Annotated in this window: 54 protein-coding genes, 1 other RNA gene and 1 riboswitch (1 of these 56 only partly in view); of the genes, 25 read left to right on the top strand and 30 right to left on the bottom strand. The window is 67.0% G+C overall.

Annotated elements, in window-relative coordinates:
- From hemW to pepQ, 4 genes are all read left to right on the top strand, one after another.
- Positions 1-836, top strand: partial view of a radical SAM family heme chaperone HemW gene (hemW, locus tag JLDANKMP_RS17105; RefSeq protein WP_033834955.1) — the 3' portion only. Its footprint begins 391 nt before the window's first position; only the last 836 of its 1,227 coding nucleotides appear in the window; its start codon lies beyond the left edge, outside the window; the stop codon is at positions 834-836.
- 202 nt (positions 837-1,038) lie between these two features.
- Positions 1,039-3,318, top strand: coding sequence for a DUF1631 family protein (locus JLDANKMP_RS17100; protein WP_212561710.1), 2,280 nt, complete (start codon positions 1,039-1,041; stop codon positions 3,316-3,318).
- A complete protein-coding gene (locus tag JLDANKMP_RS17095) occupies positions 3,315-3,689 on the top strand; it encodes a PilZ domain-containing protein (protein ID WP_005410894.1) in 375 nt (124 codons plus the stop codon). The genes JLDANKMP_RS17100 and JLDANKMP_RS17095 overlap by 4 nt, the downstream gene beginning before the upstream one ends.
- A 75-nt stretch (positions 3,690-3,764) precedes the next feature.
- The gene (gene pepQ / locus JLDANKMP_RS17090; RefSeq protein WP_212561709.1) at positions 3,765-5,096 is read left to right on the top strand and encodes a Xaa-Pro dipeptidase; all 1,332 of its coding nucleotides are present in this window, start codon (positions 3,765-3,767) and stop codon (positions 5,094-5,096) included.
- 543 nt (positions 5,097-5,639) lie between these two features.
- Here the strand turns inward: pepQ and JLDANKMP_RS17085 are convergent.
- Together JLDANKMP_RS17085 and JLDANKMP_RS17080 are read right to left on the bottom strand one after the other, a co-directional pair.
- Positions 5,640-6,962, bottom strand: coding sequence for an aminopeptidase P N-terminal domain-containing protein (locus JLDANKMP_RS17085; RefSeq protein ID WP_086010248.1), 1,323 nt, complete (start codon positions 6,960-6,962; stop codon positions 5,640-5,642).
- 5 nt (positions 6,963-6,967) lie between these two features.
- Entirely contained in the window at positions 6,968-7,516 is a 549-nt protein-coding gene (locus JLDANKMP_RS17080; RefSeq protein WP_005410897.1) for a YecA family protein, read from the bottom strand.
- Positions 7,517-7,669: 153 nt separating this feature from the next.
- Between JLDANKMP_RS17080 and JLDANKMP_RS17075 the strand changes: the two genes are divergently transcribed.
- The 8 genes from JLDANKMP_RS17075 (at position 7,670) to JLDANKMP_RS17040 (ending at position 11,745) form a co-directional block, all read left to right on the top strand.
- Positions 7,670-7,891 (top strand): TIGR02449 family protein, encoded by a 222-nt coding sequence (locus JLDANKMP_RS17075; RefSeq protein ID WP_005410898.1) that lies wholly within the window; start codon positions 7,670-7,672, stop codon positions 7,889-7,891.
- The gene (locus tag JLDANKMP_RS17070) at positions 7,888-8,184 is read left to right on the top strand and encodes a cell division protein ZapA (protein WP_006467013.1); all 297 of its coding nucleotides are present in this window, start codon (positions 7,888-7,890) and stop codon (positions 8,182-8,184) included. Before JLDANKMP_RS17075 ends, JLDANKMP_RS17070 begins: the two co-directional genes overlap by 4 nt.
- 97 nt (positions 8,185-8,281) lie before the next feature.
- Positions 8,282-8,467, top strand: a non-coding RNA gene (gene ssrS / locus JLDANKMP_RS17065) — 6S RNA.
- An 83-nt stretch (positions 8,468-8,550) separates the two neighbouring features.
- Complete coding sequence (locus tag JLDANKMP_RS17060; RefSeq protein ID WP_033834478.1) at positions 8,551-9,144, top strand: 5-formyltetrahydrofolate cyclo-ligase; 594 nt, start codon at positions 8,551-8,553, stop codon at positions 9,142-9,144.
- Positions 9,141-9,620 (top strand): EVE domain-containing protein, encoded by a 480-nt coding sequence (locus tag JLDANKMP_RS17055; RefSeq protein WP_005410901.1) that lies wholly within the window; start codon positions 9,141-9,143, stop codon positions 9,618-9,620. The genes JLDANKMP_RS17060 and JLDANKMP_RS17055 overlap by 4 nt, the downstream gene beginning before the upstream one ends.
- 22 nt (positions 9,621-9,642) lie before the next feature.
- Entirely contained in the window at positions 9,643-10,290 is a 648-nt protein-coding gene (gene rpiA, locus JLDANKMP_RS17050; protein ID WP_005410902.1) for a ribose-5-phosphate isomerase RpiA, read from the top strand.
- Positions 10,291-10,311: 21 nt separating this feature from the next.
- A complete protein-coding gene (locus JLDANKMP_RS17045) occupies positions 10,312-10,755 on the top strand; it encodes a DUF192 domain-containing protein (RefSeq protein WP_005410903.1) in 444 nt (147 codons plus the stop codon).
- Between the two features lie 144 nt (positions 10,756-10,899).
- Complete coding sequence (locus JLDANKMP_RS17040) at positions 10,900-11,745, top strand: SirB1 family protein (protein WP_005410904.1); 846 nt, start codon at positions 10,900-10,902, stop codon at positions 11,743-11,745.
- A gap of 78 nt (positions 11,746-11,823) precedes the next feature.
- Here the strand turns inward: JLDANKMP_RS17040 and JLDANKMP_RS17035 are convergent, their stop codons facing one another.
- Positions 11,824-12,048, bottom strand: a complete 225-nt coding sequence (locus tag JLDANKMP_RS17035) for a rubredoxin (protein WP_212561708.1) — start codon at positions 12,046-12,048, stop codon at positions 11,824-11,826.
- A 34-nt stretch (positions 12,049-12,082) separates the two neighbouring features.
- Between JLDANKMP_RS17035 and thiE the strand changes: the two genes are divergently transcribed.
- Both thiE and hemL read left to right on the top strand, forming a co-directional pair.
- On the top strand, positions 12,083-12,709 hold the full coding sequence (gene thiE / locus JLDANKMP_RS17030; RefSeq protein WP_049460853.1) for a thiamine phosphate synthase: 627 nt from the start codon (positions 12,083-12,085) through the stop codon (positions 12,707-12,709).
- 16 nt (positions 12,710-12,725) lie between these two features.
- Complete coding sequence (hemL, locus tag JLDANKMP_RS17025; RefSeq protein WP_212561707.1) at positions 12,726-14,015, top strand: glutamate-1-semialdehyde 2,1-aminomutase; 1,290 nt, start codon at positions 12,726-12,728, stop codon at positions 14,013-14,015.
- Between the two features lie 72 nt (positions 14,016-14,087).
- Here the strand turns inward: hemL and azu are convergent, their stop codons facing one another.
- Positions 14,088-14,537, bottom strand: a complete 450-nt coding sequence (azu, locus tag JLDANKMP_RS17020) for an azurin (RefSeq protein WP_212561706.1) — start codon at positions 14,535-14,537, stop codon at positions 14,088-14,090.
- 122 nt (positions 14,538-14,659) lie between these two features.
- On the opposite strand from azu, the gene JLDANKMP_RS17015 reads away from it, so the two are divergent.
- Positions 14,660-15,262 (top strand): HAD-IA family hydrolase, encoded by a 603-nt coding sequence (locus JLDANKMP_RS17015; protein ID WP_005410909.1) that lies wholly within the window; start codon positions 14,660-14,662, stop codon positions 15,260-15,262.
- Between the two features lie 53 nt (positions 15,263-15,315).
- Here JLDANKMP_RS17015 and JLDANKMP_RS17010 read toward each other — a convergent pair whose 3' ends face one another.
- A complete protein-coding gene (locus JLDANKMP_RS17010; RefSeq protein WP_005414378.1) occupies positions 15,316-16,542 on the bottom strand; it encodes an acetylornithine transaminase in 1,227 nt (408 codons plus the stop codon).
- A 63-nt stretch (positions 16,543-16,605) separates the two neighbouring features.
- On the opposite strand from JLDANKMP_RS17010, the gene JLDANKMP_RS17005 reads away from it, so the two are divergent.
- Positions 16,606-17,478, top strand: coding sequence for an ion transporter (locus JLDANKMP_RS17005; protein ID WP_005410911.1), 873 nt, complete (start codon positions 16,606-16,608; stop codon positions 17,476-17,478).
- Between the two features lie 55 nt (positions 17,479-17,533).
- Here the strand turns inward: JLDANKMP_RS17005 and JLDANKMP_RS17000 are convergent, their stop codons facing one another.
- Positions 17,534-18,526 (bottom strand): YiiG family protein, encoded by a 993-nt coding sequence (locus JLDANKMP_RS17000; RefSeq protein WP_049450508.1) that lies wholly within the window; start codon positions 18,524-18,526, stop codon positions 17,534-17,536.
- A gap of 93 nt (positions 18,527-18,619) precedes the next feature.
- Positions 18,620-19,438 (bottom strand): NAD(P)-dependent oxidoreductase, encoded by an 819-nt coding sequence (locus JLDANKMP_RS16995; RefSeq protein WP_005410913.1) that lies wholly within the window; start codon positions 19,436-19,438, stop codon positions 18,620-18,622.
- 108 nt (positions 19,439-19,546) lie between these two features.
- On the opposite strand from JLDANKMP_RS16995, the gene JLDANKMP_RS16990 reads away from it, so the two are divergent.
- Positions 19,547-20,230 (top strand): hypothetical protein, encoded by a 684-nt coding sequence (locus tag JLDANKMP_RS16990; RefSeq protein ID WP_005414380.1) that lies wholly within the window; start codon positions 19,547-19,549, stop codon positions 20,228-20,230.
- Positions 20,231-20,281: 51 nt separating this feature from the next.
- Here the strand turns inward: JLDANKMP_RS16990 and JLDANKMP_RS16985 are convergent, their stop codons facing one another.
- Both JLDANKMP_RS16985 and JLDANKMP_RS16980 read right to left on the bottom strand, forming a co-directional pair.
- A complete protein-coding gene (locus JLDANKMP_RS16985; protein ID WP_212561705.1) occupies positions 20,282-20,788 on the bottom strand; it encodes a DUF2867 domain-containing protein in 507 nt (168 codons plus the stop codon).
- Positions 20,785-21,447, bottom strand: coding sequence for a serine/threonine-protein kinase (locus JLDANKMP_RS16980; RefSeq protein WP_012481180.1), 663 nt, complete (start codon positions 21,445-21,447; stop codon positions 20,785-20,787). The genes JLDANKMP_RS16985 and JLDANKMP_RS16980 overlap by 4 nt, the downstream gene beginning before the upstream one ends.
- Positions 21,448-21,532: 85 nt before the next feature.
- On the opposite strand from JLDANKMP_RS16980, the gene JLDANKMP_RS16975 reads away from it, so the two are divergent.
- Positions 21,533-23,530, top strand: a complete 1,998-nt coding sequence (locus JLDANKMP_RS16975; RefSeq protein ID WP_012481181.1) for a bifunctional DedA family/phosphatase PAP2 family protein — start codon at positions 21,533-21,535, stop codon at positions 23,528-23,530.
- Positions 23,531-23,677: 147 nt separating this feature from the next.
- Here JLDANKMP_RS16975 and JLDANKMP_RS16970 read toward each other — a convergent pair whose 3' ends face one another.
- The 3 genes from JLDANKMP_RS16970 to JLDANKMP_RS16960 form a co-directional block, all read right to left on the bottom strand.
- The gene (locus JLDANKMP_RS16970; protein ID WP_012481182.1) at positions 23,678-24,256 is read right to left on the bottom strand and encodes an LON peptidase substrate-binding domain-containing protein; all 579 of its coding nucleotides are present in this window, start codon (positions 24,254-24,256) and stop codon (positions 23,678-23,680) included.
- A complete protein-coding gene (gene mpl, locus JLDANKMP_RS16965; protein WP_212561704.1) occupies positions 24,253-25,617 on the bottom strand; it encodes a UDP-N-acetylmuramate:L-alanyl-gamma-D-glutamyl-meso-diaminopimelate ligase in 1,365 nt (454 codons plus the stop codon). Before mpl ends, JLDANKMP_RS16970 begins: the two co-directional genes overlap by 4 nt.
- Before the next feature lie 329 nt (positions 25,618-25,946).
- The gene (locus JLDANKMP_RS16960; protein WP_005410920.1) at positions 25,947-26,510 is read right to left on the bottom strand and encodes an adenylate kinase; all 564 of its coding nucleotides are present in this window, start codon (positions 26,508-26,510) and stop codon (positions 25,947-25,949) included.
- A 136-nt stretch (positions 26,511-26,646) separates the two neighbouring features.
- Here JLDANKMP_RS16960 and JLDANKMP_RS16955 point away from each other — a divergent pair, with 136 nt between their 5' ends.
- Together JLDANKMP_RS16955 and JLDANKMP_RS16950 are read left to right on the top strand one after the other, a co-directional pair.
- Positions 26,647-27,903: a 6-phosphofructokinase gene (locus JLDANKMP_RS16955; protein WP_212561703.1), complete on the top strand. Its 1,257-nt coding sequence runs from the start codon at positions 26,647-26,649 to the stop codon at positions 27,901-27,903.
- Positions 27,904-28,021: 118 nt separating this feature from the next.
- Entirely contained in the window at positions 28,022-28,411 is a 390-nt protein-coding gene (locus JLDANKMP_RS16950; RefSeq protein WP_005410922.1) for a DUF488 family protein, read from the top strand.
- 72 nt (positions 28,412-28,483) lie between these two features.
- On the opposite strand, the gene JLDANKMP_RS16945 is transcribed toward JLDANKMP_RS16950, so the two are convergent.
- Positions 28,484-28,987, bottom strand: a complete 504-nt coding sequence (locus JLDANKMP_RS16945) for a hypothetical protein (protein WP_212561702.1) — start codon at positions 28,985-28,987, stop codon at positions 28,484-28,486.
- Between the two features lie 354 nt (positions 28,988-29,341).
- Here JLDANKMP_RS16945 and JLDANKMP_RS16940 point away from each other — a divergent pair, with 354 nt between their 5' ends.
- Positions 29,342-31,369, top strand: a complete 2,028-nt coding sequence (locus JLDANKMP_RS16940; protein WP_212561701.1) for a sodium-translocating pyrophosphatase — start codon at positions 29,342-29,344, stop codon at positions 31,367-31,369.
- A 77-nt stretch (positions 31,370-31,446) separates the two neighbouring features.
- Here the strand turns inward: JLDANKMP_RS16940 and JLDANKMP_RS16935 are convergent, their stop codons facing one another.
- Genes JLDANKMP_RS16935 through JLDANKMP_RS16915 form a run of 5 tightly spaced genes read right to left on the bottom strand, consistent with a single transcriptional unit; the run spans position 31,447 to position 34,399 of the window.
- Positions 31,447-32,166 (bottom strand): energy transducer TonB, encoded by a 720-nt coding sequence (locus JLDANKMP_RS16935; protein ID WP_212561700.1) that lies wholly within the window; start codon positions 32,164-32,166, stop codon positions 31,447-31,449.
- Positions 32,163-32,588 carry a TonB system transport protein ExbD gene (gene exbD / locus JLDANKMP_RS16930; protein WP_024957123.1) on the bottom strand — a complete coding sequence of 142 codons (426 nt, stop codon included), beginning with the start codon at positions 32,586-32,588 and terminating at the stop codon, positions 32,163-32,165. Before exbD ends, JLDANKMP_RS16935 begins: the two co-directional genes overlap by 4 nt.
- Positions 32,589-32,597: 9 nt before the next feature.
- Entirely contained in the window at positions 32,598-33,326 is a 729-nt protein-coding gene (gene exbB / locus JLDANKMP_RS16925; RefSeq protein ID WP_088436999.1) for a tonB-system energizer ExbB, read from the bottom strand.
- Complete coding sequence (locus tag JLDANKMP_RS16920; protein ID WP_005410928.1) at positions 33,313-33,780, bottom strand: YbaN family protein; 468 nt, start codon at positions 33,778-33,780, stop codon at positions 33,313-33,315. The genes exbB and JLDANKMP_RS16920 overlap by 14 nt, the downstream gene beginning before the upstream one ends.
- A 31-nt stretch (positions 33,781-33,811) precedes the next feature.
- Positions 33,812-34,399, bottom strand: a complete 588-nt coding sequence (locus tag JLDANKMP_RS16915) for a biliverdin-producing heme oxygenase (protein ID WP_099484124.1) — start codon at positions 34,397-34,399, stop codon at positions 33,812-33,814.
- A 107-nt stretch (positions 34,400-34,506) separates the two neighbouring features.
- Between JLDANKMP_RS16915 and JLDANKMP_RS16910 the strand changes: the two genes are divergently transcribed.
- On the top strand, positions 34,507-34,764 hold the full coding sequence (locus tag JLDANKMP_RS16910) for a DUF2789 domain-containing protein (RefSeq protein ID WP_005410930.1): 258 nt from the start codon (positions 34,507-34,509) through the stop codon (positions 34,762-34,764).
- Positions 34,765-34,914: 150 nt separating this feature from the next.
- Here JLDANKMP_RS16910 and JLDANKMP_RS16905 read toward each other — a convergent pair whose 3' ends face one another.
- From JLDANKMP_RS16905 to JLDANKMP_RS16890, 4 genes are all read right to left on the bottom strand, one after another.
- Complete coding sequence (locus JLDANKMP_RS16905) at positions 34,915-37,833, bottom strand: TonB-dependent receptor (protein ID WP_212561699.1); 2,919 nt, start codon at positions 37,831-37,833, stop codon at positions 34,915-34,917.
- A 201-nt stretch (positions 37,834-38,034) separates the two neighbouring features.
- Positions 38,035-38,970, bottom strand: a complete 936-nt coding sequence (locus JLDANKMP_RS16900) for a FecR domain-containing protein (protein ID WP_212561698.1) — start codon at positions 38,968-38,970, stop codon at positions 38,035-38,037.
- Between the two features lie 104 nt (positions 38,971-39,074).
- Positions 39,075-39,575, bottom strand: a complete 501-nt coding sequence (locus tag JLDANKMP_RS16895; RefSeq protein ID WP_014038389.1) for an RNA polymerase sigma factor — start codon at positions 39,573-39,575, stop codon at positions 39,075-39,077.
- 72 nt (positions 39,576-39,647) lie between these two features.
- A complete protein-coding gene (locus tag JLDANKMP_RS16890) occupies positions 39,648-40,121 on the bottom strand; it encodes a hypothetical protein (RefSeq protein WP_005410934.1) in 474 nt (157 codons plus the stop codon).
- 184 nt (positions 40,122-40,305) lie between these two features.
- On the opposite strand from JLDANKMP_RS16890, the gene ppa reads away from it, so the two are divergent.
- On the top strand, positions 40,306-40,842 hold the full coding sequence (gene ppa / locus JLDANKMP_RS16885) for an inorganic diphosphatase (protein WP_005410935.1): 537 nt from the start codon (positions 40,306-40,308) through the stop codon (positions 40,840-40,842).
- Between the two features lie 152 nt (positions 40,843-40,994).
- Positions 40,995-42,116 carry an HDOD domain-containing protein gene (locus tag JLDANKMP_RS16880; protein ID WP_212561697.1) on the top strand — a complete coding sequence of 374 codons (1,122 nt, stop codon included), beginning with the start codon at positions 40,995-40,997 and terminating at the stop codon, positions 42,114-42,116.
- A gap of 57 nt (positions 42,117-42,173) precedes the next feature.
- On the opposite strand, the gene JLDANKMP_RS16875 is transcribed toward JLDANKMP_RS16880, so the two are convergent.
- From JLDANKMP_RS16875 to thiC, 6 genes are all read right to left on the bottom strand, one after another.
- Positions 42,174-42,380 carry a hypothetical protein gene (locus JLDANKMP_RS16875; protein WP_005410937.1) on the bottom strand — a complete coding sequence of 69 codons (207 nt, stop codon included), beginning with the start codon at positions 42,378-42,380 and terminating at the stop codon, positions 42,174-42,176.
- Positions 42,381-42,559: 179 nt separating this feature from the next.
- The gene (locus tag JLDANKMP_RS16870) at positions 42,560-45,523 is read right to left on the bottom strand and encodes a TonB-dependent receptor (protein WP_005410938.1); all 2,964 of its coding nucleotides are present in this window, start codon (positions 45,521-45,523) and stop codon (positions 42,560-42,562) included.
- A gap of 49 nt (positions 45,524-45,572) precedes the next feature.
- The gene (locus tag JLDANKMP_RS16865; protein WP_005414398.1) at positions 45,573-46,472 is read right to left on the bottom strand and encodes a helix-turn-helix transcriptional regulator; all 900 of its coding nucleotides are present in this window, start codon (positions 46,470-46,472) and stop codon (positions 45,573-45,575) included.
- 114 nt (positions 46,473-46,586) lie between these two features.
- Positions 46,587-48,917 (bottom strand): winged helix-turn-helix domain-containing protein, encoded by a 2,331-nt coding sequence (locus tag JLDANKMP_RS16860; protein ID WP_212561696.1) that lies wholly within the window; start codon positions 48,915-48,917, stop codon positions 46,587-46,589.
- Between the two features lie 269 nt (positions 48,918-49,186).
- Positions 49,187-49,858, bottom strand: coding sequence for an ion channel (locus tag JLDANKMP_RS16855; protein WP_012481194.1), 672 nt, complete (start codon positions 49,856-49,858; stop codon positions 49,187-49,189).
- Positions 49,859-49,998: 140 nt separating this feature from the next.
- Positions 49,999-51,843: a phosphomethylpyrimidine synthase ThiC gene (gene thiC / locus JLDANKMP_RS16850; RefSeq protein WP_171968795.1), complete on the bottom strand. Its 1,845-nt coding sequence runs from the start codon at positions 51,841-51,843 to the stop codon at positions 49,999-50,001.
- Between the two features lie 82 nt (positions 51,844-51,925).
- A riboswitch (TPP riboswitch) is annotated at positions 51,926-52,026 on the bottom strand.
- Between the two features lie 253 nt (positions 52,027-52,279).
- On the opposite strand from thiC, the gene JLDANKMP_RS16845 reads away from it, so the two are divergent.
- A complete protein-coding gene (locus JLDANKMP_RS16845; RefSeq protein WP_212561695.1) occupies positions 52,280-53,857 on the top strand; it encodes a BCCT family transporter in 1,578 nt (525 codons plus the stop codon).
- A 227-nt stretch (positions 53,858-54,084) separates the two neighbouring features.
- Here JLDANKMP_RS16845 and JLDANKMP_RS16840 read toward each other — a convergent pair whose 3' ends face one another.
- Positions 54,085-54,240: a hypothetical protein gene (locus tag JLDANKMP_RS16840; protein ID WP_212561694.1), complete on the bottom strand. Its 156-nt coding sequence runs from the start codon at positions 54,238-54,240 to the stop codon at positions 54,085-54,087.
- Between the two features lie 81 nt (positions 54,241-54,321).
- A complete protein-coding gene (locus JLDANKMP_RS16835) occupies positions 54,322-54,552 on the bottom strand; it encodes an integrase core domain-containing protein (RefSeq protein ID WP_343237749.1) in 231 nt (76 codons plus the stop codon).
- Positions 54,553-54,579: the final 27 nt, after the last annotated feature.

Raw genomic sequence — 54,579 nt, 5'->3', positions numbered from 1 at the left:
ATGGCCGCTTTGACCGCTATCGCGCGGCCGGCGTGAACCGACTCAGCTTCGGCATCCAGAGTTTCGACGATGCGATGCTCAAGCGCCTGGGCCGCATCCACGATAGTGGCGAAGCCGAGCGCGCGGTGAAGATGGCGCAGGATGCGGGCTACGACAACTTCAACATCGACCTGATGTACGCGCTGCCGGAACAGACCCTGGCCGGCGCCGAGGCCGATCTGGAACGCGCGTTCGCGCTGCAGCCGGCGCATATCTCGCACTACCAGCTGACCCTGGAACCGAACACGGTGTTCTTCGCGCGGCCGCCGCAGGGCATTCCCGATGAAGACAACGCCTGGGACATGCAGGAACACTGCCAGGCATTGCTGGCACAGGCCGGTTTCGGCCAGTACGAGGTCAGCGCCTATGCGCGCCCCGGCCGGCAGAGCGCGCACAACCTGAACTACTGGCGCTTCGGCGATTACCTGGGCATCGGTGCCGGCGCGCACGGCAAGATCAGTTCCGGCGCCGAGGAGCATGTGCTGCGGCGTTGGAAGCTGAAGCACCCGCAGGCCTACCTGGACAGCGCCGGCACGCCCGCCTCGTTCGGCGGCGACGATGTGATCGCGCCGGAGCGCCTGCCGTTCGAATACATGCTCAACCTGCTGCGCCTGCACGAAGGTTTCGGCCTGCGCGATTTCGAGTCGCGCACGGGGCTGCCGCGCAGCGTGCTGGACGCTCCCCTGGCCGAGGCCGTGCAGCGCGGCTGGCTGGACATGACCGATGGCCATGTGCAGCCGACCGAGCTGGGCCGCCGCTTCACCAACGATGTGGTGAGCCTGTTCCTGGAAGATTGATCCTCGCCTGACAGAGGGTCCTGCCGGCCGCTGGCCGGCAATCCGGTGAAGACGTATCTGCCGGCCAGCGGCCGGCACTACCGTTCATCGGACGGGCCAGGCCCGGCGGATGCGATTCACGTTCAGCCTAAAGTAGCGCCGACATCGGCCGACACGGTAGATTCACCAGATCGATCCGCGGGAATCCGGGTACCGCCTGCCGATGTCAGCTGTCTTTTCCATCACTCCTGCCGACAAGAACCGCCTGGCCGCCAGCGATCTGCCACCGCGGGTACGTGAGCTGCTGGGCGCGCTGATCGGCCTGTGCCGGCAGACGCTGGCGGCGCCCCTGATCCTGACCGTCGAGGCGCTGGAGCAGACCCTGCTGCACGACGCCGACCGCGCACGCAATCCGCAGCAGCAGGCCGAGCTGATGGCCCAGCGTGGACAGCTGCACGCCTTCGCCGGCCATTTCGCCGATCGCATGCTCGATGCCGTGGCCGACGCCCTCGCGCGGTTGCGCGAACCGGTCAGCGGTGTCAGTACCAGTGCTGGGCCGCCAGCGCTGCCGGGCATGCTCGGGCTGTCGCTGGTTGATGAGCACGAAGTGGATCGCGACCTGCTGCTGACCGAGATGGTGCGGCGCGAAACCCTGCGTTCAACCAACACACTGAACCTGCTGGGCCAACGCCTGGGCGTACTGGCGGCGGCGCCGGCCTTCGAGGCCGACACCCTGCCGCTGGCACCGCAGGCACTGTGCGCGATGGTGCGCCGGATTGCCGAACAGGACGCGCTGAGCGTCGAGGTACAGCTGGCGCTGTATCGCAGTTTCGAACGGCAGGTGCTGGAACGGCTGGGCGATATCCTTGACCGTGCCAATGCCCTGCTGGCCCAGTCCGGTGTACTGCCGGGACTGGTCTACACCCCCTACCTGGCACGCTCGTCGAGCACGCGGCGGATCATCACCCAGTCGGTGGGGGGCGGCCGCACCACGCAGCCGGCCAAGCGCCCCGCAGCCCCCCTGACCGGCTGGAACGGTTCGGCACCGGCCGGCTCCTGGTCCAGCCTGGTACAGGACGCCTTCCACGAGGGCGGCGCAGGCGGCCCCGCCACGCCGGGCGTGACCACCTCCACCGGCAGTGCACTGCATGAACTGCTGCAGCAGGCGCGGCACGGCAGCCCTGCCCCGGCGGACAGCGGCGCGGTGCCCAGCGCGGCAGTCGACGCGGTACTCGCGCGCCTGCAGGCCCAGTCCAGTGCGGCAACCGGTGTGGCCGACCTGCAGGCTGCCGTTGTCGCGCAGCTGCGCAGCGAGCATGGTGCGCAGGCCCAGCTGGGCAGTCACGACCGGGACAACCTCGACCTGCTGCGCATGCTGATGCAGCAGGTGCAGCAGCAGCAGCGTCCCGATCCAGTGCCGGCCGCGCTGCTGGCCCGCCTGCAGGTACCCCTGGCACGCGCCGCCATGGCCGATCCGGGCTTCTTCGTGCGCGACGAACACCCCGCGCGTGAGCTGCTCAATCAGATCGCCGAAGTCGGCGCCAACTGGCTGGGCGATGAGGATGTCGACCCGCAGCTGCTGCAGCGCATGGCGCAGAGCGTGCAGGGCCTGCTGGGGCAGGATGCGCGTGCGCCGGAAGCCTTTGCCGCCGCCAGTGAAGACGTGCAGCAGCACCAGCGCGCGGCGGCCCATCGTGCCGAACTGGCCGAGCGCCGCCATGTGGAAGCCGCGCGCGGCAAGGAACGATTGGAACTGGCCCGTCGCCAGGCCACCGCACAGATCGACCAGTGCTGCGACACCCGGTCGCCACCGCGTTTCGTGCAGACCTTGCTGCGCCAGGCCTGGGCCGATGCACTGACCCTCACCCGCCTGCGCCATGGCGACGATTCACCGCAATGGCAGGAGCGCCTGCAACAGACCGAGCGCATCGCTGCCATCACCGCGCAGGCCATCGACGCCCCCAGCGGCACCGATACCGCACTGGCAGCGGACGTGGAGGCCGCATTGCTGCAGGTCGGCTACCACGCCGAGGAAGCCGCCGCTGTCGCGCGCAGGCTGGCCACGCCCGGCGGCGAGGATGAAAGCACCTCGCGTACCGAGCTCAGCGCACGCCTCAAGGCACGTGCGCGCCTGGGCGAGCACGCCGGCACGAACAGCGGCGCCGCACCTGCCACGCCGCGCAGCAGCGCCGAAGAAGCCGCCTACCAACAGCTGTCCAGCCTGCCGTTCGGCAGTTGGTTCGACATCGACACGGGCGATGGCACGATGCGCCGCCAGCGCCTGTCCTGGTACAGCCTGCTGACCGGCCACGCGTTGTTCGTCAATGCGCGCGGGCAGAAGATCACCGATACCGACCTGGATGCGCTGGCACGGCAGATCAGTGCCGGGCGCGCGCAGCTGGTCACCGAAGACAAGGGCCGGCTGGTCGACCGTGCCTGGGAAGCCAGCCTCGGTGCGCTGCGCGCACTGGCCACGGCTCGCGCACAGGAGACCCCCGCATGAAAGCCGTACCGCCGCAGGACACCCGCCGCGCGCCGCGCCGCCAGGTCTCGGACCTGGTGCCGGTTACCGACCAGATGCGCGAGTGCGTGGTCGGGCGCCTCGGCAATGTCTCCGAAACTGGCATGCTGATGCTGGCCAGCATGCCGCTGCGCGAGGATGCGCTGTACCAGCTGCGCTTTCCCTTGCCATTGGGTGATGGCCGCCAGCAGGCCATCGACGTAGGCGTGCATCTGCTGTGGAGCGAGCCCGCACACGTTCCCGGGCAGAGCTGGACCGGCTTCCGCTTCCTGACCCTGTCGCGCGAACATCGGCAGCTGCTGCGGCAGTGGGTGGGCGAGGACAGCGACGAGGGACCGGTTTCGACGGCCTGAGTGCCGGTTCCGGCACAGCGGTTTTTCGCGGTATGCGGCAGAATCTAGGGCCGTTTTCCGTGTCGAGCCACCGCAATGATCCAGCAAGACCCCGGCGCCCTGTATTCCGACCACCTGGCCGTGCTGTGCCGACGTGCCGAACAGGCGCTGGCCCGCGGTGGCTTCGATCACCTGGTGGTGCCCAGCGGCACCCTGCACTACCAGGTGTTCGACGACCGCGACTACCCGTATGCGGTCAACCCGCAGTTCAAGGCCTGGCTGCCGCTGACCCGCGTGCCCAACAGCTGGATCGTGTTCACCCCGGGCAAGCGCCCGGCAGTGATCTTCCACCAGCCCTTCGACTACTGGCACGTGGTGCCGGACGCCCCCAGCGGCTGGTGGGTGGAGCACTTCGACATCCACATCATCCGCAAGCCCGAAGAGGCGCTGGCGCTGCTGCCGGCCGACCCGTCGCGCTGCGCGATCCTCGGCGAGCCGCAGAGCGCGCTGGGCAACTACGTGCCGAACAACCCGGCACCCGTGGTGAACTACCTGGAGTGGCACCGCGGCAGCAAGACGCCGTATGAAATCGCGCTGATGCGCCAGGCGCAGGTGCTGGGCGTGCGCGGCCACCGCGCCGCCGAGGCTGCGTTCCGCAACGGCGCCGACGAGTTCAGCATCCACATGGCCTACTGCCAGGCCGTTGGCCTGGACGCCAACGAGTTGCCCTACGGCAACATCGTGGCGCTGAACGAGCATGCCGCCGTGCTGCATTACACCGAGCTGGGCCGCAAGGCACCGCAGCCGCTGCGCAGCTTCCTGATCGATGCCGGTGCCAGCGCACACGGCTACGCCAGCGACATCACCCGCACCTACGCCGCGCAGGGCCACGACGAGTTCGCCGCGATGATCGCCGCCGTCGATGCGGCCCAGCAGCAGATGTGCGCAGCGGTGCGCCCGGGCTTTGACTACAAGCAGCTGCACGTGGATGCACATCTTTCCCTGATGGGCGTGCTGAAGGACTTCGGGGTGATCAAGGTCTCGCCACAGGCTGCAGTGGAAACCGGCGTCAGCGCCGCGTTCTTCCCGCATGGCATCGGCCACCTGATCGGCCTGCAGGTGCACGACGTGGCCGGTTTCGCCGCCAGCGACGAGGGTGGCCGCATCGAGCGCCCGGCGGGCCACCCGTACCTGCGCCTGACCCGCGTACTGGAACCGGGCATGGTGGTGACCATCGAACCGGGCCTGTACTTCATCGACATGCTGTTGAACGAAGTGAAGGATGCCGGCCATGGCGATGCGATCAACTGGGACCGCGTGGATTTCTTCCGTCCGTATGGCGGCATCCGCATCGAAGACGAAGTGCTGTGCACCGAGGGCGAAGCGGACAACCTGACGCGGCCGGCGTTTGCGGCGGCGAACGGCTGAGCCCCTCGTGGTTGGTCGCTTGGAGCAAAAGCCGCGCTTTGCCGGGCGGGGTGGGTTTGCAGGACACGCCGTGAACCCATCCATGGGGGCTCGATGGCGCCATCCATGGCGCCAACGGTCCTGCAAACCCACCCCGCCCGGCCTTTGACAGTTTCCTGCGCGCGTCCAACCACGGAAAAGAAAAAGAAAAGCAGAAGCGGGTCGCTCGCTGCGCTCGCTCGGTGTCGACCAAGGTCGACACCTACCCAACAGCCGCAATTGCCCGTAGATCCACGCCATGCGTGGATGATTCATTCGATATCTGACAGATGTGCCGACCAACGGTCGGCACCCACCAACAGCCACAGGAATCTGTCAGGGGTGGGGCGGTGTGGGTGGGCAGGACCGTTGGCGCCATGGATGGCGCCATCGAGCCCCCATGGATGGGTTTACGGCGTGTCCTGACCACCCACACCGCCCCGCCATCCCACGGAATGCCGCTCTGGCATTGGCAGTTGCCGTTGATTGCAGCGGGTGCAGGGCTGCAAGCCCTGCCGAAACCCCTTACCCCGCCATCACCGCTTCAATCTCGTCGGCGCTGCGCGCCAGGCCTTCGGTCAGCACGCGATGGCCGTCATCGGTGATCAGCACGTCATCCTCGGTACGGATGCCGATACCGCGCCAGCGCGGCTCCACCGTCGTGTCATCCACGCCGATGTACAACCCCGGCTCGATGGTGAACGCCATGCCCGGCTCCAGCAGACGCGAGTCACCGGCCAGGCGGTAGTCGCCCACGTCGTGCACGTCCATGCCGATCCAGTGCCCGGTCTTGTGCCGGTAGAAGCGCTGATAGAGGCCCTCGGACAGGTTCTTTTCCAGCGTCCCCTTCAGCAGGCCCAGCCGCAGCAGGCCCTCGGTCAGGGTCTGCACTGCGGCGAGGTGACCGGCTTCGTACGGCACGCCCGGCCTGGCCTGGGCCAACGCAGCGGCCTGCGCATCGCCGACCAGGTCGTGCAGTGCACGCTGCTCGGCGCTGAAGCGGCCATTCACCGGGAACGTGCGGGTGATGTCACTGGCGTAGCCACGGTACTCGGCACCGGCGTCGATCAGCACCAGCTCGCCGTCGCGCGAACGCGCGTTGTTGTCGCGGTAATGCAGGATGCAGCCGTTGCGGCCGGCGCCGACGATGCTGCAGTACGCGGGCACCGCATCATTGGCGCGGAACACGCGTTCCAGCTCCGCCTGCAGTTCGTACTCGTGGATGCCGGCCCTGGCTGCCTTCATCGCGGCCAGATGCGCACGCACGCTGATCTGCGCGGCGTGGTGCATCAACGCCACTTCGGCACCGGACTTGAACAGGCGCTGCTCGTGCAGCAGGTGGCCCAGTTCGAGGAACTCGTGCGGCGGCTGCGCACCGTGGCGCACCTGCGAACGCACGCGGTTGACCCAGCCGATCAGCTTCAGGTCGAAGTCGGCATCCCGGCCGAAGTGGTAGTAGACGCGCGAGCGGCCTTCCAGCAGGCCCGGCAGGATGTCGTCCAGATCATCGATCGGGTAGGCATCGTCCATGCCGTACTGCGCCACCGCGCCTTCCTGGCCAGCGCGGCTGCCGTCCCAGGCCTCGCGTTCGGCATCGCGCTCGCGGCAGAACAGGATGGCCTCGCCGTGGCGTCGGCCCGGGATCAGTACCAGCACTGCTTCCGGCTCCGGGAAGCCGCTCAGGTACTGGAAATCCGAATCCTGCCGGAACGGATAATGGGTATCGAGGCTGCGCACCTTCTCGGCCGCGGCCGGCAGCACCAGGATCGCATCCTCGCCGGCCATGTCCATCAGCTGGCGGCGGCGACGCTTGTACTCGCCGGCGGCAATGCCGGTGCGCTGCTTGATGTCCATCAGTTCAGGCGCTGACGATGGCGCGAGGCCAGCACCACATCGCCGTGCAGCAGGAGCACCGCCACGCGGATGAATTCCTCGATCTCCGACAGGGCTTCGTCGTCATCATCGCCACCGGCCTCGAAATCCTCGCTGGAGGCACGCGCCAGGCTGGCCATGTCGGTCAGCGCTTCCTCGCCCTCTTCGGACAGGGTCGGGCGGCGGCCGCCGCTGCCCAGGCCGAAGCCGCCCAGGAAGGAACGGGTCCAGCTGAACATGGCATCGGCCTGCGCGGATACGTCGTCGCCGTCGGTCAGCAGCAACTCGAAGGCGAAGTCGCGGTCTTCCAGCTGCTTGATGGTGGCCTGCAGCAGCTGCCCCAGCACGCTGTCGGCGGCCACCGGCGGCAGGTTGTCGTCGGCCAGCACGCGCGCCGGCCAGTCGTTGCCGGGGGCACCGCCGGCAGCCAGCCAGCCGCACAGCGCGCCGTGCAGCTCGGCAGCGGTGGCGCCCAGGCCCAACGCCTGGCTGGCGCGGGTAACGTCGTCGACGGAGGGAAGTTCGGTCATCGTGCGGCTCGTTCGGAAAGGAAACCCGGGGCGCGCACGCGCGCGCCCGTGAGACCCCGTAGTGTAGCAACCCGACGGCATCCTCTCCGCAGGCGTCCAGCCTTGCTGCGACAACGCTTGACCGCCCTTACCCGGCTTGCCTATCGTGCCCGCATGGAACCCGCCGATCCCCTTGCCCAGCTGCAGGACTTCGCCGCCCGCGTGGAAGCGTTGCTTGAACGCAACCAGCGCCTGGCCGAGGAGAACCGCAGCCTGCGCCACCAGCAGGAACAGCTGGTGGCCGAGCGCTCGACGCTGCTGGCCAAGAATGAGCAGGCACGTTCGCGGGTGGAAGCAATGATCAGCCGGCTCAAATCCCTGGAGCAGCACACATGAGCGCCGAACCGGTCAGTGTCCGCATCCTCGATCGTGAATACACCGTGGGCGTCGGCGGCGATGAACGTGACAGCCTGATGGCCGCCGCACGCCTGCTGGATGCGCGCATGCGCGAGATCCGCGGCAGCAACCGCATGGCCGCGGTTGATCGCGTTGCCGTACTGGCCGCGCTGAACCTGGCCCACGAACTGCAGCTGCTGCGCGACGAAAACGCCCGCCAGGCCGTGGCCCTGCAGCAGACCCTGGCCGACCTGAACCGGCGCCTGGACCGCGCCATCGACGGCGGCGCCTGAAGATCGTGCAAAACGCGTCTTCTCATATCTGAATTGGCACGGACTGTTGCCGACGAACGGCCTATCCAGATCCTGCGTGCTGGCTATAATGGCCACGCGTTCTCTGCGGTACTCGACGGCATGTGCAAACATTCGCCTTGTCCCTTAAGAACGACACCGGGAGCGCGACAGCGCCGGGAGTGCAGGTCCGCCTTGCAGCGGGAAGCCCGATGGTTCTCCAGCGTTCCCACTTGAGCCCCCGGGTTCAAGGTCGTTTCGCATGCATCGACATTGCGGAGAATGCAATATTCCAGCAAGGGCGGCGTCTTCGGGCGTCGCCCTTGTTCTTTCCGGCACAATGACGGCTGATCCTTGCCGCACGCTGCCATGACCGACCCGCGCCAGGCCCTGCGCCACGACCTGCGGCAACGCCGCCGCGACCTTTCCGCCGCTGAGCGCATCGCCGCCGCCGAATCGCTTGCCGATGCCCTGCTCGCCCTGCCGTTCGCCCCGCGCGAAGGCGCCGTGGCCGGCTACTGGGCGCTGGATGGCGAGATCGCCCTGCACCGCTGGCAGTTGCAGTTGCCCGAAGGCCTCACCTACTGCCTGCCGGTGCTGGCCGGCGACGTGCTGCGCTTCGCGCCGTGGCGGCCGGGGCAGCCGCTGACCAGCAACCGCTACGGCATTCCCGAGCCGGACGTGGCGCTGGAAGACACCCTGGAACCAGCACAGATGGCGCTGGTGGTGGCCCCGCTGGTGGGTTTCGACACGCAGTGCCGGCGGCTGGGCATGGGGGGCGGCTGGTATGATCGCAGCTTCGCCTTCCGCCACGACCGGCCGGCGCCGCCCTGGCTGGTCGGTGCTGCGTTCGCGGTGCAGCAGGTCGAGTCCTTGCCGGTGGCGTCGTGGGACGTGCCGGTGGATGCGATCTGCACCGAAGACGGCACCCTGTTCCCCTCCGCTGCCCCCGTGAACGCATGACCGCCCGCAAGCGCTACTGGCTGATGAAGTCCGAACCGGACGCCTTCTCCATCGATGACCTGGCCAAGGTCAAGGTCGAACCCTGGAACGGGGTGCGCAACTACCAGGCGCGCAACTTCATGCGCGATGGCATGCAGGTGGGCGACGGCATCCTGTTCTACCACTCCAATACCAAGGTGCCGGGCATCGTCGGCCTGGCCACGGTGGCCAGTACGGCCTACCCGGACGACACCCAGTTCGATCCGAAATCCGACTACCACGACCCCAAGAGCACGCGCGAAAACCCGCGCTGGATGCTGGTGGACGTGGCCTTCGACCGCAAGCTCAAGCAGGTGATCGCGCTGGACGAGATCAAGCTGCACGCCGAAGAACTCGGCGAGGGCTTCCCGCTGGTTGCCAAGGGCAACCGCCTGTCGGTGTTCCCGGTGACCGCCGCGCAGTGGAAGCTGCTGCTGTCGCTGGAAAAGAAATCCTGATTCCCTGCCTGAGAGTTCTCCCATGTCCGAAGCCAAGCGCCTGGCCGCCGAGAAAGCCATCGAGTACGTTGAAGACGGCATGATCGTCGGTGTCGGCACCGGTTCCACCGTGGCCTATTTCATCGATGCCCTGGCCCGCATCCAGCACCGCATCAAGGGCGCTGTTTCCAGCTCCGAGCAGAGCACCGCGCGCCTGAAGCAGCACGGCATCGAGGTGATCGAGCTGAACCACAGCGGCAACCTGTCGCTGTACGTGGACGGCGCCGATGAGTGCGACGCCAACAAGTGCCTGATCAAGGGCGGCGGCGCCGCGCTGACCCGCGAGAAGATCATCGCCGAGGCCAGCGAGCGCTTCATCTGCATCATCGACCCGAGCAAGCAGGTGCCGGTACTGGGCAGGTTCCCGCTGCCGGTGGAAGTGATCCCGATGGCGCGCAGCCTGGTCGCCCGCCAGATCCGCGACATGACCGGCGGCCAGCCGACCTGGCGTGAAGGCGTGGTCACCGACAACGGCAACCAGATCCTGGACATCCACAACCTGCAGATCACCGATCCGGAAAAGCTGGAGCGCGAGCTCAACCAGCTGCCGGGCGTGGTCTGCGTCGGCCTGTTCGCACGCCGCCGCGCCGATGTGGTGATCGTCGGCGGCGAGCCGCCGGTCGTGCTCTGACCCTTTCGAAGGATCCTGACGATGTCGCTGTTGCGTTCGCTGCTGATGCTCCCGCTGCTGGCCCTGGCTGGCTGCGCCACCGACGCGGCCCGCCATTGGGTCGAACTGGATGGCGCCCGCTACCAGGTCGAGCTGGCCACCAACGATGAAACCCGCGCACGCGGTCTGATGTTCCGCGACCAGATGGCGGCCGACCACGGCATGCTGTTCATCCACGACCGCGAGGAAATGCAGGCGTACTGGATGAAGAACACCAGGATCGCGCTGGACATCCTGTACTTCGACAGCCAGCGCAAGCTGGTCAGCCAGCAGCGTGATGTGCCGCCGTGCTCGGCCGGCGACATGTGCCCGCCCTACCCCAGCGGTGGCCCGGCACGTTACGTGCTGGAGCTCAACGCCGGCCAGGCCGAGAAGCTCAAGCTGAAGGACGGCACGGAGCTGAAGTTCGGCCCAGGCATCGAGTGACAGGGTTCTGCCCGCGGTAGCGCCGGCCGCTGGCCGGCAACTCCGCAGGGGTCAGATCCCTTTCGCACGCGAAAGGGATCTGACCCCCGGATTTTTCACGCGGCACCGCTTGAAACCGCCTGCGAATGACGCCAGTCTGTGGTCATGCAGGACCGGATCACACTCCCCGACTGGGATGCACTGGCCGACCTCGAAGACGAGGCGCTGCCCTTGTTGCCGACCGCGCTGCTGATCGCGCGCGATGAATACCCCGATCTGCAGCCGTCCACCTACGACGCGCTGATCCAGAGCCATGTCGACCACCTCCGTTCGGAAGTGGAGAGCATCGACAACAGCCCACTGAAAATGGCGGCGATCAACCGCCACCTGTTCGACGAGCTGGGCTACAGCGGCGACCACGACGAGTATTACGACCCGCGCAACAGCTACCTCAACCAGGTGTTCGAGCGGCGCCTGGGCAATCCGATCTCGTTGGCGCTGGTGCAGATGGAAGTCGCGCGCCGGCTCGGCATACCGTTGGATGGCGTGTCCTTCCCCGGCCACTTCCTGGTGCGCTTGCCGGTGGACGACGGCGTACTGGTGATGGACCCGTTCAACGGTGGCCGGCCACTGGACGTGGACGAACTGCGCGAACGCGCCAAGTCACACCTGGGCGGACAGATGCCCGATGACCAGGTGCTGGCGCAGATCCTCGACCCGGCGCCGGCGCGCGCGATCCTGATGCGCATGCTGCGCAACCTGCATGGTGTCTACGCCGAAGCCGGTGAATGGGATCGTGCCGCACGCAGTGCCGACCGCCTGCTGAAACTGGCGCCCGAGCAGGACGACGCGCTGCGCGACCGCGGCCTGGCGTACCTGCAACTGGAGTATCTGGCCGGTGCCCGCCATGACCTGGGGCAGTACCTGAAGCGCAATCCCGAGGCCAGCGATGCGCAGTGGCTGCGCGAGAAGCTGATCGACCTCGGCGGGCCGGTGCCGCGGCTGCATTGAGGGTGTCGGTGTGTGGACCACCGGTCCACACCCACCCCAACGGTCCGCACCCACAGGATGGGCCGGGTGGCCCGCCGGTCAGTCGACCTCGACCATCTCGAAATCGGCCTTGGTCACCCCGCAGTCCGGGCAGGTCCAGGTCTCGGGAATGTCCTCCCAACGCGTCCCGGGCTCAATATCCTCCTCCGGCAAGCCTTCCGCTTCGCTGTACAGGAAACCGCAGACCACGCACATCCAGGTTCGCAGGGTGGTGGGGCTGGCGTCGCTCATCGGATAATCGGGGCTGGATTCACGGGCGGCCATTGTCCCATTGCAGCCCACGCACCGGTAGCCATCGATGACTTCTGCTTCCCCGGCGCCCCGCGGCGTCTACCTGATCACCCCGGACGAGCCCGATACCGCGCGCCTGCTGGCCCGTACCGCGCCGCTGCTGGCCGCGGGTGCGACCTGGCTGCAGTACCGCCACAAGACCGCCAGCGACGCGCTGCGGCAGGAACAGGCGACGGCCCTGCAAGGCCTGTGCGCCGCCCACGGCGTGCCGCTGATCGTCAACGACGATCCGGTGCTGGCCAAGGCCGTGGGCGCGGCTGGCGTGCATCTGGGCGGCACCGACGGGGACATCCCCAGCGCGCGCGCGCTGCTCGGTGCCGAGGCCATCATCGGCGCCTCCTGCTACGACCAGCTGGCCAATGCCGAGAAGGCCGTGGCGGCCGGCGCCAGCTATGTGGCCTTCGGCGCCTTCTTCCCGACCACCACCAAGGTCACCAGCAGCCGCGCCCACACCGACCTGCTGCGGCAAAGCGCCGCACTCGGCGTGCCGCGGGTGGCGATCGGCGGCCTGACGCCGGACAATGTCGGTCCCATCATCGATGCCGGCGCCGATCTGGTGGCCGTGGTCAGCGGTATCTATGCCGCATCGGACCCGGTCGCGACCCAGCGCGCCTATCTCGCCCAGTTCGCGTAATGCCCAGGAAAGCCCCATGAACCACGACCAGTCCCACGCCCTGTTCTCCCGTGCCCAGCAGCTGCTGCCGGGCGGCGTCAATTCGCCGGTACGTGCGTTCAAGTCGGTCGGCGGCGAGCCGTTCTTCGTTGAACGCGCCGATGGCGCCTACCTGTACGACGTCGATGGCAACCGCTACATCGACTACGTCGGTTCCTGGGGCCCGATGATCGTCGGCCACAACCACCCGGCCGTGCGCCAGGCGGTGAAGAAGGCGATCGACAATGGCCTGTCCTTCGGTGCGCCGTGCGCGGCCGAAGTCACCATGGCCGAGACCATCACCCGCCTGGTGCCATCGTGCGAGATGGTGCGCATGGTCAACTCCGGCACCGAGGCCACGCTGTCGGCGATCCGCCTGGCGCGTGGCGCCACCGGCCGCAGCCGCATCGTCAAGTTCGAAGGCTGCTACCACGGCCACGGCGACTCGTTCCTGGTCAAGGCCGGCAGCGGCATGCTGACCCTGGGCGTGCCGACCTCGCCGGGCGTCCCGGCCGGCCTGAGCGAACTGACCCTGACCCTGCCCTACAACGACTTCGAAGCGGCCACCGCCCTGTTCGAACAGCAGGGTGACGACATCGCCGGCCTGATCATCGAACCGGTGGTCGGCAACGCCAACTGCATCCCGCCGCGCGAGGGCTACCTGCAACACCTGCGTGCGCTGTGCACGAAGCATGGCGCGCTGCTGATCTTCGACGAAGTGATGACCGGCTTCCGTGTTGCCCTCGGCGGTGCGCAGGCGCATTACGGCATCACCCCGGACCTGACCACTTTCGGCAAGATCATCGGCGGTGGCATGCCGGTGGGTGCCTACGGTGGTCGCCGCGAGCTGATGCAGCAGATCGCACCGGCCGGCCCGATCTACCAGGCCGGCACGCTGAGCGGCAATCCGGTGGCAATGGCTGCCGGCCTGGCGATGCTGGAGCTGGTCCAGCAGCCGGGTTTCCATGCCGACCTGGCCGAGCGCACCGCACGCCTGTGTGCGGGTCTGGAAGCGGCCGCCGCCGACGCCGGTGTCGCCGTGACCACCACCTGCGTGGGTGCGATGTTCGGGCTGTTCTTCACCAGCGAGAAGGTGGAGACCTATGCGCAGGCCACCGCCTGTGACATTCCGGCGTTCAACCGCTTCTTCCACGCGATGCTGGAGCAGGGCGTGTTCCTGGCCCCGTCGGCGTACGAGGCCGGCTTCCTGTCCAGCGCCCACGACGATGCCGTGATCGAGGCGACGCTGGCCGCAGCACGCGTGGCGTTCAGGGCTACCAAGGGCTGATCGCAAAAAAGGGGACGGAGGGGATTAAGTCGTTTGTGCACAAACGACTTAATCCCCTCCGTCCCCTTTTTTTCAACCGAAGACGAACTTGCCCTTCATCATCGCGAAGTGGCCGGGGAACGAGCAGAAGAAGGTGTAGTCACCGCCCTTCTGCAGGCCCTGGGTGGAGAAGCGCACGCGCGTGGTCTCGCCACCGCCGATCACCCTGGTGTGCGCCAGCACGCGCTTGTCGGCCTTCGGCAGGTAGCTGTCGGCCAGGGTCATGCGCATGCCCGCCATCGCCACCGGCTGGTAATCGGCGGTACGGGTCAGCACCCAGTTGTGACCCATCGCGGTGACAGCCAGCTTGCCGGTGTGGCGCAGGGTCAGGTCCACGGCGGTGCAGTCGGCGGCGACCTTGATCTCGCGACTGCTGAAGCTCATCTGGTCGGTGCTGTCGATGCTGACCGCACACACCCGCGCCATCGCCGACGGCGCCAGCATCAGCGCGCCCAGTCCCACTGCCACCATCCAAGCCTTCATCGTTGCATCTCCTGCGGATTCAAGCGCCATTCTAGGCAGCCTCCTGTGGCCGCGTCTGCGACCGTCTGTCGCACGCGCACTCCAGGGTTTCCGCGCATCCACCGCGATGGCATGCTCGGCCGATGCGGATCGATCTGTTGCTGCTGGATGTGGACGGCGTGCTGGTGCAGTACCAGCGCGCGCAGCGCGTGCTGCATCTGGCACAGGCGCTGGATGTCGCGCCGGAAACCGTGCAGGCCGCGCTGTACGACAGCGGGCTGGAAGCGGCGCATGACAATGGCACGCTGGATGGCCCGGCCTATCTGGCGCAGCTGAGCAAACAGCTGGGCCGCACCGTTGATGTACACACGTGGATCGCGGCGCGACAGGCCGCCAGCCATCCGCAGCCGGCCGTGCTGCAACGGCTGCAGGCCCTGCAGCTGCCGATGGCGGTGCTGACCAACAATGGCGCACTGATGCAGCAGGCCTTGCCGACTCTGCTACCGGAACTGTTCCCGGCCCTGCATGAGCGCGTGTTCTGCAGCGCGGAGTTCGGCCTGCGCAAACCGGCGCCCGCGGTGTTCCTGCGCACGCTGGAAGCACTGGACGTGGCACCTGCGCGCACGCTGTTCGTCGATGACCTGTTCGCCAATGTGCGCGGCGCACGCGCCGCCGGCCTGCACGCGGAAACCGTGCGCGATGGCCGTGGGCTGGGCAAGGTGTTGAAGCGTTACGCGGTGGGCTGATCGGGGCCAGAGCCCTCTGCGCAGGAGAGGGATCCGACCCCGACGCCAGGGCGTCAGCGCGCGGCGATGAACGCGGCAATTGCCGCGCGCAGGCGCTTCAGGCCTTCGGCCACTTCTTCGTCGGTGATGTTCAGCGACGGCACGAAGCGCAGCACGTCCGGGCCGGCCTGCAGGGTCAGCAGCCCCTGCCCGGCAGCGTGGTCGAGGATCGCACCAGCCTGGCCGGCGAAGTCCTTGCTCAGCACCGCACCCAGCATCAGGCCGCGACCACGCACCTCGCTGAACACGCCGAACTCTTCGTTGATGCGCGCGAAGCCATCGCGCAGCGCCTTCGACTGGCGGCTGACGTTGGCGGCGATCTCCGACGAGGCCAGCTTGCGCAGCGCCACGCGGGCCACCGCAGCGGCCAGCGGGTTGCCACCGAAGGTGGTGCCGTGCGCGCCAAACTGCATGGTCTCGGCCACCTTCGGGCCGGCCAGCATCGCACCGATCGGGAAGCCGCCACCCAGTGCCTTGGCCAGGGTGACCATGTCCGGCACCACGTCGTCCTGCCAGTGCGCGAACAGCGTGCCGGTGCGGCCCATGCCGGCCTGGATCTCGTCCAGCACCAGCAGCGCGTCGTGCTGGTCGCACAGTTCGCGCACGCGCTTGAGGAAGCCGGACTTGGCCGGCATCACGCCGCCCTCGCCCTGGATCGGCTCCAGCATCACCGCCGCCACGTCACCGGCGGCCATCGCAGTTTCCAGCTGCACTTCGTCGTTGAAATCGATGTAGCGGAAGCCCCCCGGCAGCGGCTCGTAGCCTTCCTGGTACTTCGGCTGCGCGGTAGCGGTCACCGCGCCCATGGTGCGGCCGTGGAAGCTGCCACGGAAGGTGATGATGACGCGCTTGTCGGCCGGGCGGCCCTGGCTGGAGGCCCACTTGCGGACCATCTTGATCGCCACTTCGTTGGCTTCGGCGCCGGAGTTGCACAGGAACACCCGCTCGGCGAAGCGACTGGCCTTCACCAGTTCCTCGGCCAGGTGCAGCGGCGGTGCGCTGTAGAACACGTTGCTGGTGTGCCAGAGCTTGCCGGCCTGCTCGACCAGCGCGGCCACCAGGTCCGGATCGTTGTGGCCCAGGCCGCACACGGCGATGCCGGCAGCCAGGTCGATGAACTCACGGCCCTGGCTGTCCCATACGCGGGCGCCCTGGCCTCGCTCCAGTACCACCTGGCGGGGCTTGTAGACCGGCAGGTAATAGTGCGAAAGGGAGATCAGCGGATCGGTCGCGGCGGTCATGGCAGTCGGCAGGGTTCAGGAACGCCCATTCTCGCGCCGGAACCCCTGCGGCACAATGCGCCCATGCGACCGTTTTCCGCCCCCCAGCTCAACCCCGCCACCGAGACCGGCTGGCGCCGTCGGTGGTTCGACATCATCTACCGCCATGACACCCGCCCTTCGCGCAATTTCGACCTGATCCTGGTGGTGGCGATCGTCGCCAGCATCCTGGTGGTGATGATCGACAGCGTGCAGCACCTGCATGCCGAATGGTCCACCGGCCTGTACATCCTGGAATGGGGATTCACGATCATCTTCACCGCCGAGTACCTGCTGCGGCTGGCGGTGGTCAAGCGCCCCCTGCGGTATGCAGTGAGCATCTGGGGCATCATCGACCTGCTGTCGATCCTGCCCGCCTACCTGTCGATGTTCATCCCCGGCGCGCAGAGCCTGCTGGTGGTGCGCGCGCTGCGCATCCTGCGGGTGTTCCGCATCCTGAAGCTGACCCGCTACATCGAGGAAAGCGGCGTCCTGATGACGTCGCTGTGGCGCAGCCGGCGCAAGGTGCTGGTGTTCCTGTTCACGGTGATCACCATCACCATCATCGCCGGTGCGCTGATGTACGTGATCGAGGGCCCCGAACACGGTTTCACCAACATCCCGGCCAGCATGTACTGGGCGGTGGTGACCATGGCCACGGTCGGCTTCGGCGATATCGTGCCGCAGACCGTGCTCGGCCGCTTCGTCACCTCGGTGCTGATCCTGATCGGCTACAGCATCATCGCCGTGCCCACCGGCATCTACACCGCCGAACTGGCCAGCACCATGCGTGAAGCCGAGCAGGCCGCACGCCGCGATGCGCGTGGCTGCCCGGACTGTGGGCTGGAAGGCCATGAACCGGATGCACTGCACTGCCGCAAGTGCGGCGGCAAGCTGCCGGATGCGTTCAGTCATTGATGCGAGCGCCGGCGATGTACACCGGCGCACGCTGATCACGCCATGAGTGGGAGCACTACTGGCGGTTGCTCTGGAAAACGAGCGTGTTGTATTCCTGCATCAGCTTGCTGGCCGATCCACGGGGCGCCATCGACGGCGAATCAAGCATGCGTCGTTCGAAATCGGTGTAAGGCTCTTTCTCGCTGACGCGCTGCAGCCGCGCCTTGCCTTCCCGACGGAAGTTCTCGGCCTCACGCTCGAAGCTGTTCCAGTCCAGCTTGCCCGGTTCCTGATCAGCCACCTTCGCATGCGCTTCGTCGGAAATGCGGTTGAACGCATCCAGACGCTCGCGGGCCTTGGCCTGATCGAAATCATCCTCGCTCATCAGATCCATGATGGCCTTGGCTTCCAGCATCATCGCCAGGCGGTAGTACTCGCGCGTGCGACCCTCGGCCTGCTCCAGTGCCTTGAGCTGCTCGCGCTGGGCGGCGTCGTTCTGGCGCTCCAGCTCGGCATTGAACGTTTCGCTGGCAGCCACGAAATCCTTGAAGGCGGCCATCAAGGGCGCGTGCAGCTGCTTGCCCTTGGCGAACTGGTCGTCTTCGTAGTCCTGGCGATCGTAGTAGTCGTGCGCGTCCTTGCTGATCGGCACCAGCGCCTTCAGCGCCTGCTGGTAGTGGCCAGCAGCAGCATCGAGTTCGGCCAGCACTGGCTTGGCAGCGATCGCCTCGGTCACGGGGGCATCGCACTGCTTCATGTCGTAATCGCTGATCTCGAACGGACCGTACACCTGTGTCTCGCGACCGGTCGGGCCGGCGGCGACATCCTTGATCCAGCGCGTATAGGACTCGATGCTGCCGTGGGTCTTCGAATCAAGCGCGTTGAAGCAGCCGATGTAGGCGTTGAGCTTGGCGGTCAACTGCTGCTGCGGGTCGGACGGCGCCGCGCTGGCGTCCGGCGTGCCGGAGGCAGCGGCGCCGCCCGCAGCGGCGGGTGCCTTGCCACCGCAGGCGGCCAGGATCAACGACAGCGAAGCGGCCAGCGCCGCGACGGAAAGAGTGCGTGACATGTGTTCACATCCCTGTTGAAAACGATTACAGCCGCACATTCTAGCGCAGCAGGCCGAAGGTCGCAGCCCTCGGCCTCTTTCGGCGACGTACGATCAATCCAGGAACAGATCCGGCAGCAACGGACGCGATGGATCCACTGCGTAGCCCGAAAGATCGGTGATACCCGCCTGCGCCAGCACGTCATCGTCGATCAGGAACTGGCCATGGAAGCCCGCCGCTTCGCGCACCAGCACCGCATGCGCGGCATCAGCCATGATCTGCGGCGTGCGGCAGCCGGCCGCATCCACGCCCGGGATCATGTTGATCGCATCGGTGGCGATGACCGTGCGCGGCCACAGCGCATTCACCGCCACGCCCTGCGGGCCGAATTCCGCGGCCAGGCCCAGGGTAACGAAGCTCATGCCCATCTTCGCCAGCGTGTAGCCGGTATGCGGTGCCCACCACTTCGGCTCCAGGCTGGGCGGCGGTGCCAGGGTGAGGATGTGCGGATTCGGCGCCTGCAGCAGGTACGGCAGGCAGGCCTGCGCGCACAGGAAACTGCCGCGCGCATTGACCTGCTGCATCAGGTCGAAACGCTTCATCGGCGTATCCAGCGTACCGCGCAGCCAGATCGCGCTGGCGTTGTTGACCAGGATGTCGATGCCACCGAAGGTATCGACCGTGGCCGCAACCGCCGCGTGCACCTGCTCTTCCTCGCGGATGTCGCACTTCAGGGCCAGTCCCTGCCCGCCTGCCGCCGTCACCGCTTCAGCCGCGGTATGGATGGTGCCCGGCAGCTTCGGATTCGGCACCGACGACTTGGCCGCAATGGCCACGTTGGCGCCGTCGCGCGCAGCGCGCAGTGCGATGGCCAGGCCGATCCCACGCGAGGCTCCGGTGATGAAAAGCGTTTTGCCCTGCAGACTGCCCACGTTCCACACTCCAGCGTATGCAATGAGCCGCTAGTATGCCGCGCCGACGCGGAGTTCACCCGGTCTTGACGATACTCGGGCCTCCAGCCAACGCACGAGGTCCACGCCATGCGCCGTTCCCGCCTGTTGCTGCCTGCCCTGGGGCTTGCCCTGCTGACTGCCTGCCAGGGCCGTTCGCCGGAACCCGGCAAGGAGCCACCCGCCGGTGACGCGCCCAGCGCGGAGAAGGCCGCCGCCGACGGCAAGATGCGCTGGAGCGAGGCCGTGGTCTGGGATGGCGATCTGAACGCATGCCGCCAGGGCGAGAATGCCGCCACCCGGGATTGCCTGCGCGATGCGATGCGAGCGGGGGGAGCAAGCGCCGAGGCGATCACCGCGGCCGAGCAACTGTCCAGCGCCGGGGAACTGGCGTATGTGACCGCCTGGCATGAGAACGAGGGGCTGGGCATTGCCACGGTCGAGTATCCCTTCCGGGCCAACACCAACGAAGGCACCCGCCTGGTCGACGCCAGCGGCAAGCGCATCGATGTGGATGCCGTACAGCTGGACGACACGCTGCGTGCCGACCCGGCCGTGCAGGAGCTGTTGAAGGCCAACCCGCAGGCCACGCCATTCGCGCCGGCGCAATCGGCCGGAGCGACACCGCTGGAGGGCGGCGGGATCCGCCTGCTGTACCGCACACCGCTGCGCGACTGCCACGCCTGCCCGGACGTGGGCCAGCTGCAGATCGCCTATGACTTCGATGCCAAGCGCAACTTCATCGGCCAGCAGGTGGTGCCGGCGACGCCGTAATCCGGAAACGTCGCGTGTCGCCGGGCATGGCCCGGCGAGCGCAGTGTCGAATCACCGGTACGCCTGCACCTGCTTCTGCAGCAGATGCGGCACGATCAACCTGTGCACGGGCGCGACCGGCAGCATGTAGAGGCGCCCGAACGCGTTATGCGTATGCACCACCGTCACCGCTTCCAGCACATCGCCCTGCCATTGCAGGGCCAGCTGTACGCGCAGGTGGCGATCATCGTCTTCCAGCACGATGGCATCGTCATCCAGCGACTGCAGGGTGAAGATGCCCAGCCGCTGGCCGGCGGCCGGATCGTCGGTGTCGTGCACCGCACGCAATGAGCCAAGGTGCTTCATCCCAAGCAGGCGCATGCCGTGGTTGCGCAGCGCCATCAGACCGTCGAACCAACCGGGAATGCTCGCGGCCATGTCGCGATAGGCCTGCAAGGCCGAGCGCCCGTCACGACGGGTGGTCGCATGGCACGCATGCACGAAATCCGCACCGGGCAGCTGAGTTCGCAGCACGCTGCCCGCGCTCGGCGGCGCGCTCATCACCCGCGATGCACTCACGGCTTCGGTCCCTGCCCCTCGTTGTCTTCCCAGTGCAGGATGCGGCGGGTGACGAAGCGGTAGACCGGCTTGCCGGTGGCGAACCACAGCTCGCGCACCCACGAAGTACGCTTGAGCACGCGCTTCTCCACCGGGGTGAGTGATTCGCGGCAGTACATGCGCTTGTGCTTGAGCAGGTGGCGCAGGTCCTCGCGGGCCAGCAGCCGCATCCAGCGCGAGCGCGGGTTGCCGATCACCGCCAGCTGGAAGTCGATCAGCGCCGGTCGCCCATCTTCAGTGACCAGCCAGTTGGCTTCCTTGGCCAGGTCGTTGTGGGCCACGCCATTGCGATGCAGCTGCTGCAGCAGGCGACGCGCGGCGCGGAACCAGGCCAGATCGCCGCGCGGCGGACGCTGGTACATGGCATCGCCGGCCATGAAGCTGCGGTCGAGGTGGCGGCCATCCCAGGCCAGCAGCTGCGGCACATCGGCCATGCCATGGATATGGCGCAGCGCGCGTGCTTCGCGACGTGCAAGCCACCACGCGGGCAACCGCAGCCACAGCGGCGTGGCCCCCAGATCGCGGCGTACGAACGGGCCATCGGGCCCTTCAACCAGAAGGATCTGACCGAAACTGTCGGCCTTCAAAGCACGGTGGGGAGCGTCTGGCGTATGTGGCATGACTCCATTCTAGGCGATGGCGCCGGTTGCAAACGGTCACGAAGCGGCTGGGAACCAGTCACCTTCACGCCCCTATAATCGGGCAATGGACTCTTCATGGATCGACGCCACGCTCGCGTGGATTGCCGCTCACCCCGTGCTGGCGGGCGCCGTTATCTTCCTCATCGCCTTCTGCGATGCGGTCATCATTCTTGGCGCCATCGTGCCGGCGCTGCCACTGCTGTTCGCGGTGGGCGTGTTCATTGGCCTGGGCCAGATCTCCGGGCCGTACGCGGTGGCGGCTGCGGCATTGGGTGCGTTTGCCGGCGATGGCATCAGTTACTGGATCGGCCGCCGCTGGGGCGACCGCCTGCGCGGCGTGTGGCCGTTCAGCCGTTACCCGCAGCTGCTCGACCGCGGCGAAAACCTGTTCCGCCGCAATGCCTTCAAGAGCATCCTGGTGGCACGCTACGTCGGCGCGATCCGCCCGTTCGTGCCGGCCATCGCCGGCATGATGAAGATGCCCGCCAGCCGCTACGTGCAGGCCAGCGGCATCGCCAGCATTTCCTGGGCGGTGCTGTTCCTGGCGCCGGGCTGGATCCTCGGCGAAGCGTACGACGCGGTGGCTGCTGTGGCCGGGCGGCTGGTGGTGGTGGTCGGCCTGCTGGCGGTGATCCTTGGCCTGGTCTGGGCCATCGTGCTGTACGGCTACCGCTGGTCGGCCGCACGCATGGACAACTGGCTGGCACGCCTGCTGGACTGGTCCAACCGCCACCCGACGCTGGGCCGCTACACCGTTGGCGTCCTGGACCCGAAGCGGCGCGAATCGGTGCCGCTGGCGATGCTGGCGCTGATGCTGCTCCTGCTGGGCTGGGGCTGGTTCGCGCTGTTGACCGTGGTGGTCGCACACGGCGAGCCGCTGGCGATCGACCTGCTGGTGCACCAGGCCATGCTGGCGCTGCGCAATCCGCTGGCCGACTACCCGATGGCTGCGCTGGCGTCGCTCGGGGCCTGGCAGGTCCTGCTGCCGGCCACCGCCGCGGCGATGGGCTATCTGATCTGGCGCCGACGCTGGATGGCCGCTGCTCACTGGCTGGCGGCACTGGCCTTCGGCCTGGCGCTGACCATGCTGCTGGGCGCCACCGTGGATGTGGTGCGCCCGATCGACGCCAGCAGCGGCTTCGGCTTCCCGTCGGTGTCGGTGACCATGGCCACCATCACCTTCGGCTTCTTCGCGGTGCTGATCGCTCGCGAGATGCCCGGCCGCACCCGCGTCTGGCCGTACCTGGTCTCGGGCATCGTGGTCAGCCTGATCGGCTTCTCGCGCCTGTACCTGGGCGCGCATTGGCTGAGCGACGTGATCGGCGGCATGCTGTTCGGCACGTTCTGGCTGCTGGTGCTGGGCATCGCCTATCGCCGCCGCTTCAACCGCTCGTTCTGGGTGAAGCCAGTGGCCTGGCTGTTCTACGGCGTCTTCGCCGTGGCGGCGATGTGGTACGCACCGCGCAACATCCCGGTGAAGCTGGAACGCTTCGAACCGACCCTGCCGGCCCCGCAGGCGATGGACATGCAGGCCTGGTGGCAGCACGACTGGGCCACGCTGCCGGCGCGCCGCAACGAGTTCGACGACGACCAGCGCTGGCCGCTGGACGTGCAGGTGGCCGGGCCATTGGCACCGCTGCAGGCGCAGCTGGAAGCGCGTGGCTGGAAGCGGCAGGAACAGGCCGGCTGGCAGCAGGCGCTGCTGATGCTGGACAAGAACACCGGCGCCGATGAACTGCCGGTGCTGCCGGCCACGCTGGACACCCGCGTGGAAGCACTGCTGATGGTGCGCCAGGGTGCGAAGCCGGACGAACGCTATGTGCTGCGCCTGTGGCCGGCACCCGCGCAGCTGCAGGCGGGCAACACGCCGCTGTGGCTGGGCAGTGCACAGACCCTGCGTTACGAACGCCACTTCGAGTGGATCGGCATGTGGCACCCGCTGCGTGGCGTCGACCCGGCGTTGAACGCGGTGAAGGACGCCGTGCAGGACCTGCCGCAGCGCGAGGACGTGCACAGCGAAACCGGGTTGCCGGTGCTGCGGTTGAAGACGACAACGCCCTGAGGAGGCCGCCGCAGCGCTCTGGTAGATGCCAACCTTGGTTGGCGTTTCGGGGAAAGCCTGCCAACCAAGGTTGGCAGCTACCGGTTCTGCCGCGCCCTGGTCGTCCCCTGCCGTGGGTAGTGGCCAACCTTGGTTGGCGGCTATCGGCTACGGCATCCAGCCCAGCAACTGCTGCAACCGCTGGTGCGGGTCGTCCATCTGCAGCAGCTGCAGGCGCTGCTGCTCGCTCAGCGGCAGCAGTTCGGCCAGCCGCCAGCCAACCCAGCTGGCCTGGTCCAGCAACGCCGGATTGGCCGGCGCATAGGCCTCACCGGCCTGCTCGATGATGTGCCCCAGCACCGTGGCCAGCAGCGCATGCTGCGGCCGCAGCTCATCGTCGGGGTCTTCGTCGCACCAGCGCACGTCGGCCACCACCAGGCCGTTGTCGCGTACGCGGGTGCGCTCGACATGGAAGCGGCGGGTGCCTCGCAGACGCAACTGCAGCACGCCGTCGGCGCCGACATCGAAGTCTTCGATGCGTACCTGCACGCCATACGCTGCCGGTGTCGCCGGGGCTCCCACTTCCTGGCCGTCGAGGATCAGGCAGACACCGAAGCCCTCGCCACTGCGGCCGCTGTCGCGGACCAGATCCAGGTAACGCCGCTCGAACACGCGCAGGCCGACCGCTGCACCCGGCACCAGCGTGGTGTGCAGCGGAAACAGCGGCAGTGACGTGTCGCTGCTCATCGGGCCTGCAGCGCGGCGAGGAAGCGGCGCGGTGCGCCGTCGAAGCCCCCATTGGACATGAACACCACGTAGTCGCCGCTGCGCGCGCTGGCCTGCAGCTGCGCCAGCAACGCGTCGGTATCGGGCACCGCGTGCGCTTCGCCGCGCACTGCGGCGATCACCGCGGCCGCATCCCAGGCCAGTTCCGGGCGATGCAGGAACACCACCTCGTCAGCCAACGCCAGCGACGGGGCCAGCGCCTGCGCGTGCGCCCCCAGCCGCATCGAATTGCTGCGCGGCTCCATCGCGACCACGAGGCGCGCGTCACCCACCTTGGCACGCAGGCCTTCCAGCGTGGTGGCGATCGCGGTCGGGTGATGGGCGAAATCATCGTAGATGGTGATGCCGTCATGGCGGCCGATCACTTCCATGCGGCGCTTGACGCTGCGGAAGCGCGCCAGCGCAGGAATCACGTCGGCCGGCGCCACGCCCACCGCATGTGCGGCAGCCAGCGCAGCCAGGCCGTTGAGCACGTTGTGGCGGCCCAGCAACGACCAGTGCACGTCGCCCATTGCCTGCCCGCGGTGATGTACGCGGAAGGCGCTGCCATCGGCGGCCAGCAGCTCGGCATGCCATTCCAGCGACGGGTCGAAGCCGAAGCGCTCGACCGGGGTCCAGCAGCCCATCGCCAGCACTTCCGCCAGATGCGGGTCCTCGCCGTTGACGATCAGTCGGCCACGCGCCGGCACCGTGCGCACCAGGTGGTGGAACTGGCGCTGGATCGCGGCCACGTCCGGGAAGATGTCGGCGTGGTCGTATTCAAGGTTGTTGAGGATGGCCACCAGCGGCCGGTAGTGCACGAACTTGCTGCGCTTGTCGAAGAACGCGGTGTCGTACTCGTCGGCCTCGACCACGAACTCACGGCCCTGGCCCAGCCGGGCGGAGACGCCGAAATCCTCGGCGACGCCGCCGATCAGGAAACCGGGCGAACGACCGGCACTTTCCAGCAGCCAGGTGAGGATGGTGGTGGTGGTGGTCTTGCCATGGGTACCTGCCACGGCCAGGGTGTCGCGACCCGGCAGTACCTGTTCGGACAGCCATTGCGCTCCGGAAATGTAGCGCTGGTCGGCGTCGAGCACGGCCTCAACGGCGGCATTGCCGCGCGAGAGGGCGTTGCCGATCACCACGTCATCGGTGCCGGCCGGCACGCTGTCGGCGCGGTAACCCTGGTCCAGGGCGATGCCCAGCTGCTCGAGCTGGGTCGACATCGGCGGATAGATGGCCTGGTCGCTGCCGCTGACCGTATGGCCCAGCTCCCGCGCCAAGGCGGCCACGCCGCCCATGAAGGTGCCGGCGATTGCAAGGATATGTACGCTGCTCATGACCGAGGATTGTGACCGATGACGGCTGTATAGGGCCAATGTCCGCTCCCGGGTAAGACAAGTCCTACACGGGATGTGAGAAAACTCCAATCACCTGTCAGGGAATTCCCGATAGCGATGTTCTGTGAACCCGGACACAATTCGAACTGCCAGCCGCAGTACCCGAACCGGTCCTACTCCCCAAGAGGCCATCCCCAAGGGAGCTCATGCTGCGGGGCCCTGAGCAAGCCCTTCGCTGGCGCCTGTCAAACGACACAGGCCTGATCCTCACGGACCAGGCCTGTGTTTTTTTGCGCCCGAAGGGCCGGCAACAGACCGGCCCCGCCGGATCAGGCCTTGATCGCCGCCAGGATGCGGGCTTCGATCTCGTCCAGCTCACCGACGCCATCGACGCGGGCCAGGGTGCCACGGCCGGCGTAGAAGTCGACCACCGGGGCGGTCTGGTCGTTGTAGACCTGCAGGCGCTGGCGCACCGCTTCCGGCGTGTCGTCGGCGCGGCCCTGTTCCTTGGCACGACCGGCGATGCGCTCGACCAGCAGCTCGGTGGCCACGTCCAGCTGCACCACGGCATCCAGCGGCTGGCCGATCTTGGCCAGCAGGCCGTCCATCGCATTGGCCTGGGCCACATTGCGCGGATAACCATCAAGAATGAAGCCCTTGGCGACATCGGGCTGGGTCAGGCGCGACTCCAGCATGCCCAGCAGGATGTCATCCGACACCAGGTTGCCGGCATCCATCACCGTCTTGGCCTGCTTGCCCAGCTCCGTGCCCGCGGCGATTTCCGCGCGCAGCATGTCACCGGTCGAAATGTGGGCGATCCCCAGCTTTTCCTTCAGGCGCGTCGCCTGTGTCCCCTTGCCCGAACCGGGCGGTCCCAACAGAACCAATCGCATTGACCTGACTCCAACGTGTTGAAAACAAAGAAGGTTCGCGTCCCGGACGGACCGGTATCGCTGCACCGCAATAGCGCCACTTTACCGCATCCGGGTAATGTCCCTGCAATGTCCTTTCCCCCGAGCAGGTAGACGCATGCGCAACGGTACTCTCCTCTACGCCCAATCCGGTGGTGTCACCGCGGTCATCAACGCCACGGCGGCGGCGGTGATCGAGCAGGCCCGGGCCAAGGGCATCAAGGTCCTGGCCGCGCGCAACGGCATCCTCGGCGCGCTGCGCGAGGAACTGATCGACACCAGCAAGGAGAGCGCTGCGGCCATCCGCGCCCTCGCCCATACCCCGGGCGGCGCGTTCGGCTCCTGCCGGGTCAAGCTGAAATCGCTGAGCGCCGACCGCGCCCGCTACGACCGCCTGCTGGAGGTGCTGCGTGCCCATGACGTGCGCTGGTTCCTCTACAACGGCGGCAACGACTCGGCCGATACCGCGCTGAAGGTCTCGCAGCTGGCCAAGGCCTCCGGCTACGACCTGACCTGCATCGGCGTGCCCAAGACCATCGACAACGACCTGGCAGTGACCGACACCTGCCCCGGCTTCGGCTCGGCGGCCAAGTACACCGCGGTGTCGGTACGCGAGGCGGCGCTGGACGTGGCGGCGATGGCCGAAACCTCCACCCGCGTCTTCATCTACGAAGCGATGGGCCGCCACGCCGGCTGGCTGGCCGCGGCCGCTGGCCTTGCCGGCAACGGCGATGACGAAGCGCCGCACATCATCCTGCTGCCCGAACGCGCCTATGACGAGGCGGCGTTCCTGGCCAAGGTGAAAGCGGTGGTCGAGCGCGTCGGCTACTGCGTGGTGGTGGCGTCGGAGGGCATCGCCACCGCCGATGGCCGCTTCGTCGCTGACGCTGGCGGCGGCAAGGACTCGTTCGGCCACTCGCAGCTGGGCGGCGTGGCCGCGCACCTGGCCGGCCGGGTCAAGGACCAGCTGGGCCTGAAGGTGCACTGGGCGCTGCCCGACTACCTGCAGCGCTCGGCCCGGCACCTGGCCAGCAGGACCGACTGGGAGCAGGCGCAGGCGGTCGGCAAGGCCGCCGTGCAGCTGGCGCTGAAGGGCCAGAACGGCGTGATGCCGGTGATCGTGCGCAGCAGCGATGCGCCCTACCGCTGGAAGATCGAAGCGGCGCCACTGTCGAAGATCGCCAACCATGAAAAGAAGATGCCCGCCGGCTTCATCCGCCGCGACGGCTTCGGCATCACCGCCAGGGCGCGGGCCTACCTGTCGCCGCTGATCAAGGGCGAAGCGCCGCTGCCGTATGGCGCCGACGGCCTGCCGAAGTACGTCACCCTGAAGAACGTGGCGGTGAAGCAGAAGCTGCCGCCGTTCGAGGGCTGACCCGAAAAAGGGGACGGAGGGGATTAAGTCGCATACGCCCCTCTGTCATCTCCAACAGCGTCAGCAGTGGGTCGGATACGACTTAATCCCCTCCGTCCCCTTTTAATGGAGGAACACCATGGCACTGCGTGTTGTTCGACTCGGTACCCCGCGCGTGCCTGGCGAGGGCCTGCGCATCGGCACCGTGCGGCGGCCGCCGCGCGGCGTTCCGCGCAGCGAGTTCGCCCGACAGGACTGGTACGACGTCTGGTTCCCGACCCTGTCACCCAGCGCGGAACTGGTGAAGCGGGCGCATGAGGCGAAGACGGCCGCCGACTGGACCGCGTTCTTCCGCCACTACAAGGCCGAGATGAAAGCGCCCGATGCCGCCCATGCACTGGACCTGCTTGCCGCACTGTCGCAGCACAACGACATCAGCGTGGGGTGCTACTGCGAGGATGAGGCGCACTGCCATCGCAGGGCTTTGCGCGAGCTGCTGGTGGCGCGCGGGGCGACGCTGGCGGAGTGATGATTGCAGGGTTGCCGGCCAGCGGCCGGCACTACCCGTGGATGACCGCTTGGGTACACCGCCCAGGCAATTTCAGTTGCAGGCCTTGCCTTCCATCTGCAGCTGCGCGGCGAACATCGTCACCTGCGGAATCTGGCCGGCAGCGGCCTGCTTCTTCGCTTCCTCCAGATAGATGCGCGACTGGCCCTGACCGTCCAGCTCGACCTTGTTGGTCGACGGCAGGCGCCACACGCGCACCACCGCCTGCTGTGCGGGGCATGCTGCGCTGGGCACGCGGATCACATCATTGAGCTTCCAGCCCTTGTCGGCACTTGGCTGCGCCTTGGCGTAGTCGACGAAGCGCGCGCGCGGCTGGCATTGTTCGCTCGTGCGCACCGCAGAGAAGCGGTACGGCTCGGCCCCCTGCCCGGTGAAGGCGCCTTCCAGGCGCGCACAGGCCTCGGGAATCTGGCGCAGCGTATGCACCGCGCCCACCGCCTGCGGAGCGCCCACGGCGCGCTGCAGCTCCGGGGTTTCCGCGGCGAGTGCCGGTACGGCCGGGACCAGGGCGGCAAGCATCAACAGGGACAGGCGCATGGGAGATCTCCTACAGGACTGAGCGCAGGCTTGCAGAGCTTGGCTTAACGGGGTGCAAAGGCCTGTGACTCCCGTCCCCATGGCCCGGCGGCAGGGCCCGCGCGCATGGCGATGCCTTCCACCTTGAGGGCACCCACAGGATCAGGAGGCGCGGCTAGCAGAAGCCAGTCGAGCACGGCTCGACTCTACAAGTGGCGGCACGCATACTGCGGGCACCAGGGAATGCTGAACACCGCCATACGTCGGACGACCGCCAAGGTCGGTACGGGTTGGTTCCAGGCTGCAGCCCGTCGTCCCCCTCGTGGTGCCGTTCATCGCCACTGGATGCCTACATCCATTCTGCGGAGGGGTCTAATGCTGGAACGTCACGGGCTGTCACTGGCGCTGAGCTGCGCCATTCTCGCGATCCTGTTCGGAATCGTCTCGGCGCGCTGGATCCTGCGCCAACCCACCGGCAATGAACGCATGATCGCGATCGCCACGGCGATCCAGGAAGGTGCACGTGCCTATCTCAACCGCCAGTACCTGACCATCGGCGTGGCCGGTGTGGTGCTGTTCGTGCTGGTCGGTGTGTTCCTCAGCTGGTACACCGCGATCGGTTTCGCGGTCGGCGCGGTGCTGTCCGGTGCGGCCGGCTACATCGGCATGAACGTGTCGGTACGCGCCAACGTGCGCACTGCCGAAGCTGCACGCCAAGGCATCAGCGCCGCAATGGACGTCGCCTTCCGTGGCGGTGCGATCACCGGCATGCTGGTGGTCGGCCTGGGCCTGCTGGGCGTGGCCGGCTACTACGCGCTGCTGCTGCGCATGGGCCTGCCGATGGAACAGGCGCTGCACGCGCTGGTCGGCCTGGCCTTCGGCTCCTCGCTGATCTCGATCTTCGCGCGTCTGGGCGGCGGCATCTTCACCAAGGGCGCCGACGTCGGCGCCGACCTGGTCGGCAAGGTGGAAGCCGGCATTCCCGAGGACGACCCGCGCAACCCGGCGGTGATCGCGGACAACGTGGGTGACAATGTGGGCGACTGCGCCGGCATGGCCGCCGATCTGTTCGAAACCTACGCGGTGACCGTCATCGCAACGATGCTGCTGGGCAGCCTGATGCTGGCCGAGGCAGGCGCCAATGCTGTGCTGTATCCGCTGGTGCTGGGCGGCGTATCGATCATCGCCTCGATCATCGGCGCGCTGTTCGTGAAAGTGAAGCCTGGCGGCTCGATCATGGGCGCGCTGTACAAGGGCGTGATCGTCTCCGGCGTGCTGGCCGCGATCGCGTTCTACCCGATCACCACCGGGTTGATGAGTGACAACGTGCATGGGCCGATGGCGCTGTATGGCTGCGCGTTGATCGGGCTGGTGCTGACCGGCCTGATCGTGTGGATCACCGAGTACTACACCGGCACCCAGTACAAGCCGGTGCAGCACGTGGCGCAGGCCTCGACCACCGGGCATGGCACCAACATCATCGCCGGCCTTGGCATTTCGATGAAGTCCACCGCGTTGCCGGTGGTTGCAGTGTGTGCGGCAATCTGGGGCGCGTTCGCGCTTGGGGGCCTGTACGGCATCGCCATCGCCGCCACCGCGATGCTGTCGATGGCCGGCATGATCGTGGCCCTCGATGCCTATGGACCGATCACCGACAACGCCGGTGGCATCGCCGAAATGGCCGAGCTGCCCTCGGAGATCCGCGACATCACCGATCCACTGGATGCGGTTGGCAACACCACCAAGGCGGTGACCAAGGGCTACGCAATCGGTTCGGCCGCGCTGGCCGCATTGGTGCTGTTCGCCGACTACACGCACAACCTGCAGGCTGCACATCCCGGGCAGGAATTCCGCTTCGACCTCAGCGACCACACGGTGATCATCGGCCTGCTGATCGGCGGCCTGATTCCCTACCTGTTCGGTGCGATGGCGATGGAAGCGGTCGGCCGCGCGGCGGGTGCGGTGGTGGAGGAAGTACGTCGCCAGTTCCGCGAGATCCCCGGCATCATGCAGGGCACCGGCAAGCCGCAGTACGACAAGGCGGTGGACATGCTGACCCGCTCGGCGATCCGCGAAATGATCGTGCCCTCGCTGCTGCCGGTGGCGGTGCCGGTGGTGGTCGGCCTGCTGCTGGGGCCACGCGCACTGGGTGGCCTGCTGATCGGCACGATCGTGACCGGCCTGTTCGTGGCCATTTCGATGACCACCGGCGGTGGCGCCTGGGACAACGCCAAGAAGTACATCGAAGATGGCCACTTCGGCGGCAAGGGCAGCGAGGCGCACAAGGCTGCGGTGACCGGCGATACCGTCGGTGACCCGTACAAGGACACGGCCGGCCCGGCGATCAATCCGCTGATCAAGATCATCAACATCGTCGCGCTGCTGCTGGTGCCGCTGTTGTAGATCCACGCCATGCGTGGATGACGGCCTCGATGGGGTCAGAGCCCTTTCCCAGGAAAGGGATCCGACCCCACCGTCAATCACCGCCCGCGCAGGAAGAACGACACCGGCACCATCACGTCCACCGGGTCGCCGGCCACTTCGGCCGGCGGCGCCGGTACCGGGCTGGCGCGCTGCACGGTGTCCAGCGTCTCCTGGTCAAGCAGCGCGAAGCCACTGCTGCGGCCCAGCTTCAACCCCGAGACCGCGCCATCGCGGGCCACGGCAAAGCGCACGTAGACCACGCCCTGCTGGCGCAGCCGCTCGGCCTGGCGCGGATAGCGGCGATGCTTCTGCAGGTGCCCCAGCAAGCGACCTTCCCAACTTGCCTCGGCGCGACTGCGCTCACCCGCCGTGGTCTGCGGTGCGGTGTAGCGCGCGGCGGCGTCAGCGGCCACCTGTGGCGGTGCGCTGGTCTGCGCGACATTGGCGTCGGCGACATCCGGCGAGGGCGTCGGCTCTGGTGTACGCGGCGGTGGCAGGTCACCCTGCGGCTGCACCGGCGCCTTCGGTTGCTCGCGCAGGGCCGGCTTCGGCGCCTGCCGCTGCTGTTGCTGCTGCAGTGGACCGGTGGCGACCTCGCGCGGCGGCACCGGCGGTGCCTGCGCCATCGGTGCCAGTTCCAGCATCAGCGCGGCGGGCGGCGCCGTCGCAGCCAGTACCGGTGCGCGCGTCGCCCACCAGCAGGCCACGCCAATCAGCAGCGCATGCACCAGCAGCACGATCGCCAGGCTGGTCGCCCAGCGCCGCAATCCGCTCATCGCGCGCCCTGCTCAACGCCGACCAGCGCCACCTTCAGGTAACCGGCCGCACGCAGCGCATCCAGCGTGGCCATGAGTTCGCCGTAGGGCACACGGGTATCGGCACGCAGGAAGATGCGCTGCGCGGTGTCGCCGTGGGTGGCCGCCTGCAATGCAGCGGCCAGCCCGTCACGCGCCACCGCCTGCTCGCCCACGCGCAGCGACAGATCGGCCTGCACGGTCACATACACCGGCGCCTGTTCGGGCGGCGTGGCACTGGCGCTGCTGGCCGGCAGCTGCACCGGCACTGATACGGTGGCCAGCGGTGCGGCTACCATGAAGATGATCAGCAGCACCAGCATCACGTCGATGAAGGGCGTGACGTTGATCTCGTGTGCTTCTTCCGGTGCGTCGTCGCGGTCGGACGCGGTCCTGATCGCCATCGTCGCGCCTCAGTGCACCGCGCGCAGCGGTGCCGCTGCGGTACGCGGCACGGCACGATCAAGATCGCGCGAGACCAGCTGCTGCACGGCCGCCGACAGATCGCCGAGCAGGCCCCGCAGGCCGGCCAGCACGCGGCTGAAATGGTTGTAGACCAGTACCGCGGGAATCGCCGCGACCAGGCCGAGTGCGGTCGCCAGCAGGGCCTCGGCGATGCCGGGCGCAACCACCGCCAGGTTGGTGGTGTTGCTGTGTGCGATGCCGATGAAACTGTTCATGATGCCCCACACCGTGCCGAACAGGCCGACGAAGGGCGCCACCGCACCGATGCTGGCGAGCACACCAATGCCGCGCCGCTGCACGCGCGCGGTCTCCAGCTCGATGCGGTCCAGGCGCGAGGCGATGCGCTCCTTGATGCCGTCGCGACTATCCAGATCCTGCGACAGACGCAGTTCGGTGCGTGCTGCGTCCAGCATCGCCAGCGCGGTGCCCTGCTGCAGACTTGCCTCTTCGCTCTGCGGCGGCAGCTGTGCGGACTGCAGCAACAGCGCGCGCGCCGCACGCAGCTGCCGGGCCTGGCGCGTCAGTTCCCAACCCTTGGCCAGCAGTATGGTCCAGGTGGCCAGCGACGCCAGTGCCAGCGCGATCATCACGGCCTTCACCACCACGTCGGCGGCCAGGTACATGCCCCACGGGGTCAATGCGGGGGCGGCCACGGGGGCCAGGTCAGCAGGCAGCATCGTCTCGGTTTCCATCAGCATCAGGGGTCGCTGCGCGACGACGGGCCGCGCGCGGATCATTGGCGTCGTCCACTTCCACGACAGGATGGGGCTCCAGCCGCGGTGCCGGTCGGCTCAGTACGTAGCCGGCGCTGACCGCAAAGAACAGGCCCACGCCCAACAGCAGGCGCCAGGACGGGTGCGCGCCCCAGCAGAACAGGGCAAAGCCCAGCGCCATGCCGGCACTGGCAAACGCCTTGCCCTTGCGCGATACCGCGCCCTGCTCGCGCCACAACCGCAGCGACGGGCCGTAGCGCGGATGCGCCAGCAGGCGCTGCTCGAACTTCGGCGAGCTGCGCGCGAAGCAGCCCACGGCCAGGATCAGGAAGATGGTGGTCGGCATCACCGGCAGCAACGCGCCGATCACCCCGAGCCCGACCATCAGCCAGCCCAGCGCGAACCAGAGCCAGCGCATCAGCGCTGCACCTGTGGGCGCGCGCCGTGCATCAGGCGAATTCCACTTCGACGTGGCCGTGCACGCTGCGGAACGCGGCGTCGGCCGCATCGATCACCTGCTGCTCCTGCTCGACACTCAGCGGTACCGCGTCCAGCGCCGCGGTGAACTCACGCCAGTGGCGCGCCGCGCCATCCGGATGCGCGGCCAGGTGGCGGGCGCCAAAATCACGGTCCAGGCCGAGCTTGGCAGCCATCTTGTACAGAATGGTGCCGCCCAGGTTGGAGCCTTCAGCCACGTACAGCCACCCCAACGCGGCGGGCAGTTCCAGATCGGACGGCAACGCCGCGATGTCAGCCCCCGGCAGGGTCTGCTCCAGGTCCTGCAGGTCGCGCGCGACCTGGGTCAGGCGGCGGCGCTCGCCCAGGTCCGGCAGCAGTGCGTCCAGCGCAGGGTTGGCATACAGCGCATCGATGCTGCGGTGGAAGCGATACTGCACGCGCAGGAAACGGGCGAAATTGCTGCGGTCGGCGAAGATGTCGCCGGCCATGATGCGCTTGTCCAGGGCACCGTGGCTGTCGCGGGTGGCGGCCTTGAGCCGCAGGCTGCGGCCTTCTTCAGGGGCGATGTGTGCGTTCATGGGGGAATGCCAAGGGGGTCGTCGTGCTGTAGACGTCTGCCACGGGGCTTTCCCCAAGGCCGTCTACACCGATAATGGGCCATCCCCTTGTCCATCCGGAACCGACGATGATCACCACCGAACCGCGCATGACCAACCTGTTCCTGCAGCTGGGCCTGGATGCCAGCGCCGAGGGCATCGCCCGCTTCATCCGCGAACACCAGCTGGCCACCGATGTCGAAGTGGTCGAAGCACCGTACTGGAACGATGCCCAGCGCCAGTTCCTGTCCGAATCACTGCAGGCCGATGCGGCATGGACCACGGTGGTGGATGAGCTGAACGAGTCGCTGCACGAAGATGCGGTAAAGGCTTCAAGCGGGCTGTAAATAGACGCCGGGCATGGCCCGGCGCTGTCGATTGCACGGCAGAAGCGGTGCGGACCAGGGTCCGCAACCACCGAGGGCGGTTGGGGCTCGCTGGAGTCGGAGCCCTTTCCGCAGGAAAGGGATCCGGCCCCACCGCTCATCCGCGACCGATCAGTACTTCCAGGTCAACGCAAGTCGCGCGGTGCGGCCCGGGGCCGGCATCACGCCCAGGGCCAGCGGGTCCAGGTAGTAGCGGTCGGTCAGGTTGTCCACGCCGGCTTCCACCGACAGCTGGTCGTTGAAGCTCCAGCTGGCGAACAGGTCCACCAGCGTGGTCGGCCGGTACAGCTGCTGGATCGCCGACAGGCCCACGTTCCAGTCCTTGTCCAGCTTGCTGATCGGGCCGGCGTTGTGGACCACGCGGGTGCCGAAGGTCAGGCGCTCGTCGAACAGGCGCGAGCCCAGGGTCAGGTTGACCATGTAGCGCGGTGGGTTCTGGGTATTGGTGTACGAGCCCTCGAAGCCGCCGTCCACGCAGTCGGGCGTGTTGGCCAGCTCGCCGTTCCTGCGCTGCGCCCCATAGGCACGGCGCTCGGCGGCGATGTCCGGCGCGCAGGTCTTGGCCTTGAAGTAGTAGTGCGCGGACAGATCGGCAAATACCTTGCCGCTGTCATAGCTGGACTGGAACTCCATGCCCGAGACCTTGAACTGGTCGACGTTGCGGATCAGGCCCGCCGACAGCGTGCGGTAGTCTCGGGTGATCAGGTCGTCGATGCGGGTATCGAAGTACGCCAGCTTCAGCGCCAGGCGATCGCCGGCAGTGAACAGGTCGTAGCGGATGGTGCTGGCGCCGATTTCCCAGCTGCGCGCACGCTCCGGCTTCAACTCGCCCACCGGCTTGGCAGCGGTGAACAGGCCCAGCGTGGTCTCGAACAGGCTCGGCAGTTTGGTGCCTTCGGCGTACTTCACGTAGACCATGGTGTCTTCGCTGAAGCGGTAGGCCACGCTGGCGGTCGGCGAGAACGCGGTGTCACGACGGCGGATCGGCTGCGACCAGGTCCAGCTGACCGGCACTTCCAGGTCCTGCGCCTTGCCGGCGTCGTAGAAGTTCCAGCCACCGATGTCGCCCACCGTGCCCTTCTTGTACGGTGAGGCCAGCAGCGATTCCTGGGTGAAGTTGCCGTTGGCATCCGGATACCAGTTCAGCAGCGCGATGCGCTTGGCCCGCCACGACGGCAGCGCCGGGTTGCCATTGAGCAGTTCGGTGTAGCGGTACTGGCCCTGCACCTCATAGGCATCGGGCGTGGCCAGGCGGTTGCGGTCATGCACATCCACGCGGTTCCAGCGGCCGCCGGCCAGCAGTTCCCAATGCTCATCGGGCTGCCACTTCAGCGAGGCCACGGCACTGTATTCCTTGCGCTTGGCGTTGCGCAGGAAACGGTTGTTGACCAGATCGTCGTGCATGACCGGCCCCGAACTGCCCGGCGCGATGTCTTCGTCGCTGTAGGACAGGCCGTAGTCCAGCGTGAACGCGCCAGCACGTGTGTCGAACTTCGAGGTGTTGCTGGCATCCAGTCCGAAGCGCTTCTGTCGCAGCGGATTGCGGTAGGCATCCTTGTAGCCGGGGTCGCCACTGAAGCTGGGCGCGTCGTACCACTCGGTGCGGCGATCGAAGTACCAGGGGGTGATGCCGGTCAGGCTGTTGTAGATCACGCTGTCGGTGTCGGTGTACGCGGCGTTGACGCGCAGGTCGATCAGCTCGCTGTCCGGATTGAAGCGATAGCGCAGCGTGTAGCTGTCCATGTCGACGTGGCCCGGATCCCATTGCGGGATGCGGTCCCGTTCGACGCGGATGATCTGCGAGGCCATGATCTCGCCGGCGGTGCCTTCATAGCGGCGGTAGCCGGCCTCCAGCGTCTGCGCGTCGTCGATGCGCCAGGTGCCCTTGAGCAGCGCCGACTTCGAGCGGGCCGAGGTATTGAATACCTCGGTACGCGGCGGGTTCAGCGGTGCCAGCGTGCGCCGGGTCTGCGGGAAGTCGTCGTAACCGTGCTTGCCGGAGAAATAGTTGCCATTGTCGCGGTAGGCATAGGCGGCGACCAGATCGAAGCGGTCCCAGTGACCGGCTGCGGCCACGTTGAAGAACTGGCTGCCGGTGGCGCTGCGGTCGGAACGCGGCGCGGCGCTGTAGGACGGCAGGTTGTTGGCGCTGGCGTTGGCCAGGCCGCCACGCACGCGCACACCGAAGTCGCGCCCTTCGCGCAGCACGTCGCCGATCTTCAGCGTCTCCATCTCGACCACGCCGCCGATGCCACCGGAGGCGTTGGCCTGCAGGCTTGGGCCCTTGGTGATGGTCAGGCTGGAGATCAGGTCCGGGTCGAGGTAGGTACGCTGCGATTGACCGGCGTAGCCGCGGTAGGTATCCATGCTGGACTGGCCACCGTCGATGATCACCGGCACGCGGCCCTGGCCCTGGATGCCGCGGATGTTGACGTCGAAACCATTGCCGACGCGTGGGTCACCGGCAGTGACGCCGGCCACGCCCTTGACGATGTCGCCGTTGGACGTACCGCGGAAACGCTCCAGGTGCGTGCGGTTGAGCGTGGTGGTGGAACCGACGCTGCGATAGCTGTCGAGCAGGCGCGCCTCGTCGCTGGCCGCGCCACTGTCAACGCGGTCGCCGGCCACGCTCAGCGTGTCGGTAACAATTACTCCGCTGTCGGCCTGCGCCGGCGTCGCCGCTTCCAGCGTGACTGCATCTGCGCTGACCCGGCGCACCGCCAGGCCACTGCCCTGCAGCAGCTGCTGCAGCGCCTCGTTGGCCGGCAGGCTGCCATTGACCGCACGCGAGCTCACCCCGTGGGCCAGGGTGGCCGGATACACGACCTGCACGCCGGACTGGCGCATGTAGCTGCGCAGCGCCTCGTCCAGGGGCTGCGCCGGAATGTCGAAGCGCTGTACGGCGGCGTGATCGCCACGGGCGTTCTGTGCCAGCACGGATGGCGTGGCACTGGCCAGGCCGGCAGCCAGCAACGCAATGCACAGGCGGGACGGGCGCAGCGCGCGGCCCGGGCGGTGGGAGTCGAACATGGGGAACCTGTCAGGTAATCGGTGCCGCAGGCGCGGCGTCATCCGCAACACAGGCGGACACGGCGACGTACGTGGCGGCGGCGGGTACGTTCGCGAGGTAAGACGGTTGGGCGCGCGGCAACCCCAAGAGCGATTTGCGGTCGCGGAGGGTGCCGACCGTTGGCCGGCACATCGGGAACATCATCCACGCATGGCGTGGATCTACTGATGGATGATGGCAACGCCGAGCGGCAGGCGGGTGACCTGCAGACCTGCTGTTGCCGCCAGTGCATCCAGCGCCTGCTCGGGGCGATCGATGCGCAATGCGGCACTCACTGCAGGCAGTCGTGACAGATCACCGCGCACGAACGTCGGGCCGGCACGATACCGCCCCACCCATTGCACGGCGTCGGCGATGCTGGCCTGCTCCAGCAGCAGTTCGCCCTGCCGCCACGCGCCCACACTGTCGGCCGCCACATCCTGCAGACGCGTCACGCCGCTGCGCTCGCCATAGATGGCACGCTGGCCCACCTGCAGGTAGGTCCAGCCACCGTCGGCCGGGCTGGCCACACGCACCCTGCCCTGCCCGACCTGCGTTTCCACCCCGCCATCGCCACGCGCGACGGTGAACGCGGTGGAGATGTCCTCGACCACGCCATTGCCGGCACGCACGCTGAAACGTCGCTGCGCATCCGGGCTGACCTCGAACCAGGCGCGCCCGCGCAGCAGCTCGACCTCGCGGGCATTCGCGTCGAAGCGCACGGCAATCGCGCTGTCGGCGTCGAGCACCGCATGGCTGCCATCAGGCAGCGTTACGTTCTGCACGACGTGCGTACTGCGATGGTCGGCCTGCAGCCGCAACCAGGCCTCCGGCCATGCCACCAGCATCGCCAGCGCAGCTGCAGCAGCCATTGCCCAGCGCATTCGATGCGGGCGCCGGCGTTCGGCGGGCCGGACCTGCGGGTGTGGCCCGACGCTGCGCCACAGCGTGCGCTCGTGCTCGAAGGCCCGGCGGTGCCCCGGCTCTGCCAGCCAGCGCTCGAACTCGTGCATGCGCCCCTCGCCGATGTCACCCGAGGCCAGCCACGCAATCCAGCCCCGGGCCTGTTCGGCCAGGGCATCGTCATTGGCGGCGGGCAGCGTGTTCGGCGGGCTCATCGGCTGGCGGACAGGCGCATTCAAGCGCGGGCGGGGGAACTAGACCGCATCTGCGGTCCAGTGATCAAGACGTTTCAGCGAGGGCCAGCCCCAAGCCGGGGCGATCATCGGCCGCTGCGCGCCCAGGCCAGGCGTTGCAACGCGGTGCGCACATGGTTCTCAACGGTGGTCACCGACACCCCGAGGCGGCGGGCAATCTCGGCCTGGGTCAGGCCCTGCAGGCGGTTGAGCCGGAAGATGGTGCGGGTCGGCTCCGGCAGGTGTCCGGCCGCATCCAGCACACGCTGCAGCTCGTCCTGGGCCATGGCCTGTTCCTCGGTCGAGATGACCTCGTCCGGCCCCCACAGATAGTGGTCGGCCAGCAGGCGGTTGCGCCGGGTCGACTCGCGGCCGTGGTCGGTGGCCAGGTTGGCGGCCAGCCGGTACAGGTAGGCACGCGGATTGTCGATGGCCTGGCTGTCATCGACACCACGCGCCTTGAACCACACCGCCTGGATCACGTCCTCGGCGCCGTTGTCGCCCCCCAGGATGCGTTGCACCCGGCGCAGCAGCGCAGGCCGCTCGCGGATCAGCAGTTCGGTGAGGGAGGCGGCATTGGAGGACATGCGCGGAACCGGGACGACAGACGGAAGGCGCCGCGCATGCTACTCCGTTAATGAGAATCAGTCACGTTCGCATCAATGGATGCACCCGGTCAGCCCGTCATAGACGCTCTGCGAGGTCCCCGGCAACGGGTCATGCAGTGGATTGCGGGCGGCGAGCGCGGCATGGAAGGCCTCCACCGGTGTGCCAGGCACCAGCGGCAGGCGGCACAGCCAGGTCGGTTGCCGGGCGACGATCGCACCGTCATGCCGCGACACAGCCAGGTCACTGGCGGCAAATGCCCACAGGCACTCATGCACCGTGCCGCGTACCGCGTCCACCGAGCAGCGCAGGCGCAGGGCGCGGATATCGCTGTACTCGCCTTCGCAGAAGGTATCGCCGCAGATCGCGTCGAACCCGTACTGCAGACGTCCCTCCAGGGCAAAGAAGCGGTCCCAGTTGGCTTCCTGCCGCGGGTAGTCGATCAGGTCGACGTAAGGAGAGGCCTGGGCCAACGGCGCAACCAGCAGCATGCAGAACAGGGCGAACGGCAGGGCAGACACTTTCATCGGCGGACTCCTTGGCAAGGTCGATCCAGCCTGCGCCCCCGCACCGGCCGACCCTATCAGCCAAGCCCGGCCTGCCGCGTGGGTCCCTGCCCCACGCAGCGGTCAGCCCCTCCCTCTGCACAGCGCCCGGCAAAGGCATAAAATGGGGGGCTATCCGTCTATATCCCCCACCTGGAGCACGACCATGGGTCTGGAACTCGTCTCGCCCGGCAAGAACCCGCCGGAAGAAATCAACGTCATCATCGAGATCCCGAAGGACTCGGAGCCGGTGAAGTACGAAGTGGACAAGGAAACCGGCGCGATCTTTGTCGACCGCATCCTGTCCACCCCGATGCGTTACCCCTGCAACTACGGCTACGTGCCGAGCACCCTGTGCGGCGACGGCGATCCGGCCGACGTGCTGGTGGTGCTGCCGCTGCCGCTGGTGCCGGGCTCGGTCGTGCGCTGCCGTCCGGTGGGCGTGCTGAAGATGAGCGATGAGGCGGGCAGCGACGAGAAGATCCTGGCCGTGCCGGTCTCGAAGATCTTCAGTGGCTACGCCCACGTTGAAGACATCGCCCAGGTCTCGAGCCACTGGCTGGAGCGCATCGGCCACTTCTTCGAGCACTACAAGGACCTGGAGAAGGGCAAGTGGGTCAAGCTGGACGGTTGGGGCGGCGCCGCTGAGGCCAAGCAGATCCTGATCGAGGCGCACCAGCGCCACCTCGACAGCAAGGCCTGAGCCTGAACCGGATCGCTCCGGCGGTACCCTGCCGGAGCGATGCGGGTCACGTTTCATGATGACGGCACATCACTCTTGCTGCCGTATTAGGTAAATTGCGTCACTTCACACGTCATCGACATCCATCGTCGAGACAGCCAGGGGAATGTGTCGTGCGTATTCTGCTTGTTGGGGATGCAGCCAGCCTGCCGGCTGAGCTGACCGAATTCATTGCCGATCTTGGGGAAGACTGGCAGCCGCTGACCGCCGCCGATGGCCAGACCGCGATGACCGCGGTTGCCACCCAGGGCGTGGACGCGGTGATTGTCTGCCCGCAGCTGCCGGACCTCAATGCCACCACGCTGCTCGGCCAGATCAGGACCCTGCGTCCGGAAACCATCCGCATCGCGCTGGTGGACGCACAGCATGGCAACCGGCCGCCGCCGGCACGCCTGATCGGTGTCGCTCACCGTTTCCTGCCGTTGCCACTGGCACCGGAAGTACTGCTGGAAGCGCTGACCAGCCTGGAAGAGCTGCGCGAAGTGCTGGACAGCCCGCGCCTGCGCGATGCCATCGGCCGCATCGAGAAACTGCCGTCGCCGCCGCACCTGTACCTGAGCCTGACCCAGGCGCTGGAGCATGATGACGACGCCGACAGCGCCGACGTGGCCAAGCTGGTGGCCGCCGATCCGGCCATCGCCGCCAAGGTGCTGCAGTTGTCGAACTCGGCGTTCTTCAGCCAGGGCCGCACCATCGCCGACCTGCGTACTGCAGTCACCCGGCTGGGCCTGGCCACGCTGCGTGACCTGGTGCTGGCCAGTGAAGTGTTCTCGGCGCCGACGCTGTCGACTGCCGAACGCAACTCGCTGCAGCAGCGCGCCCTGCTCGCCTCGCGCCTGGCCGCACGCCTGCTGCCCGAGTCCAGTGCCGAACTGGGCGCAACTGCGGCACTGCTGGCCGACATCGGCCTGCTGCTGCCCGGCGTACGCAACGAGCGCACCGAGCCGTCGCTGGCCGGTGATACCCGACCGGGCCATGCCGAAGCCGGTGCCTACCTGCTGGGGCTGTGGGGCCTGCCGATGCCGATCATCGAAGCGGTGGCATTCCACCTGCAGCCGCAGCGCGCCAACACCCGCAGCTTCTGGGTGACCGGTGCGGTGCACGTGGCCCTGGCGCTGGTCAACGGCGACCCGGTGGATGAGGACTATCTGCAGCGCGCGGGCGTGCTCAACAAACTGCCGCAGTGGCGCGAACATGCCAACAGCCTGATGGGGCTTACGCCGAGCGAAGCCTGAGTTCCACCGGCAATCCACACGATGAAGGCGCGTCCGCAGGGACGCGCCTTCGTTGCGTCAGGGCTGCGCGCAGTGGTCGTACACGCAGCGCTCGAACAGGAACTGGCAGTACGCCGCATCCTCACCGGCCTTGATGCAGTTGCTGCGCACCTCCGCGCAATAACGGCCATTGGCACACACCAGCGGACCGGCCGACACACTGCCGGCCAGGCTCAGGACGGCGAGAACTGCAGCAGCAAACATACGTGGCATCGCGTTGTTCATTTCGCGCTCTCCTTGGTCCGGAATGGACCTCTGCGAACCTACCAGCGGTCCAGTTGCGACAAGCGTGACCTTTGTCGCTGAACTGCCCGATTCAGAATTTCCCGACCCGGCTCTGCCAAACGCAAAGAGGGCGGGCCTTGCGGCCCGCCCTCCTCGTCTTGCCTTCAGGCTTCGATGGATCAGAAGCGCTGGTTGTACTGGATGAACAGGAAGCGGTCGTAATCCAGCATCGGGTCCAGCTGCACGGCACTGGCGTTGGTCACCGCGTAGGTGATCGGCGGGGTCTTGCCGAACACGTTGCGGGCACCGACGGTCACGCTGCCGTTCCACGGGGCCTGCCAGGTGGCCGAGATGTCGTGATAGACGATCGCGCCCTTCTTGTTGGCACCCAGGCCACCGCTCCAGCCACCGTTCTCGGTGTAGTAATCCGGCTGGTTGCACTCCAGGCCATTTTCCTGGTCGTAGCAGAAGTCGCGGAAGCCGCCGTAGTAACGCATGGTCCAGGTGGCCGACAGGTCGCCCTTGGTCCAGGTGCTGGCCAGGGTGCCGCGGACACGCGGGTAGTTCCAGTAGCCTGCGTAGTCATCCCATGCAGCACCCTTGGTGGCCTGCTGACGGAAGCTGGTCAGGTAGTTGGTGTCCAGGTTGAACGACAGGGTACCGAAGCTGTATTCCGGCATGCGGTAGCGGACGCCGAAGTTGTAGCCTTCGGTTTCCAGCGAGCCCAGGTTCGCGTTGCCGCGGCTCAGGCCGGTGACCTGCTGGCCGTTGGCGACGTCGCCACGGCTGTACTGGTCACAGAAGGCCTGCACACCGTTCTGGTAGCACTGGTTCAGCACGTAGTTCGCCGACAGCGCGGTGATCACGTTGTCGACAGTGATCTTGTACCAGTCCAGCGAGACGTTCAGGCCGCTGACGAAGCTCGGGCTCCAGACCAGGCCCGCGGTGCGGGTCTTGCTGGTTTCCGGCTGCAGCTTGTCGTTGCCCACACCCGAGTTGAACGGGTTGTTACCCTGGGTGTCACGGGCACTGATCGGACGACCGGCAGCGTCGGTCTGACGGAAGTCGGACGCCAGGCCTTCAGCACCGCAACGGGCTGCAACGGCCGGGTTGCTGCGCTGGCCGAACACGGCATCACACGGATCGGTGAACTTGTCGAAGGTCTGCGAACCACCACCGAACGTGTCGTCCAGGGTCGGGGCACGGAAGCCCTCGCCGTAGGTCGCACGCACCAGCAGGTCGTCGATCGGCTTCCAGGTCACGCTGAACTTGCTGTTGACCGTGTTGCCGAACTTGTCGTAGTCCGAGTAGCGGCTGGCGATATCCAGCGACAGCTCCTTGGCACCCGGCAGGTCACGCAGCAGCGGCACCATCAGTTCCAGGTAGAACTCGTTGGTCTTGTACTTGCCTTCGGTCGGCTGCGCGGCCAGCTCGGTGGTGTAACCCGAGGAGGACAGTGCGTCCGGGTGATCGTAGCCCGACACTTCGCGATGCTCGTAACCGGCAGCGAAGGCGAACTCGCCCGCATCGCCCGGCATGTCGAACAACGAACCGGTGATGTTGGCGAAGTACTGCTTGCTCTTGCTCTGGCCGGTCGAGTTCAGCAGGGTATTGATGTACTTCAGCGCATCCGGGGTCGCAGCGCTGGCGCCGCCCAGCAGGTCGAACGGGACGCAGCTGCCCGGGCTGGTGCCCAGCGCGATCGGGTTGGCAGCGGTGCCGCACTGGGCGACGCCGTTGGCGTTGATGAACGACGGGCCGAGGGCGTTCTTCAGGGCCAGCAGGTTGATGTTGCCCGAGCTGGTCTGGGTCACGTCGAACTGGTTGTAGTTGATGCCCACATCCCAGTCGAACGGACGGTTGTTGAAGTCGAAGTTGCCTTCCAGGGCCGCGTCGAAGTGCAGCGACTTGACGTTGTTCTGGGTGATGCGCGGCAGTTCGAAGATACGACGGCCCCAGCCACCGATGTCAACGCCGGCGCCCGGGTTGGCCCAGTTGCCCAGCGGGTTGTAGATGCTGTCCTTGCTGATCGCCACCGGGAACTGCGGCTGCGAGGTGCCGGTCAGCGGGTAGCCGGCGATCTGGCGCTTGGAATCGCGCTCGGAGTACATCGCCGTCGACTTCAGACGCAGGTTGTCGTTGATGTCGTAGCTGGCCGAGGTGAACATGGTCTTCGACTCAGCGCCCTGGTTCAGCATCATCTGCTGCGAGGCGTTGTAGTAGTCGTCCAGACCAATCAGGTGGTAGTTGTTGAAGTTGTTCGACGGCTGGCCAACGCCGACCGGGGTGTCCCAGGAACCGGTGTGGTTGACCACCCAGGTGTTCGGGACCCACTTGCCAGCCTTGTTGTATTCGCCAGCACCGGCGGTGCCTTCGGCACGCGGATCGGTGAAACGACCCCACGGGCCGGCCGGGCTCAGACCGTCTTCCTTGTGGCCCTGGCCATAGGAGTACTTGGTCAGGCCACGATCCTTGGCCCACACCGGATCTTCCTTGATGTAGTTCGCGCCGAACACGATCGAGGAGCGCTCGCCGCTGGCACCCAGGGTCAGGCTGTACTGGGTCTTGGAACCGTCGCCGTGGCTGTTCTGGCCATAGTAGGCACTGGCCTCGGCGCCGTCGAAGTTCTTGCGCAGGATGATGTTGACCACGCCGGAGATGGCGTCGGAACCGTAGATCGCCGAGGCGCCGTCCTTCAGGACTTCAATGCGCTCGATCAGCGAGGTCGGGATGGTCGACATGTCGGTGAAGCCGGCCAGGCTGGTGCTCCAGCGCTTGCCGTTGACCAGCACCAGCGTGCGCTGCTCACCCAGGTTGTACAGGCTGACGTACTGGCCGCCCTGTTCCGGGTTGGACGCCAGCACGGCCGCCTTGCTGAAGGTCTGGGTGCCTGCCACGGACAGGTTCTGCAGCAGGTCGCCGACGCTGACCAGGCCCGAACGCTGGATGTCCTCATGGCTTACGGTGAGGACCGGCTGGGAGGTTTCCACATCCACCGAGCGGATGCGGGAGCCGGTGACTTCCAGGCGATCAAGGGTGGTCGGGGCACTGGCTTCCTGTGCGGAAGCAAATGCCGGTGCCAGCGCCAGCGCGATGCCGGCGGGCAGCAGGCCCAGCCGCACGGCAGGGGTGCGAACGTTCATCAATCTCTCCAAGGTACGTGTTAGTAGCGTGTTAAAACGCTCCAGCACGTTACGATTGCGTTGCGATGCTGTATTTGCGCGACCCAACCGTAGACTTTGCAGAGTGTGGCGGGAGCAAGCCGCCGTTTTCCCTGAACCGGGAAGCAGACTGCCCGTAACGGGCGCGGAAGGCCCGCGCGAAGCTGCAGCAGTTGTCGAATCCGCTGGCCGCGGCGACCTCGCCCACCATCATGTCGGTGTCGCGCAGCAGATCGGCGGCCCGCTCCAGGCGCAACCGTGCCGAAAGCGACTGGGGGCTCTCTTCATACAGGCTCTGGAAGGTCTTGGAGAGGTACCAGCTGGAGAAGTTGGTCAGCTCGGCCAGTTCGCCGATCCGCACCACGCGGTGGCTGTTGCCCTCCAGATAGAGACGGGCGCGCTGCATGCGGCCGAACACCTGGCGCTTGCGGCTGCGTGAGCGACCGGGGCAGCGCTGTACGTTGTCGGCCAGGTCACGCTGCAGGCCGGCCAGATGCAACAACAGCGGGCGCAGCGCCTGCGCTGGCAGGCCGCTGTCGAGCGCATCGCGCCACAGGCGCAGGGCAACGCGGGCGTCACCGCGGCTCATGCGACCACGACCGGCATACAGGCCGCAGTCGGCCATCTCGGACAGCACCCGCATCGCCTCCGCAGTCAGGCTGAGGCCCACGCACAGTCCGTTACGGCCGGCCTGCACCAACGGGCGCGACTCCTTCTCGAAGGCAATCCACTCGCCATGGCGCAGGCGGAAACGCCCTTCCTTGGCTTCCACCCAGGAACTGCCCCGCACCTGCAGCCAGACAGTGAAGCTTGACCCTGCGGTCTGCAGGCTGCCGAGCCGGGCCACGCCCATGCAGGTCGGCGCGAGATCGTCCAGCGCCTTGTCGAGGGAGACGGTTTGGCCACGATCGGCCAGCGAGAGTTGACGCATGGGGCACCACGGGTTTGCCTGATACAGGCTTCCGTTTTGCCTAATCAGGCGTCAGCCCGTCAGGAAAATCCGCCGAGATCGCCACGAATTCGCGGCGAGAACTCCACGAAAAAATCACGAAGAGATATTTTTCTTCAGGATCAATGACTTGAGAAAGGCTGGGAACAGTGCCGGCGTCGACCGGGGCAGCTGCATGACGCCGATGTCGGCACCATCGCTGACCGCCAGGGCGACGTACAGATCCCGGCCATCGGCGCTGGCACTGATGCCGTTGCCCGCACTGAGCCGCTGCCGGTCCAGGCAGCGCTCGGGGGCTTCGGTGCCGGCCTGGATATGGATCAAGGTCGTACCGCATTCGGTCGAGTTGCCGAGATACCCGATGCCACCGGTGCCCGCCACCGTCCAGGTGCGATAGCGCCATCGGCTGGGCCGGTCTTCACTGACCTGCTGCACGCTGGCCGGGGACAGTGCCGCATCCACCGACCACAAGCCGCCGGACGCCAGGCGTGTGAACAGCACGCGGCCCTCGCCCCGATCGAAACGCGCCTGGGAGACGCCGTCGATACTGGCCAGGCGGCGCCAGGGGGTCACGCTGCGATCGAACAGGCTCAACCGGGTGCGTTGCTCTGCATCGCGCTCGACTACCAGCAGCTGCTCCGGGGTTGCCCCGTACAGGGCCTGCAGCGGCTGATCCACCGGAACCGGCAGCGGTTGCAGGTGCTCGTCGCGCGGGGCGATCTCGTAGACAACGGTACGCCCATGCTCGTCACGCCCGACCACCAGCAGCTGGCGGCTGTCGGCCGACCAGTCCGGCGCCTGCCGCCCCTCCGGACGCAGGCCCTCGATCGGCCGCAGTGAGTCAGGCCGCTGCATGTCCGCCCACCACAGCGCGAAACTGCCGGAACGATCGGAGGTGAAGACCAGCTGGCGACCGTCGGGCGCCGCCATCGGCTGCCCGTCGCGCCCGCTGGACGCGAACAGCCGCTCGGCGCTGCCGCCGGCCATCGGCACCTTGAACACGCCGAACTGGGCACGGCGGTGAACGAAGGCCAGCACGTCGCCGTGGCGCGACACCGCAGGCCACTGTGCGTCGTCGAGGCCGGCATCACGCAAGGTGCGGCGCTCCACGTCCAGGTAGTACAACCGCACCTCGCTGTCCACGCGCCGGCCGAACACGATGCTGCGCCCATCGCCCAGCCAGGCCCAGCCACGCTGTTCGGCGGATTCGTTGGTCAACTGCTCCAGCTCACCGCCTGCGGCCGGCATCCGCCACAGGTCGCCCATCTGTGGATTGCGCACGAACACCAGCCACTTGCCGTCGGGCGAGTAGCGTGGCGCGTAGTCAAAATCATCCTGATCGACCGCGTAGTCCAACGCCCGCCACTGGCCGCTGGCCAGGTCGAGCACACGGATGCCGCGATGGGCATAGCGGCCCACCATGCTGCCAAAGACCAGGCCGCGGCCATCCGGTGTCCAGTCGAAGCTGAGCAGCTCGGTTCCATCGCAACGGGTCGCCTGGCGCACGCCGCCGCCAGTGGCGCTGGCGATCAGCACCTGGCAACCGCCGTCGGCCCCAAAGCGGGCAAAAGCGATCTCGCGCCCGTCCGGTGACCAGCTCGGGAAACGGTCACTGGCCCCCTTCGGCGGCAGCGCCAGCTGCCGGGCCGGCGCATTGCCCGAGGTCTGCACCTTGATCACACCACCTCCGGCGCCATCCTCGCTGGCGCCTTCGTAGGCAACCTGGGAGCCGTCCGGCGAAAGTGTGGGATAGGTTTCAAAACCACTGGTAGCGGTGATCAGGCGATAGGGACGCTGCGGGCTGCCGATCACCCGCACGCCGTTCTCGACCGCTGCATCCACCGGTGAACTCGGCTCCGGCCCGCGCCGCAGCAACAATGTGGCCATGACCAGCAGCGCGGCCAGCATCATCACGCCCAGCACCCACAACAGCTGGCGGCGCAGCTGGCGCCAGCCACGCCGGCGTGAAGGCGCTGCCGGCACGGCCAGCGCCGGAATCGTGCCGGCACCGCCCGGCGACGGCATCACATCCGCAACGGCCACCGCATCCACTTCCGCCACCGGCTCGAAGTCGTCCAGCGCCTGCACCGGTACCAGCAGCCGATAACCACTCTTGGCGATGGTCTCGATGTAGGCCTGGCCATTGTCGTCGTCGTTGGCGAACGCCTTGCGCAGCTGGGTGACGGCCTGGGTCAGCACGTCATTGGTCGGCAACGTATCGGGCCAGACCTCGGCAAACAGCTCTTCACGGGTGACCACGCGCCCAGGCTGCCGCATCAACACGCGAAGTACGCCCAGCGCTTTCGGCGTCAGCCGCCGCGGACGGCGCGCGCCTTCAACCTCGACCTCACGCGAGGACAAGGTGATGACACAGTCGCCGACCTGCACGCGGTCGGCGTCAATGGGCGTGAGTTCGCTGCTGTTCATTTTCCGCTATACAGTAGGGACGGGACCTGGGCAGGGCTCACCAGCAATACCGTCCCCACCGTCCCTGGACAGGGCCATCGAAAAGCCAGATTCCGCACAAAGCATCGGCGCATACCGCAAAAACAATAACGCCCCCGGATATTAGCCTAAGCCGGTTACCCCGCCTATGACGGGGTCGACACTCAGGCTCTCTCTCGCCGACGCATTCACATAATCTGCATCACCATTCGCGCCCTTTTGGGCGCGAAATTTTTATCTGGCGTTCATTTTCACATGCGCCGAAGCATGGTCAATCCGACCAGACGCGACACCACAAGGCCGATATACATGACGCCTGCGAACTGTTCGAGCATCACCAGGGCCCGTGCCTGCGGGTGCAACGGCACGACGTCACTCAATCCAACTCCGGACAACAAGCTGAAGCTCAGATAAAGCAGCTCCATCCAACTGCGCTCGGGGCCAGCCGTCGCACCCTGGAAACTGCCTGGATACCACTGTTGGCACACCGCGAATGCAAAGGCGAACCCCCAGGCCAGCAGGGTGAAGGTTGCCCCGGCCGCGAACAGTTCGTCGCGTGTTACTCGATGGTCCTGCAGCATGTAGGCGATCAATGCCCCGGCCGTATAGAAGTACAGCAGGCTTTCCAGCAGCTGCGCGGTGGTCAGCAGCGCGCTGCGGTCCAGCAGGGCGCCAGCCAGCGAGAACACCACCGATGGAATGGCCAGCAGCAATGCCAGCCAGGTTCCCAGCGGACTGCGCTGGACCACCCACAGCGCCAGGCCGAGTACCGCCATGCCGACCATGCCCAGCGCCGCCCGGCCAGCGGCGGTGTCATCGAGGGCGGGATACAGCAGCACCGCGATCAACTGGGCGGCCAGGAGCCAGGCCGAAGGATGGCGGCGGGCGATGGCCAGCCAGCGGGTGGTCGTGGCAACGGGCATGGCGTCCTTTCCCATGGGCGATGCGCGGAGGATAGCCGGGCGCGGCGTGATGAACGGTAGTGCCGGCCATTGGCCAGCACTCTCCCCGGTCCCGTGCACGACGGAATGCCGGCCAGCGGCCGGCACTACCCGTTACCCCGTCACCCCTGGCGGTAGACCTCGGCCCCGCCAGCACGGAACTCCTGCGACTTCTCCTTCATGCCGGCCTCGGCGTAATCGCGCACGTCCTGGGTGATCTTCATCGAACAGAAGTGCGGTCCGCACATCGAGCAGAAGTGGGCCAGCTTGTGCGCGTCCTTCGGCAGCGTCTCGTCGTGGAATTCCTTGGCCTTTTCCGGATCCAGGCCCAGGTGGAACTGGTCCTCCCAGCGGAACTCGAAGCGCGCCTTGCTCAGCGCGTTGTCGCGTACCTGCGCGCCCGGATGCCCCTTGGCCAGGTCGGCCGCGTGCGCGGCAATGCGGTAAGCCATGATGCCGTCGCGCACGTCCTGGCGGTTGGGCAGGCCCAGGTGCTCCTTCGGCGTCACGTAGCAGAGCATGGCCGTGCCAAACCAGCCGATCATCGCCGCACCGATCGCACTGGTGATGTGGTCGTAGCCCGGCGCGATGTCGGTCGTCAGCGGCCCCAGCGTGTAGAACGGCGCTTCGCCGCATTCGCGCAGCTGCTTGTCCATGTTTTCCTTGATCAGCTGCATCGGCACGTGGCCGGGGCCTTCGATCATGGTCTGCACATCGTGTTTCCAGGCGATCTTCGTCAGTTCACCCAGCGTTTCCAGTTCGCCGAACTGCGCCGCGTCGTTGGCATCAGCGATGCAACCCGGGCGCAGGCCGTCGCCCAGCGAGAAGGTCACGTCGTAGGCCTTCATGATTTCGCAGATGTCTTCGAAATGCGTGTAGAGGAAGTTCTCCTTGTGGTGCGCCAGGCACCACTTGGCCATGATCGAGCCGCCGCGGCTGACGATGCCGGTAACACGCTTGGCGGTAAGCGGCACGTAGCGCAGCAGCACGCCGGCGTGGATGGTGAAGTAGTCCACGCCCTGCTCGGCCTGCTCGATCAGGGTGTCGCGGAAGATCTCCCAGGTCAGTGCCTCGGCGCGGCCGTCAACCTTCTCCAGGGCCTGGTAGATCGGCACGGTACCGATCGCCACCGGCGAGTTGCGGATGATCCATTCGCGCGTCTCGTGGATGTGCTTGCCGGTGGACAGGTCCATCACCGTGTCACCGCCCCAGCGGATCGCCCACACCAGCTTCTCCACTTCCTCGGCGATGCCGGAAGACACCGCGCTGTTGCCGATGTTGGCGTTGATCTTGGTCAGGAAATTGCGGCCGATGATCATCGGCTCGCTTTCCGGGTGGTTGATGTTGTTGGGCAGCACCGCACGGCCACGGGCGATTTCGTCGCGCACGAACTCCGGGGTGATGACTCTCTGGATCGACGCACCGAAGGCCTCGCCCGGGTGCTGCTGCAGCAGGCCGGCATCGCGGATCGCGTCCAGGCGCTGGTTCTCGCGGATGGCGACGAATTCCATTTCCGGCGTGATGATGCCGCGGCGCGCGTAATGCATCTGGGTGACGTTGGCACCGGCACGTGCGCGGCGTGGCAGGCTGCGCGCGGGGAAACGCACCGCGTCGAGCTTCGGGTCATGCTCGCGATCGCGGCCGAACGAAGAACTCAGTCCTTCGAGCTGCTCGGTATCACCGCGCTCTTCCACCCAGCCGCGACGCAGTGCCGGCAAACCGGCGGACAGATCGATGCGCACCTCCGGGTCGGTGTACGGGCCCGACGTGTCGTAAACGGTCACCGGCGCATTCTCTTCGCCGCCGAACAGCGTCGGCGTACGGGTCAGCGCGATCTCGCGCATCGGCACCTGCAGATCAGGGCGTGAACCGGGCACGTGGATCTTGCGCGAGCCGGGAATGGGCCGGGTCACGGATGCGGAGAGTTGCTGGGCCTGTTGCTGCAGGGCGGAGAGCTGTGCGTTCATCGGGCATCGTCCAGGAAGGTCAGGGACGAAGCGGCGGCGCACGGCACCCGCGCACGGACGGTCCTTGGGCGGAGTCCGGGCACGGCTGCATTGCAAAGCTTCCCTACGCCGGTATGAGCCGGATCAGGTTCCAAGGGACTGTCTCAACCGTGGCCACATGGCCCGGTACCCCCGCTTCTTGGTGCGCATTAGAGCATAGACCGCCCGCCTCCGGGACCAGATCCGCTTTCCTGCGGGAAGCGGATCTGGTCCGATCGCCATTCGTTAACGGAACCATGACGTCGTGTTCAGTAACGTGCACGCCATCGCGTTGCTGAGATCGATGCGTTCCCCGCCGCCTTCGCGGCCCCTGCCCGGTCCGTGCTGCATGCCGCCGGCCCTTCGCCGCAAGCTCTGCTCGCTCCCCTCAATCCCGCTTGATCGGAGAAGCTCCTTCATGGTGTTTCGCGTTTCCATCGCACTGGTTCTGCTGCTGGTGCTGCTCGCCGGTATCGCCCCCGGCCCCTTCAACACCGTGGTCCAGTCGATGCTGGCAGAAGTCATCCGCAGTGTCGGCTGGCTGTACCTGCTGGTGGTGTTCCTGGCGCTGGTGTTCCTGATGTACCTGGCGTTCGGCCGCTTCGGCAACCTGCGCATCGGCGGCGAGGACGCCGAACCCGAGTTCTCGCGTGCCAGCTGGATGTCGATGCTGTTCGCCGCCGGCATGGGCATCGGCCTGGTGTTCTGGGGTGCGGCCGAGCCCATCTCGCATTTCAGCAAGCCGCCGGAAGGCCTGGCGCCGCAAAGCCTGGATGCGGCGCGCGCATCGATGCGCTATGCGTTCTTCCACTGGGGCCTGCACCCGTGGGCGATCTACGCACTGATCGGCCTGGCGATGGCCTGGTTCCAGTTCAACCGCAATGGACGCGGCCTGGTCAGCGACATGCTGCAGCCGATCATCGGCCGCCACCATCGCGGCTGGATCGGTCGGGTGGTCAACATCGCCGCCGTAGTTGCCACCGCGATCGGTGTCGCCACCACGCTCGGCTTCGGCACCATCCAGATTGCTGCCGGTATCGAACGCGTCTTCAGCGTGCGGGCTACCGTCGCCGTGCAGATGACCATCATTGCCGTCGCCTTCGTGCTGTACATGGCCTCCACCGCCAGTGGCGTAGAGCGAGGTGTGAAGTGGCTGTCCAACTTCAACCTGGCGTTGGCTGCCCTGCTGGCAGCCATCCTGCTGGTGCTGGGGCCGACCGGCTTCATCTTCGATACGTTCACCACCACGCTGGGCTCCTACCTCAACCAGCTGGTGACGATGAGCCTGCGCATGTCACCGTTCTCCGGCAGCACCTGGGTGGCGGACTGGACGATCTTCTACTGGGCCTGGTGGATCTCGTGGGCACCGTTCGTGGGATCGTTCATCGCGCGCATCTCGCGCGGCCGCAGCGTGCGCGAGTTCGTGATCGGCGTCGTGCTCGCACCGACGCTGCTGGGCTTCTTCTGGTTCGCGGTGTTCGGCGGCACTGCGTTGTGGGCACAGATCTTCGGCCACGCCGATCTGGTGCAGGCGCTTGGCAATGGCTACGAGACGGTGTTGTTCACACTGTTCGACAGCATGCCGCTACCGCTGTTGCTGTCGTGCATCGCGCTGGTGCTGCTGATGATCTTCTTCGTGACCTCGGCCGATTCGGCGGTCCTGGTGCTGGCCAGCATGTCCACCGACGAGGCTGGCGACCCACCGTTGAAGCGCAAGCTGGCCTGGGGCATTGCGGTGGCACTGATCGCAGCGGCGTTGCTGCTGGCCGGAGGCCTGGACGCGCTGCAGGGCATGATCACGATCGCGGCATTGCCATTCGCGCTGCTGATGGTGCTGGTGATGGTGTCGCTGTACCGGGTGCTGGACCAGGAGTACACGCGGGAGCGGCGGCAGGCGCAGCGCCAGCGGCACATGATCGATGCGTGGATCGCACGCGAGATGGCGGCGCAGGAGGAGACCCAGGCGGAGGCAGCGCGCGCGCACGATCAGGATTGAGGGTTGTTTTGCAGCCTGCGGCTGCACCGCTTTTTTCAAGCAAGTGCAAGTGCAAGTGCAGAAGCCAAAGCGGCTCTGGGTTACTGCTGGCTGGGCGAGGCGGTGTGGGTGGGCAGGACACGCCGTGAACCCATCCCTGGGGGCTCGATGGCGCCATCCATGGCGCCAACGGTCCTGCCCACCCACACCGCCCCACCCCCGACAGATTTCCGGTGACGGTTGGTTCTTCACGCCATGCGTGGATGAGGTGTATCGGAAAACAAGAAGGGGTCGGATCCGTTTTCCTGCGGAAAAACGGATCCGACCCCAATACACAGCGCGCGGCTGTTGCCGTTGCCTTTGCTCTTGCTCTTCTTTTTTTCTTTTCCTGCGGTGACGGCCACGGAAACTGTCCGTGGCCGGGCGGGTGGGTTGGCTGGGGGCGTGTGATCTGGCCCCCTGAAAACGGACGCCATGAAGCCGTTTCAGGCGGCAGCCCGGAGCTGCCGGGCGTAGTTGTTAGGCGAGTGGTAGCCCAGCGCCGAGTGTAGCCGGGCTGGATTGTAGAAGCCGTGGATGTAAGCAGCGATGGACTGGCTGGCTTGTTCCCTACTGGCGTAAGGCTCGGCAGCCTCTTCTGTCTTGAGCGTCGCAAAGAAGCTCTCGGCCACCGCGTTGTCCCAGCAATTGCCAGGCCGGCTCATGCTTTGGACCACGTCATGGGACTGCAGCAGCTGGCGAAA

Origin of the sequence: Stenotrophomonas sp. PE591, from assembly GCF_018320795.1 — a bacterium.
Lineage (GTDB): Bacteria > Pseudomonadota > Gammaproteobacteria > Xanthomonadales > Xanthomonadaceae > Stenotrophomonas > Stenotrophomonas maltophilia.
This window is presented reverse-complemented; position numbering and strand designations above follow the sequence as displayed.

What these genes read in the sequence shown, in the direction of transcription:
- rpiA (WP_005410902.1), top strand. Translation starts at nt 9,643, where the DNA reads ATGTCCGAAGCCAAGCGCCTGGCCGCCGAGAAAGCCATCGAGTACGTT.
- JLDANKMP_RS16950 (WP_005410922.1), top strand. Translation starts at nt 28,022, where the DNA reads ATGGCACTGCGTGTTGTTCGACTCGGTACCCCGCGCGTGCCTGGCGAG.
- JLDANKMP_RS17080 (WP_005410897.1), bottom strand. Translation starts at nt 7,516, where the DNA reads ATGACCGAACTTCCCTCCGTCGACGACGTTACCCGCGCCAGCCAGGCG.
- JLDANKMP_RS17035 (WP_212561708.1), bottom strand. Translation starts at nt 12,048, where the DNA reads ATGGCCGCCCGTGAATCCAGCCCCGATTATCCGATGAGCGACGCCAGC.
- JLDANKMP_RS17000 (WP_049450508.1), bottom strand. Translation starts at nt 18,526, where the DNA reads ATGTCACGCACTCTTTCCGTCGCGGCGCTGGCCGCTTCGCTGTCGTTG.
- JLDANKMP_RS16910 (WP_005410930.1), top strand. Translation starts at nt 34,507, where the DNA reads ATGATCACCACCGAACCGCGCATGACCAACCTGTTCCTGCAGCTGGGC.
- JLDANKMP_RS16900 (WP_212561698.1), bottom strand. Translation starts at nt 38,970, where the DNA reads ATGAGCCCGCCGAACACGCTGCCCGCCGCCAATGACGATGCCCTGGCC.
- JLDANKMP_RS17010 (WP_005414378.1), bottom strand. Translation starts at nt 16,542, where the DNA reads ATGACCGCCGCGACCGATCCGCTGATCTCCCTTTCGCACTATTACCTG.
- JLDANKMP_RS16945 (WP_212561702.1), bottom strand. Translation starts at nt 28,987, where the DNA reads ATGCGCCTGTCCCTGTTGATGCTTGCCGCCCTGGTCCCGGCCGTACCG.
- JLDANKMP_RS16920 (WP_005410928.1), bottom strand. Translation starts at nt 33,780, where the DNA reads ATGCGCTGGCTCTGGTTCGCGCTGGGCTGGCTGATGGTCGGGCTCGGG.
- mpl (WP_212561704.1), bottom strand. Translation starts at nt 25,617, where the DNA reads ATGAGCAGCGTACATATCCTTGCAATCGCCGGCACCTTCATGGGCGGC.
- JLDANKMP_RS16955 (WP_212561703.1), top strand. Translation starts at nt 26,647, where the DNA reads ATGCGCAACGGTACTCTCCTCTACGCCCAATCCGGTGGTGTCACCGCG.
- JLDANKMP_RS17060 (WP_033834478.1), top strand. Translation starts at nt 8,551, where the DNA reads ATGACCGACCCGCGCCAGGCCCTGCGCCACGACCTGCGGCAACGCCGC.
- JLDANKMP_RS16905 (WP_212561699.1), bottom strand. Translation starts at nt 37,833, where the DNA reads ATGTTCGACTCCCACCGCCCGGGCCGCGCGCTGCGCCCGTCCCGCCTG.
- JLDANKMP_RS17075 (WP_005410898.1), top strand. Translation starts at nt 7,670, where the DNA reads ATGGAACCCGCCGATCCCCTTGCCCAGCTGCAGGACTTCGCCGCCCGC.
- JLDANKMP_RS17005 (WP_005410911.1), top strand. Translation starts at nt 16,606, where the DNA reads ATGCGACCGTTTTCCGCCCCCCAGCTCAACCCCGCCACCGAGACCGGC.
- JLDANKMP_RS16865 (WP_005414398.1), bottom strand. Translation starts at nt 46,472, where the DNA reads ATGCGTCAACTCTCGCTGGCCGATCGTGGCCAAACCGTCTCCCTCGAC.
- JLDANKMP_RS17070 (WP_006467013.1), top strand. Translation starts at nt 7,888, where the DNA reads ATGAGCGCCGAACCGGTCAGTGTCCGCATCCTCGATCGTGAATACACC.
- JLDANKMP_RS16870 (WP_005410938.1), bottom strand. Translation starts at nt 45,523, where the DNA reads ATGAACGTTCGCACCCCTGCCGTGCGGCTGGGCCTGCTGCCCGCCGGC.
- JLDANKMP_RS17015 (WP_005410909.1), top strand. Translation starts at nt 14,660, where the DNA reads ATGCGGATCGATCTGTTGCTGCTGGATGTGGACGGCGTGCTGGTGCAG.
- ppa (WP_005410935.1), top strand. Translation starts at nt 40,306, where the DNA reads ATGGGTCTGGAACTCGTCTCGCCCGGCAAGAACCCGCCGGAAGAAATC.
- JLDANKMP_RS17095 (WP_005410894.1), top strand. Translation starts at nt 3,315, where the DNA reads ATGAAAGCCGTACCGCCGCAGGACACCCGCCGCGCGCCGCGCCGCCAG.
- JLDANKMP_RS17055 (WP_005410901.1), top strand. Translation starts at nt 9,141, where the DNA reads ATGACCGCCCGCAAGCGCTACTGGCTGATGAAGTCCGAACCGGACGCC.
- JLDANKMP_RS16890 (WP_005410934.1), bottom strand. Translation starts at nt 40,121, where the DNA reads ATGAAAGTGTCTGCCCTGCCGTTCGCCCTGTTCTGCATGCTGCTGGTT.
- JLDANKMP_RS16875 (WP_005410937.1), bottom strand. Translation starts at nt 42,380, where the DNA reads ATGAACAACGCGATGCCACGTATGTTTGCTGCTGCAGTTCTCGCCGTC.
- JLDANKMP_RS16960 (WP_005410920.1), bottom strand. Translation starts at nt 26,510, where the DNA reads ATGCGATTGGTTCTGTTGGGACCGCCCGGTTCGGGCAAGGGGACACAG.
- hemL (WP_212561707.1), top strand. Translation starts at nt 12,726, where the DNA reads ATGAACCACGACCAGTCCCACGCCCTGTTCTCCCGTGCCCAGCAGCTG.
- JLDANKMP_RS16980 (WP_012481180.1), bottom strand. Translation starts at nt 21,447, where the DNA reads ATGCCACATACGCCAGACGCTCCCCACCGTGCTTTGAAGGCCGACAGT.
- JLDANKMP_RS16855 (WP_012481194.1), bottom strand. Translation starts at nt 49,858, where the DNA reads ATGCCCGTTGCCACGACCACCCGCTGGCTGGCCATCGCCCGCCGCCAT.
- JLDANKMP_RS16975 (WP_012481181.1), top strand. Translation starts at nt 21,533, where the DNA reads ATGGACTCTTCATGGATCGACGCCACGCTCGCGTGGATTGCCGCTCAC.
- JLDANKMP_RS17040 (WP_005410904.1), top strand. Translation starts at nt 10,900, where the DNA reads ATGCAGGACCGGATCACACTCCCCGACTGGGATGCACTGGCCGACCTC.
- JLDANKMP_RS17100 (WP_212561710.1), top strand. Translation starts at nt 1,039, where the DNA reads ATGTCAGCTGTCTTTTCCATCACTCCTGCCGACAAGAACCGCCTGGCC.
- JLDANKMP_RS17045 (WP_005410903.1), top strand. Translation starts at nt 10,312, where the DNA reads ATGTCGCTGTTGCGTTCGCTGCTGATGCTCCCGCTGCTGGCCCTGGCT.
- thiE (WP_049460853.1), top strand. Translation starts at nt 12,083, where the DNA reads ATGACTTCTGCTTCCCCGGCGCCCCGCGGCGTCTACCTGATCACCCCG.
- JLDANKMP_RS16935 (WP_212561700.1), bottom strand. Translation starts at nt 32,166, where the DNA reads ATGAGCGGATTGCGGCGCTGGGCGACCAGCCTGGCGATCGTGCTGCTG.
- thiC (WP_171968795.1), bottom strand. Translation starts at nt 51,843, where the DNA reads ATGAACGCACAGCTCTCCGCCCTGCAGCAACAGGCCCAGCAACTCTCC.
- pepQ (WP_212561709.1), top strand. Translation starts at nt 3,765, where the DNA reads ATGATCCAGCAAGACCCCGGCGCCCTGTATTCCGACCACCTGGCCGTG.
- azu (WP_212561706.1), bottom strand. Translation starts at nt 14,537, where the DNA reads ATGAAGGCTTGGATGGTGGCAGTGGGACTGGGCGCGCTGATGCTGGCG.
- exbB (WP_088436999.1), bottom strand. Translation starts at nt 33,326, where the DNA reads ATGCTGCCTGCTGACCTGGCCCCCGTGGCCGCCCCCGCATTGACCCCG.
- JLDANKMP_RS16915 (WP_099484124.1), bottom strand. Translation starts at nt 34,399, where the DNA reads ATGAACGCACACATCGCCCCTGAAGAAGGCCGCAGCCTGCGGCTCAAG.
- JLDANKMP_RS16940 (WP_212561701.1), top strand. Translation starts at nt 29,342, where the DNA reads ATGCTGGAACGTCACGGGCTGTCACTGGCGCTGAGCTGCGCCATTCTC.
- JLDANKMP_RS16970 (WP_012481182.1), bottom strand. Translation starts at nt 24,256, where the DNA reads ATGAGCAGCGACACGTCACTGCCGCTGTTTCCGCTGCACACCACGCTG.
- JLDANKMP_RS16990 (WP_005414380.1), top strand. Translation starts at nt 19,547, where the DNA reads ATGCGCCGTTCCCGCCTGTTGCTGCCTGCCCTGGGGCTTGCCCTGCTG.
- JLDANKMP_RS16860 (WP_212561696.1), bottom strand. Translation starts at nt 48,917, where the DNA reads ATGAACAGCAGCGAACTCACGCCCATTGACGCCGACCGCGTGCAGGTC.
- exbD (WP_024957123.1), bottom strand. Translation starts at nt 32,588, where the DNA reads ATGGCGATCAGGACCGCGTCCGACCGCGACGACGCACCGGAAGAAGCA.
- JLDANKMP_RS16895 (WP_014038389.1), bottom strand. Translation starts at nt 39,575, where the DNA reads ATGTCCTCCAATGCCGCCTCCCTCACCGAACTGCTGATCCGCGAGCGG.
- JLDANKMP_RS16845 (WP_212561695.1), top strand. Translation starts at nt 52,280, where the DNA reads ATGGTGTTTCGCGTTTCCATCGCACTGGTTCTGCTGCTGGTGCTGCTC.